Raw genomic sequence first — 55,318 nt, forward strand, 5'->3', positions numbered from 1 at the left:
CAGTGGCCTATCGATGCTGATTTTCTGAGCTGCCTGGGCGGCAGCTAACTACAAGATCAAAGATAAGGATGGTCGCGTTCATTTCTGAGCTGCCTGGGCGGCAGCTAACCAGCAGACTCAGGAAAACGCTCGCCGCCAGGATTTCTGAGCTGCCTGGGCGGCAGCTAACGAGCGAGGACACGGCCCCTTGACGGGCCGGACTTTCTGAGCTGCCTGGGCGGCAGCTAACCCCACGGCGAAGACGATATTGGAGCGGTGGTTTTTCTGAGCTGCCTGGGCGGCAGCTAACAGGTTCATGTTGGAGGCCATGCGTCCGCCCACTTTCTGAGCTGCCTGGGCGGCAGCTAACGTTGATTGCCCGCGCCTATATCGCTCAGTTCTTTTCTGAGCTGCCTGGGCGGCAGCTAACGACACGCTGACCGGGCTTGTGCCCGGCCTGGAGTTTCTGAGCTGCCTGGGCGGCAGCTAACCTGGCGGAAAGCTGCCCGACCAAGATTTTCTTTTTCTGAGCTGCCTGGGCGGCAGCTAACGGGCGGCTGTCGGCAGATGAGCGCCGCGTGCTTTTCTGAGCTGCCTGGGCGGCAGCTAACAGCACCCAAGGCAAGAGCGAGGCTGAGGTGGATTTCTGAGCTGCCTGGGCGGCAGCTAACGTGGCCCACCTGGAAGCTGACGACGCGCAAATTTTCTGAGCTGCCTGGGCGGCAGCTAACGCTCCACCGCCCAATCGCGGAGACGGTGGAACTTTCTGAGCTGCCTGGGCGGCAGCTAACATGGCGGGCTGCCAGCCGGATAGAACGGACAGTTTCTGAGCTGCCTGGGCGGCAGCTAACCTCCGCCCGCCGCAGCTCCGGCCATAGCCGGATTTCTGAGCTGCCTGGGCGGCAGCGAACAACTGGCTGGCCATCAATCTCGTTCCAGCTATTTTCTGAGCTGCCTGGGCGGCAGCGAACCCCTGGCCCGTTCTGTATCCGACCAGGTTTATTTTCTGAGCTGCCTGGGCGGCAGCGAACTGGAGATCCCGACGACGAGGGCCAGCTTTTGGTTTTCTGAGCTGCCTGGGCGGCAGCGAACGGTTGCTGGCCGGGCTCCCAAGGCTTGATCCATTTCTGAGCTGCCTGGGCGGCAGCGAACCTTGCGTGGAGTGGAGGGTTTCTTTTTGACCTTTTCTGAGCTGCCTGGGCGGCAGCGAACGTTGATATAGAGTGGTATGCGCTACCGAGAAATTTCTGAGCTGCCTGGGCGGCAGCGAACCCCATCTCCGGTTCTTTTCCCGGCAGGAAGGATTTCTGAGCTGCCTGGGCGGCAGCGAACCAAGTGCTGGAGGCTGCCCTGGAGCAACGCCATTTCTGAGCTGCCTGGGCGGCAGCGAACGGGGCGCCGGGAGGCTGGGGGCGCCTGCGGACTTTCTGAGCTGCCTGGGCGGCAGCGAACGACGACTGTGGCGCGTGAATACCCCGGTGTCATTTCTGAGCTGCCTGGGCGGCAGCGAACAGCGTCTCGGTGTCGTCTACCCAGGGCAGGGTTTTCTGAGCTGCCTGGGCGGCAGCGAACGTGCAGTTTACGCAGCAAATGGGTGGCGCGCTTTTCTGAGCTGCCTGGGCGGCAGCGAACGGCCAAAGCGGGCGATACGACGGCGATGATCTTTTCTGAGCTGCCTGGGCGGCAGCGAACCGGGAATATTGAATTCAGTATTGCGGCAGTCATTTCTGAGCTGCCTGGGCGGCAGCGAACAGTCTTTTGGTTTGGCTCGTATCTTGCGTTGCTTTCTGAGCTGCCTGGGCGGCAGCGAACCTCATGGACATCATGTTCGAGCGCAACGCGACTTTCTGAGCTGCCTGGGCGGCAGCGAACCACACAATGGGTACGGTCAGGTTTCCTATAAATTTCTGAGCTGCCTGGGCGGCAGCGAACGACGCCAGAAAGGAATCCAGCTCTTGCCGGATTTTCTGAGCTGCCTGGGCGGCAGCGAACTAGAGTATATCAAAATTAATGTGCTGATTGTTAAAGAGCTTTCACCAAAAAAAGCGGCATTACCCTTTCAGAAGCAATACCGCTAAGTCATTGATTATTAGCTGCCTATTTTCATGTTAGAAAAAAGGGTCAAAACCAGGGCACGGTGGCGCTGGGGCTCAAGCCGTAATGGCTGAATGAGCCTTCCGATGAAGACGCTGCAGGTTTGCCATGTTCAATAAATAGGCTGAAACGCTGTTGAGTAGATCGACTATTGATCTGCACAAACGGTAGCTCAATTCGTCGTGCCGCCACCTTGGCGTAAATACTCCTTGCTTCCTCTTCGCTAATGCTGTGCCGTTTGGCATAGCGCTTGGCACGGCTCTCGCTGCCCGTGTTGAACTGCTTCCGCGCCACGTTGATATGCTGAGCACCCGCAGGAACTTCCAACACTGCGCTTACCTGCGTGTGATCCCGCATGCCTGTCAGCCAATCCATACCCATCAGCTGCTGTAGTCGCTCATGGGTGCCATGCAAACGCAAATGGCTGCCTAACGTGCGGGCACGAATACCGTGTTTATGGACTGGAAAGCTCACGCCTAGATCCGTTGCCTGTAGGTCGAATAGCGCTCGATGCAACTTGTTGTAAAGCGCCCCCATCAGCATGGCTTCGGGAAAGTCGGGGTCGGGCCTTAGCCGGATATCGATGTAATGATCCATGGCTTACCCCGCTTCGCCGAACACGCCACCACGGATGAGTGTTGCCATCACAAAGTGCTGGTTTTCCTTGGAAGGCACTTGATCTTTGATCATCCAGTTATCCAGCAGTGAGTAAAAGTCGGCCTTCTGCTTGGGCTGGCGGTACGCTTTGCCTTGAGTGGTCACTGAACCATAAGGCTCGACAGCAATAGGCCCAAGATCTTCATCGTTTTCATTGGGGTACCAGGTGTCGATGGTACGGATGGCGTTACCCAGTTTTTGCGAGTGAATACCGGCAATATCGCTGACGTGGTAAAGCGTTTTGCTTTTGTCGCCTCGGCCTCGATCAAGAATCAGCTCTTGAGAAGGGAACACCTCTTGACCACTGCCCATGCGGACATAGGCCACCACCTCCAGCAGCAAGTGCTGCTCGCCCGCCAACGCAGCGGCGATGACACCCGCCAGCTCTTTAAGCTCGGCAGTATCCTCGAAAGCACGCAACGAAAGTGACAGTGCATCAAACGTCCACTCTTTGGTGGCTTTGCCTTGAGCCAACTGGCGAATACTCACTTCTACTTGCTCTGCGCCCATGCGGTTGCGCCACAAAAAACGACCATTGGCGAGGTTATTGGCATAACGATGCGCCAGCTCGCCGAAGCCTTGTGCTTGTTTATATTCGGCAACGGCCTGTTCCAGCTTGGCTTGGTACTCAGCGTTATTACAGGCTGACGGTGTTCCCGCACCAGCCAGCACGCGCAAGGTGAAACGGGCGACCATGGTATCTGCATCATGGGGCAGTGTGGCTACATCGACGGTTTGTAGATTGGGGTTTTCAATCTGCGCATCTAGTTTTGCGGGGTCTTGGTCTTTGGCTTTCAAGCGGTTGGAAATGGTGCCGCGCACCGATTTTTCGCGCACCTCAACCGGCTGCCACTGCTGTTCATCTTGCCGCTTATCCCAGTTGCTGGCGTATAGCAGTGCATCGGAAGGGTCGAGCTTGCGCTCAAACGCGAGGACGGAAGCGGTTTTGAGGGTATCGTTTTTAGCCATGATAAAGCTCCTTGTTTACTGTGCTGAGGCGCGAAGGTGATAGTCGTTATTGAGACGGTAGAGGCCCGCTTCTTCGTCGTTATCAACGTACCAAAGCAGGTCTTCAGGTTGCTTCATGCGGTGCGGGCTAACCCATTCACCCATGGAATAGAGGCTTTCGACAAAGCGGAACGGGGTCTTGGTATCGCGGGCGTTGGCGACTTCACCTGGTTGGAAAAGATCTGAAATAGCGCCATAACCCACTGGAATGGGCACCAGCCAGCCACGATAGGGCCGCTGCGCCTGCCAAACGGGCTTCTCGTTGGGTTCGCCTTCATTTTCTAACGTGCACACATGGTTAAGACGAGAGAGGTCTAACCATGCATCCAGTAAACTGGCGTCTGGATGTTGCTGTTGCAGTGTTTGAAGGTGCTCGGTGAGGTAATCATCCCGCAGTGTGAGGGCAAAGCCCGGCAGCCAGCGCCGCTTTAAGCGCGCGAACTGCGTTTGACGCCGCTCTTCATCGTCATCAAGCATGACCCATTGCGGGCGTTGTTTGTGGCTTGGTACCGCACGGTTAGGGATGACACTGCCTCCGGCAATGCGCATGCCCGATACAATCTCACTGATTTGATGGGCGATAACCTCATGCTCGCTTTCTGCAGCGCCGGTATCAATCGAGAAAATCAGCGTGATATCCAGATGGATACGCCCTTCTTCTACAATCGCTGCCGTACCGCCTGTCTTATCCACCGGATTACGCGTCAGGTGAAAGCCACGGATGTAACCACCCTCAGTGGCCTGGGCTTCAAAGTCATGGCAAATAACCCCAACGCGGCCTAACGAAACAGGAAGACTCGCCTCTGCTAACTTCCGCTCTAGAGCATGCATCAAACCTACAAATGCACTCATGGCAGGAAAGCCCCAAGTCATTGGGCTGGAAATCGCGTTGGCGTTTTGTACCCGTAGGCGTGGCAGAACTAGGAGGTTTTTTACTTCACTCATCGTCATCACCTCCTGGCAGGTTGGTTAAGTCTTCCGTTAGGCTTTCCATCCAGCGGCGATCACGATCCTGCAGGCGTTGAGGGGTCGCATCTTTTGCGAGCGCTTTCTTCCAGTGCCGGAACTCCACATCCCCCAAAGGCAGCTTTCCGCCTAACGCGGTATTGAGCCAGCTAGCAAAGCGGTGGCGAATATCGTCGGCCCACTCCACACTGTTTCGCGCTTCACGAAAAGCGATATCCTCTTCGGCGCGACCAGGGTCTAGCCAATACATTTCTTCTACTGATAATTCGCACTTTTCATCGTCGCTCCAGCCCGCAGGCAGGCTATGCATCTGCATGGCAAACAGCGCCAACTCATCCATCAACATGGCGGTGTAGTCATCGCGCAGGTCGCGGGTGTGCATGTCTGACGTAGGGTTGGTTTCAAGAAACTGTTTGAGGTCTTTAACCAGCGAACGTACGTCTGAACGACTGCCAAAGACGCCAGGATGAGAGAAAACCGATGCGACTTTCAGCGGTGGGCGAATATCGCGCACATTCCAACTGGGTGGCATGGAAGCTAACAAATAGTTATTGCCGCCCCGCTCGCTATTCAGCTGCGAGATGTTTTGTGGCTTGGTACCGCCCATTTTCTGTGCAGCCAAGTTGGGATAACTGCGCACCGAGTGCTCAGCGTATTTGCCTTCCCGCTTGGCTTTACGTGCCTCTTTGGCCTTTTCGCTAAAACGGTCATAGTTAATGGTTTGAAAGACACGGTGCGCCAGAGAAGTGGCGTAGAGCGGTGCTATCAGATGGAAGTTCTCAGCGTCATTTTCTACGTCTGCGGCATCATCTCCCACCAGCCAGTAGAGCTGTTTGCCTCGGGTATGCGAGGCATGCTCACCGCGCGGTTCGGTAATCGCTGCAAAGGCGCTGATCCACGCCTGAGCTTGCTCAGGATTATCGCTTAACGCTTTTGCCAGCTCAGTGTCATTTTCCAGCGCCCGCTCAAGCAGCGACTTTCCCTCAAATTGCAGCTTCAAGAACTTATAGACATCCAAGGCGGCAGCGTTCCCTACGACATCGCCCGCAAAATCAGCGGGCAGCGTGTGGCTGCCGACAAGAGAGTGGTTATTTAGCGACTCAGGTGGGGCGTAAAGATTGGAGCCTTTGGCATCGGGATGAATAGGCTTGAGGGAGTGGGTGACGACTTGTAGTTGGCCAACGCGTCTTGCTGCATCGTTGACCCAGGTATCGAATTGAAATTGCTCCACTAGCGCCTGGTATTTGGGATCGTCGGGCTGCAGCTTTTCCGCCTTGGTATCGAAGCGCTCTTTTAAAAATTGCTCAATCGCACTTCGAACACCCTTCTGCTGACTATTTTCCATAGATCATCCTTAAGGGACTCACTTAATTAAAATGAAGCTGCATTCACACTAAGCCAACCCTCATATTTTTGCAAACCAATTATTGCGCAGCATGCAGCATATAGCTCCCTGTGCTATTATTTTATCTCTGTTGGACATACAGCTCAGTAAAATTAATGCGCTGCAATTTTTAGCTGCCGCACAGGCAGTCCCAGCGTGACATCCTTTTAATTCAGTACTACTATTAGTACTACTATTTGAGAGCGCTTATGGCAAAGCTTGATAAGCTTTTGGATAAAGCACGTCGGCAGCCTAAAAGCATGGGCTTCGACGAGTTAGCGTATCTTTGCGATCACTACTTTGGCCCTCCTCGCCAGCAAAAAACCAGCCACAGGGTGTATAAAACACCTTGGCCCGGCGACCCTCGCGTTAATATCCAGCGGGGCAAAAATGGCGAAGCCAAGGCTTATCAGGTACGCCAAGCGCTCGCTGCCATTGATAAATTGTCGTCATCAGCATGACGATTGGAGTTGCACCATGGTGAACCATACCCATTACACCTACCGCATTCGCTGGTCTGAAGAAGACGACCAATTCGTTGGTTTATGCACCGAGTTGCCCAGCCTCTCTTGGCTTGCCGATACTCACCAAGAAGCGCTGGAAGGTATTCTTTCCCTCGTTGCCGATGTAGTGGTCGATATGGAAGCCGAAGGCGAAACACCCCCCACTCCACTTTCTGAACGCCACTACTCTGGTCGTTTTAATGTGCGCATTCCCCCGGAAAAACACCGTGAGCTTGCGATTAAAGCTGCAGAGGAAAATATCAGCCTCAACCGCTTAGTCAGTGACCGGCTCGCGAACGCTTAGCTAGCGGCTGCGCCAAAACCCCAACACCGGGTGATACCCCCACCGCTGGTTTCTAGCCGAGGCAGTGACCGTGCCGAAGGTACGGGCGGCGCGATCCAGGGAGATAGCCAAGTCTTCCGCTAAGTCAGCCAGCGCCGTTAAGTAGTCGCTTGCGCCCCATGGTTGTATCCGCTCGCCCTGTTCTTCTGATAGATCTATCCGCAACAGCAGGCTTTCTTCCACCGGTACGTAGAGCTTTTCGCCTCGCTTTGCGCCATCGTCTACGCGGTGTAGCGTCCAGGTTTCACCGCCCTCATCAGGCAACAACGCTAGCGTTATTTCAGGTTCGAGCTGCTGGCGAAATGGATCACGCTGAATCAATACACCGGTTAAATGTAGCTGCGGCATCACATGCCAACTGTAGGCTCCTAAGGGCGGAGGCTTGGGCGTTTTGCCAATTCGTAGCTCTTTTTTGGTTAACGGCTCGGCAGGCTGCTCGATCATCAGTTGGTGCAGCCGCTCATGTTCCAAATCGACAAGGCTATCTTTGGCGTGCAGTGTTTCCCGCGCCAGCACACGGGGGCGGGCGTCAATCACCTTGTACTCATCTTCCGTTAACAGCTCACTAAGCGAGTGGCTACTTAGCCGCCATTGAAGATCTGTTTCAAAACCAGGTTTGTGAAAAGCAGGCTTTCCAGGCTGCTCCCAATGCTTGAGATTGGTATCGAGCAGCAAAATATTGGGCGACTCACACACCTGCTCGCGATGTCGGCGTACGCGGCCCGCCAACTGAATAATCGAGCGCATAGAAGAAGGCTCCACTATGGCCCAATCATAGTCGTGGTCGCGGCCCACCTCCGTTACCGGCGAGCCAAGCACAATAAACAAGTGGTCGCTCTCTTCACTGCTATCCAATAGGCGGCGGATATCCGGCTGCTGAAAAACGCGATCAGGCTCCGCCCGTTGCAGTGTTCGATCTAACTGGCGCTCAATGCCAGAGCGCATCACCAACGGGTGGCGGGAGTGGTAAACGCAGAGGTGGATGCGCACACCTTCCGGCGCGCCCTGCTGAAACAGCACCCTGGCGACATCCACTAAGGGATCAATATTAGCCATGCGAACCAAACCAAAGCTGACCCGCTTGCCCGAATGTGGATCAACGGAATGATGCTGCTGGTGAAGCGCTAGCGCATTTTGACGCAGCAGGGTCGCAATCGTTGGCCTTACCTCTTCAGGGCGTTTGCTCAACGGCGGTAACGCTAAAATATCTGCACGGCGGCGTACTGGGCTTTTGGCCAAACGTTCTAAGCGGCGCTTGGCAAAAGCGTTGTGTGCGGCCTTGAAGGTCTCGCTACTGGCGCAGTTTTCATGCTGGCGGTCATGCTCGTCGAACCAGGCACAGCAAATATCCACCGCCAAGCCTGGTTCGCCACGATGGCGTTGAAAAGCTTCACGACCGCTTCGGTAGGCTTCATACAACCCTTCAACCAGCGCAGGCGGCAAGGTGGCCGATGAAAGCAGCACCCGTGAACCTAGCAGCCCGGCCCAATTGACTAATCGAGTAAGCGCAGGTAGGTCGTTGATATCGAAATCGTCGATTTCATCGAGCACTAAATCGCTGCTCATTAGGCGCAGCATGGGCACGATCTGTCGCCCACCGCGTGTGCTTTCCGTGGCAGGCACGAGATGGTCAACGGTACATACCAAAATGGGCGCGGCGATTAGCGCGCGGGTGCCCGGCTCACCGCTTAAACGACGCAGCACCGGGTGGCTATCAAAATTACCGTCAAACACAACATGGGCATCTTCTTCGATCAGCGCTTGTTTGGAGGCTGAACCACTAGCTTCGGCTTCTTGCTCGTAGTGCTCAAACAGGGCTTTATTAGCGCTGCCACCCACGCGCACGGCGAGTTCGTCTTCACCCAAATTCAAACGGTCACGGAGGGCTTGGCCGGTTTGCAGGGTTAATGTGCGTAGCCCCAGTGCAATGCTAAAGCGCGCGCCCTGCTGAGGGTCGGCCAGGGCGTACATAATGCGCCCATTGGCGAGGGTTTTACCGCAGCCGGTAGACGCCATGTTAATGCCAAAGAAGCCTTGGCGCTGGCTGCACTCCCTAAGCGATTGCGCTAGGTCGAAAGCTTTATCTTGCCAGCGAAAGCGTGGGTGGCTACTGCGCTTACGAAAGCCTTTATGGCGCGCCAAGCGAGGCAAGTGGCTGTCTACACTGGGTAGCGCACGGGCGACCGCAGCGGCGTGTTTCTCAACTCCTAAAATATGCTCGTCTAACGGCTGATTGGGCTGCCCGGTTTTGCGCACGGTATTGGCTATTAACGGGTAGTTAGGTTCGCCGCGCACGCGGTGCTGGAGGTCTTCCAGGCTTGAGTAGTGGTGGTCGGCCAGCATTAAGCTAAGCCGGGCTAAGTGCATAACGTAGCGGCTTTCCAGCCAGTGGCCATCCTGTTGCAGCCGCGCCTGTAACCGCGTGGCAAGCTTCGTTGCGCGCTCACGCCAGCGTTGCGTGCTAACGGGTAATCCGCCCTTGAATTGCCAGTAGGGCGCGATGCGCGCTGGGTCTTGCGTCTCGGGAATCTCATTCCACTCAGCACTGATGGACTCAAACAACTGGGGCAGCTGTTCAGCTTGCAGGTTGGTCTTTCCACCCCAGCGCTGGGGCGTATCAGCATCCGTTGGCGGCGACTTCAGCGGCAGGCGGTGGTGACTAAGCACCAACCAACCAAGAGCGGCAGCCAGCGGTGGCAAACGACTAAACACCGCTGAAGTAGCGCCGTCTAGCCCATCACGCTCTAACCCCACCAGCCAGTCCTGCTCTTGATAGTCACCTTCGGCCAGGCGCGCCAGCCAGGTGGCGTCATCGTCACTCCCCACAAAGGCTTGAAACAGACGCAGCGATATCCACTCATGACGGTATAAGTTGCGCCCATCTACTTTGCCTTTGAGCCGCTGCTGAAAAGCATCACAGGCTTTCCCAAGATCGTGCAGTAACGCGGCCAAGGCAGTGAGCAAGAGAATATCTTCACCGCTGTGCCAGTCATTTTCATCGCGGCGGCGCAGGATATCTCGGGCGGTGGTATTGGTCGGTACGGCTCCATTGAGATTGAACTGGGCAGCATCCCCCACTACCCACATCAGCTCGCTGTGGTCGTGGCCACGAATCCAGTGGCAGGCAACGGCGGTATTCTTACGGGCGGTTTTACGCAACAGCTTACGCAGCGTATCCAGCCCGGCTTGGGTAATCGGTGTTTGCCACGCGCGGTCGCCCCGGCGTTCGGCAAACTGGTCGAGGATGCGGCGCGTTTCTTTTAGGGCATTTTTATTGCACTGGGAAATCAGCAGCACGTTCATGAATCAGTGCTCCCAAGCGCTTGGGCGACGTCCTTGAGCGTATCAATCATGAAGTCGAGGGATTCGGTACGGGTTAAGCGCTCAATACACGCTTGGCGGAACTCTTGCTCTTCATCGCCGCGCATGGCGGAAATAAACGCCTGGGGCAGGATGACGGCGTCTTTTACCAAGTCCGCCACATCAAAAACCAAGCCGCCCCGGCGGGTTTTACCGTGCAGTACTGCCAATCCATGAGGAATCCCCAGTACCCAAGTGGCGGTCGCCGCCAACCCGTAAGCGAGATAGTTGCCGTGATCGAGAAAGCGATTGGCGGGATCGGTGCCTGTGCCACGCTTGGCGCGGGTAAAGTCGCCGTAACCTACGGCAATAACGGCAAGCTTAAAGAGCGTCTTGGTCAGTCGCGCTTCTAAAGTGAGTAGGTCAATCGTGCTAGGTGCTTGGCTAATCGCTTCGCGGTGATGGGCAAGGGCACTGTGTAGGTGGTCGGTGGCAATGCTAAAGCCTGCCTCTTTCATCACACGGCTTGTCCACAGCGCTTCAATACGCGCAAGGCGCGCCTGCTGAAATGCGCGGGCGGCATCCAAGCGTTTGGCATCATCAAACCAAAAACGCACCCAATATTGCAGATACTCCGTGGGCCGGTACTCGCTTTGTGGCGTCAGCCAAGCGACATCCACATCCACTTCATTGGCAGCGAACAGCGGTGTGCCACCGCCTCCACAGAATCCGACTAACACACCCGCTTTGGCGAGTTCACGCATGGCGGCTTGGGTAATCGAGGTGCCCGTTCCCAGCAACAGGGAAGTGGTATTGGCAATGGGGATATTCCAGTAGCGGGATTTGCTGCCCTCATCGGTCACGTACTCCACTCGCCCACCATTCACCAATACTCGGCAGTGCTGGAGGTAATAAAGGTTTGCACGCTTGGAATGCAGGATGGTTTTAAGGTCAGAAGGCGAAAAGTCATCCATGGCAGCTCTCCCTATATTTTTTACCTATCTAATCATCCTTCGCTTTATAACGCCATTAATCTTCGCCATTCTTAGCCCGTCTGATTCACCCCGGCCCTGCGCTATCGTCGTGCTACGCTTAATGCTAATTCACGGCTTTTAGGTGTTCTGTTATGCGCTTACGTCAACTTTCACGGGGTACCTTGGCGGCGGGGGGCGGCGCTGTTGCTGTCGCTGCCTGTTCAGGCACAGACCAGTGCCGATTGGGCAGCTTACGATGAGGTGTTTGAGCGTGGGGCGCAGCACGCGCAGTGGTGGGATGCGGGTTGGACGGGCATCTATGCCGCCAGCCTTGCGTTTGATGCTTACCAATCCAGCGAAGCCAGCGACCCGGACGACCGTTTTGATGCCCGCGTAGGAGCCGTAAAATCCGCCTTAGCGCTGGGCGGTATGCTGACGGATCGCCAGCCGCATCAGGCGGCACTGGTAGAGTACGAGCGCCTTAAAGCGCAGGGTGAGTTAAGCGGCGTGCAGGCGTTGGGGCTTTCGCTTGCCCAGGCGGAGCGTGAACGCCGTGGGTTTGAGGCGCGGGTTAGCTCGCTGGTGGTGAACACTGTGGCGGGGGCGGTAATTGCCGCTGACGGTCGCGAGCGGGATGGTGCCATCAACTTCGCTACAGGCATGCTGATTAATGAGCTGCAAATTTGGACGCAGCCTAATCAGGCCTCCAGCGCGATTAACCGCTTTCAGCCTGCCCGCGTGTCTCTTGGCCCCATCACGTTAGAAGGCGAATACGCGCTGATGGTATCGCCCCAGCAGATTGGCGCTACCTGGCGCTATTAGGTCGTTACCTTCTCTCTACACTATTTATCTATGTTTAGTGCCTGAATTGCCATTGTCGCTTTGTTAGGCACTTTTGGAGTGGGCGGAAGATTAGCGCGCTTACCGTTGTCAGCGCGCCGTGAGCGCGTAAAATATCCGCCACTTTTTTGGTTTCACCAAATGTTATGTTATAACTTATTTATTCGATAGCGAGGACGCTCGATGAGTGAGCACATGCATCGCCATAACAAGGAAGGCCCTTGTCATTTTTCGCTGATGTCGTTGTCTGCCACTAAGCGGTTGGGCTTTGTCGCGCTCCCGTTGCTGGCGCTTTGGGGGCTGGTGGTGTGGGCAGGCGGGTGGCCGTTATGAGTGAACGTTCCTCTTCGCGTTTGCAGCTGCACGACCTGCACTTGGCCCAGGGCCGTCGCACGGTGTTAGAACATGTGGATGGCGATATTAAGCCCGGCGCGATTACCGCATTAATCGGCGCGAACGGTGCCGGTAAAAGCACGCTGATTCAGGCCATTATGGGTGAGCTTCGGCCGATTAGCGGCAAGGTGGTATGCACGGTGGATAAAGCGCGCCGTGCCTGGCTGCCCCAGCAGCTGGCGTTAGACCTCACCTTCCCCATGAGCGTGGAAGAGCTGGTGATGACCGGCAGTTGGCCCAGCCACGGGGCGATGAAAGGTTACTGTGCGGCCCACTATCGCAAAGGCCGCGAGATTATGGCGCGCCTGGGTATTTCTCACTTGGCTCACCGCCCGCTGGGCGAGCTTTCCGGCGGCCAGCGCCAGCGGGCGCTAATTGGCCGCACGCTAATGCAGGAAGCAGAGCTGCTGCTGCTAGACGAGCCGTTTGCCAACGTAGATAGCGATACGGTCGATATTTTGATTCGCATCTTGCGCCAGATGGCCGATGAGGGTGTCACGATCATTATTGTGCTGCACGATATGGACCACCTGCGCCGCTTGGCGGATGAGGTGTTGATGCTGAATGGCGGCCATGGCCGTTGGGTCGCTCCCAGCGCGCTCAACCACCAGCATGCCCCGGCCCAAGTGGTGCCGTTTACCTTAGGAGGCCGTCATGCTGGCACTGCTTGATGCATGGTTCATTGCACCGTTTGATTACGGCTTTATGCGCCGTGCCGTGGTCGGCGGGCTTGCCCTTTCATTGGCCGCGCCGCCGCTGGGGGTGTTTTTGGTGCTGCGCGGCATGAGCCTGATTGGCGATGCCATGGCCCACGCGATTCTGCCCGGCGTGGCGCTGGGCTTTTTGCTGGCAGGCTTTTCGCTGCCGGTGATGAGCGTGGGCGGCGTGCTGTTTGGGGTGATGGTGGCTTTGCTAGCAGGGGCGGTGTCGAAAATGGGCGGCCAGCGGGAAGATGCCGCTATGGCGAGCTTTTTTATTATTTCGTTAGCCGCTGGGGTCATGCTGATTTCCATGGGAGGCAGCAGCGTGGATTTAACCCACGTGCTGTTCGGCTCCATTTTGGCGATTAACTCGACGGCGCTGCTGCTAATCGCCTCGATCAGTACGCTGATTGTGATCACTCTGGCGATTATCTTCCGCGCCCTGGTGGTGGAGTGTTTAGACCCGCTGTTTTTACGCGGCCAAAGTAGTCGTAGCGGTTGGGTACATAGCGTCTTTTTAGGGCTGCTGGTACTGAACTTAACGGCGGGCTTCCAAACCCTGGGCACGCTGATGGCCGTTGGCTTAATGATGCTGCCCGCTACGGCGGCACGGTTTTGGAGCAAGCGGTTAGAAGGCTTGATCGGGATTGCCGTGGTGTTAGCAATGCTGGCCAGCACTGGCGGGCTGCTGCTGTCGTTCCATTTAGACACGCCCTCAGGCCCGAGCATTATTTTGCTGGCAGGGGTGGCGTATTTACTCTCGGCGCTGTTTGGCCGTTACCACAGTTTGGCCGCTAAGTTGCGGCGCAAAACCACGCCCTTGGCGCTGGAGCAGTCGCACTAGCGGGTTGATGTTCATACGGTTATTTCTTAAATCAGGAGCATGTTATGTCGCTTTTCTCTTCATCGCGTTGGCTGGTGGGCATTTCGGCCATGTTGGCACTGCCTGCCGCCATGGCCAACGAGCGGGTGCAGGTTGTCACCAGCTTTTCTATCTTGGCGGATATGGTGGAAAACGTCGGTGGAGAGCATGTGACGGTCAGCTCGCTGGTGGGCCCTGATGGCGATGCCCACGTTTTCTCCCCCAGCCCTGGCGATGCCCGTGCGCTAGCCGGGGCTGACTTAGTGGTCTTCAACGGCTTGCTGTTTGAGGGCTGGATGGAGCGCCTGATTGACTCAAGCGATTATAGCGGCCCGATGGTCACCGCCACCGACGGCCTTTCTCCGCGCGCTTTTGCAGCGCATAGCGATGATGAGCACAGTCACGATGCGCATGAGCATGAGCATCATGACGAGCACGAGCATGAGGAACAGGGTCACGACGATCATGCCCATGATGACCATAGCGGCCACGAACATGGAGACGAAGATCCTCACGCTTGGCAGGACCTGCAGCAGGCCAAGGTTTACGTCACCAATATTCGTGATGGTTTGATCGAGGCGGATAGCGCCAATGCGCAGAGCTACCAAGCCAACGCCGAGCGCTACTTGGCTGAGTTAGATGCCACCGATGGGGAAATTCGCGAGCTGCTGAGTGAGATTCCCCCGTCTTCCAGTGTGATTACCGGGCACGACTCATTTGGCTACTTCTCTAGCGCCTATGGCGTTAATTTTCTCTCGCCGGTCGGGCTCTCTACCGAAGCCGACCCCAGCGGCGCCAGCATGGCGGCTTTGGTGGATGTGATTGAGCAGGAGAACGTGCAAGCGCTGTTTCACGAGAACATGACCAACCAAGCGATCATTACACAGCTGGCGGAAGAGACTGGCCTGCCTATTGCAGGCACCCTTTACGCGGATGCGCTGGCCAGTGAAGGCGATGCTAGTACGTACCTGGGCATGATGCGCCACAATGCGCAGGTGCTGCACGACGCTCTTGCAGAGCCGGGCCATGATGATCATGGTTATGACGACCACGACCACGACCACGACCACGACGATCATGGTCATAGCCACTGATTCATACCGTGAAGACAAAAATACCGCCGACTCGGCGGTATTTTTTTGCATTGCATTTTGCGCGGTGGATGGGGAGACTTGCATCACCGACTTTCGTTAACGCTGTTTAAACCACTGCAAAGAGCCAATGCCATGCGCCTAAACGCCGATTTTAGCCACTTTGCCTGTGTCACGCCGGAGCAGTACCGCTGGGTGGCCTCCCCCAGTGCGGGCGTGGAACGAATGATGCTGGACCGTATCGGCGATGAAGTGGCCCGCGCCACTAGCCTGGTGCGCTATGCGCCTAATAGCCAGTTCAGCCACCACACCCACGACGGCGGCGAGGAAATTCTCGTGCTAGAGGGCGTGTTTGCGGATGAGCATGGCCGCTACCCCGCTGGCAGCTACCTGCGTAACCCGATTGGCACTGGCCATACGCCGCAGATTGGCGAAGAGGGCGCGCTGATACTGGTTAAGTTGCATCAGTTTGATGAGAACGACCTGCTCCAACTGGCGATTCCTGCTCACCGCTTGCCCTGGCAGCCTGACCGTCGGCCGGGCATTACCTACAAAATGCTGCACACCTTTGGCGATGAGCGGGTCAGCCTGGAGCGTTGGGAGAGCGATACCACCATCGACTACCCTGCCCTGCCCGGAGGCTTAGAGCTATTGGTGCTGGAAGGTTCGCTGTGCGACGCGGGCAGCGAATACCCGAAAGGCAGTTGGTGTCGCTACCCACCGGGTGCGGCCCCGCAGCTTCGTGCAGGCCAACACGGTGTGATGATGTACGTTAAGCGCGGGCACCTATCTGACGCCCTTTCCCAGGCTAGCGCGCCAGGCCAATAAATGGCAGCAGAGTGAGCAGCGCAATCAGAACCACCGCCACCATGACCAGCGTTACCTGAAACGGGTGCTCCGCTAAGCGACGCCAGAGGGTTGGCGCTTCATTGCGGGCCAGCGCCTCTTTATGGGCTTGGCGTGCGTTAGCTTGGCGTTCGGCCTGATACTCGGCCAATGCGGCCTCTGCGTCATCACGCTGGACAGGGTTGCGCAGCCAAATGGCATCGACCCCCAGGCGGAAAAAGCCCGCCTGGGTTTCGTACACATCAAAGCCATGCTCATCCAGCAGTTGGCGGACTTCCATGGCTTCTTCATCGGTTACATGGCGCAACCGAAACAGCAAATGGGCCATCTTAGTCGCCCATGGCTGCCATGCGGTCGGCTTGAATCACTTCAATCCAGTAGCCATCCGGATCTTTCACGAAGATAACGTCTTTCATCTTGCCCTGGTCGGCACGCTTCACGAAGGTTACGTCGTGCTCATCAAACCACGCCTGGGCGGCTTCTAAATCCGGCACGTTGAAGCAGATATGGCCAAAGCCCTGGGGCTCGGCGTTGCCATCGTGGTAGGCAAAATCCTGCTGGGTTTCGGTGCCCCAGTTGTGGGTCAGTTCTAACAGGCCTTTCTGGCTAAAGGTCCAGGCGGTGCGGGCTTGGGTATCTTCCGGCACGCTGTCGCTGGCTTCCACGTTGGCGAGGAAGTAGAGCGAAAACTGCATCTCTTCAAAGTCCAGGCGGCGCAGCACCTGCATACCGAACACTTTGGAGTAGAACGCCAGGGCGCGTTCCGGGTCTTTTACCCGCAGCATGGTGTGGTTTAAGCGAAAACCCTGAGTTTGTGGGGCAACGGGGGCAACGCCTGGGTGCTGTTCACCTTGAAACGACATACAACTCTCCTATTGCGGGTTGGGGCATTATGAAAAGTATGCTGATATAACGCAAATTCTTTGACGAACATATTACCTTGTACAAGGCTTAGGCTGCTAACAGCGTCAAGCTGTCTACCGCTATTTGCGTATTGATCATTTTGCTTACTTCCCCCTGTTATGAGGGCGCAGGTTGTATATTTCCAGCCCTCACCCAAGGACCCTTTATGTTCCGCGATCGAAACGTACTAGGTGAGCCGTTAACACCCTGCCGCCACTCTCTTAATCGTTGCTGAAAAGTAGCGGCTGCACTGGGGCTTTACAGCCTCGCCCAAGGCTAGGATAGTACCCACCAACGACAGGGGCGCCGCCCAGCGGCTGAGAAGCACCCTTCGAACCTGAACCGGATAACGCCGGCGTAGGGAGTCGTGGTGCTCACCACCACCCCCTTCGCCGGGAGGAAACCATGACCTACCCCCCACTTGGCGACATGCTCGTCACTCTGCGCGATACCACGCCGCTTGTTCACTGCATGACTAACTATGTCGCGATGAACAGCACGGCTAACCTACTGCTGGCTACGGGTGCCTCGCCTGCCATGCTGCATGCCCCTGAAGAGGTGGCTGAATTCACCGCAATAGCGGGCGCACTCTCCATTAACATTGGCACGCTCTCTACCCCTTGGGCAGAGTCGATGCAGCTTGCCGCTCGCACGGCTAAAGAAACAGGCACCCCATGGGTGTTAGACCCAGTAGCGGTCGGGGCCACCGCCTTTCGTCAGCAGGTCTGCACCGCGCTGCTTGCCCATCGGCCTAACGTCATTCGCGCCAACGCATCGGAAGTCATGGCGCTCACTGGCTTAGCCAGCCAAGGTCGCGGCGTCGATGCCACCACCACAACGGAGGATGCCGCCCAAGCGGCGATCAAGCTGGCACAGCAGCAGTGCTGCATTGTTGCCATGACCGGCGAAACCGATTTGATTACCAATGGCACCCACCACTACCGTTTAACGGGCGGCCACGCGCTAATGCCGCGCGTAACCACCCTGGGCTGCGGGTTAAGCGCTTTGGTAGCGGGTTTTTTGGCCGCCAACCAGGCCCATCCACTTTCGGCAACGCTGGCTGCGCTGGCGTGCTTCAGCATTGCCGGAAGCCGTGCGGGGCAGCAGGCCAGTGGGCCGGGCAGTTTTCAGGTCGCGCTACTGGATGCGCTGTATGCCCTTACCCCTGACGATCTCTCTTCTCTTAGCCAGCTGGAGACGCTCCATGCCGTTTGATCTTGCGCTCTATTTAGTCACCGATGCTGCGTTATGCGCCGAAACGGGGCTTGAAGCGACCGTGGAAGCCGCCGTGAAGGGGGGCGTGACCATGGTGCAGCTGCGCGATAAGCATGCCAGCGATGAGGCCATGATTGCCCAGGCAACACGGCTGAAAGCACTGCTGGAAGGTAGCGGTGTGCCCTTGATTATTAATGACCGGCTAAGTGTGGCCATCGCCAGCGGTGCCGACGGCCTGCACGTGGGTCAAAGCGATACCGCGGTTCAAGAGGCGCGGGCGGCGCTGGGGCCGCAGGCCATTCTAGGACTGTCGATCAACACCCTCGCGCAGCTTCGTGACGCGCCCATCGCGCAGTTGGACTACGTCGGGTTAGGCCCCATTTTCGCCACTGCCAGCAAGCAGGATCATGCTCGCCCCATCGGCTTCGAGGGCCTGGCGGAGCTGGTGCGCGCCTGCCCGTTGCCTAGCGTGGCGATTGGCGGCTTAAAGGCGCAGCACGCCGCCCAAGTGAGTGCCGCCGGTGCCCAAGGGATGGCGGTGATTTCTGCGATCTGCGGCCAGCCCGACCCTTACCGGGCGGCGCTGGCGTTTCGCGCCTCATGAGTCGGCTCGACCAACTGACCGCCTTCGTGAAAGTGGCGGAGCTTGGCAGCTATACCCGCGCTGCCGAGGCATTGGATCTTTCACGTACGCGGGTGTCGCGGCAGGTCATGGCGCTAGAGGAGACGCTAGGCGCTCGCTTGATTCAGCGCACGACGCGGCGGCTGCATCTTACCGATGCGGGAGAGCGCTATTTAACCCATGCCCAGGCCATTTTGCTGGCGCTGGAGGAGGCCGCTGCCGATGTCGGCAGTGGCACTCACACTGTGAGTGGGCGGCTGCGCATCAATGGTCCCATGAGTTTCGGCACGCGCTATCTCGCGCCTCAGGTAGCGCAGTTCATGCAGGCACACCCCGCACTCGACGTACGCCTCGATCTCAACGACCGCCGCGTAGACTTGTTGGAGGAGGGCTATGATGTCGCCATCCGCATCGGTAGCCTGCCCGACTCCAGCCTGATCGCCAGACGGCTAGCCCGCTGCCAGCTCGTGCTGTGCGCGTCACCCGGCTATTTAGCGCAGCACGGCACGCCTTTGCGCATCGAAGACCTTACCCAGCACCACTGCCTACGCTATCGCAGCGGGCAGAACAGCGGCGACTGGCGCTTCGGCCAGCAGTACGTTAGCGTCACAGGGCCGCTGGAGAGCAATAATGGGGATATGTTGACCCATGCCGCAGAAGCGGGATTAGGCATCGCCCAGCAACCCAGTTTTCTGATTCATGAGAGCATCCATCGGGGGCACTTGGTGCCGCTTCTATTAGACCTACCGCCGACCTACCTAGACATACACGCCCTCTACCCCGCACGGCGTTTTCTACCCGCCAAGGTAGCGCACTTCATCGATCAATTGGCCGATGCCTGGGGCGACCCACCCATATGGGAACAGGGGCTTGGATTATCGCGCATATCGCAACAGTAAAGTGCTCATCGGTTAGATTATCTTCTCCTTTCGCTGGTCTACAGTAGCATCATCGCATCCATGGTGATGCTCACGACGCGAGAGAGTGCTATGACGACGTTAACTACCCCGACGACAATCCTTCATGCGACCGCCCTACTGCGCGTTAGCCTAGGTGTGATGGCCCTAGCTCACGGCCTGATGAAAGTGTTCGTGTTTACGCTTCCTGGCACGGTGGGCTACTTCGAATCGCTTGGCCTGCCCGGTTTCATGGCTTACTTGACCATTGCCGCCGAAGTCGGCGGAGGCTTGGCCCTGGTGCTGGGCCTATACACCCGCTGGGTGAGTCTGGCGCTAGTACCGGTGCTGCTCGGCGCCGCCTGGGTACACCTCGGTAACGGCTGGGTCTTCTCCAATCCCGGCGGCGGCTGGGAGTTCCCAGTGTTCTGGGCCGTGGCCCTCCTGGTGCAAGCCGGCCTGGGCAGCGGTAGCTTCGTCATCAGCCGCCGACTGGCATAATCCAATGGCCTACCGAGAATCACACGTTGGTAGGCCCACTGACTGGAGTGTATCCTATGTTACCGAGTCTCTTCATTTCCCATGGCTCTCCCATGCTGGCGCTCACCCCCACCCCCGCCCATCACTTTTTACGGGAGTTGGGCCAAACCCTACGCCCTAAGGCCGTGGTGGTCGTTTCCGCGCACTGGGAGACCCCACACTTGCAGGTCAGCAGCAGCGTAAAGCCTATCACCATCCACGACTTTGGCGGCTTTCCTGATGCGCTATTTGCGGTTCAGTACCCTGCCCCTGGTAACCCTGAGCTGGCCCAACGGCTGACCAAGCAGCTCGGCGCCACGCCCGTGGAGCGCGGGCTGGACCACGGTGCCTGGGTGCCACTCTCACTGATGTACCCTGACGCTGACGTGCCGGTAGTGTCGCTTTCGCTTCCCAGCCGTTGGAGTAATACCGAGTTGATAGCCCTGGGCGAGCAGCTGGCAATGCTGCGCCAGGAGGATATTTTAGTGGTTGGCTCGGGGAGCTTGACCCATAACCTCTATGAGCTTCAGCCACAGGGTAGCCAGATACCGGCCTGGGTAGGCAGCTTTGCCGAGTGGGTTAATGCACGGCTGCGCGAGGGCGATCGTGACGCGCTGGCCAACTGGCAAACCGCCCCAGACGCCAAGCGCAATCATCCCACGCCAGAGCACTTCCAGCCGCTGCTGGTGGCTATGGGAGCAGGCGGCAGCGCCGCCACCCAGCTACACCACAGTGTTGAGCACGGCGTGCTGGCAATGGATGTCTATCAGTTTGCCTAGCGCGCTTACGCTGTGGGGCGACGTTTCAGGGTGGTGCGACGGTCGTGATAGGCAATGGCCAGACCGCTGCACATGATCAGCGCGCTGCCTACCCAGACCCAGACGTCCGGCAGTTCTCCCCAGAACCACCACCCCAGCAGCACGGCCCACAGCATGGCGGTGTAATCGAAGGGCGCAGCAATGGCGGCGGGCGCATGGCGAAAGGCCAGGGTGATGAACGCCGTGGCCCCCACCCCCAGCACCCCGGAGGCGGCAAAGCCCAGCCAGTGCCAGGGATGGGGCGTTTGCCATACCCAGGGCAGGCTGAGGCCCGTCAGTACCAGCGGTACGGCCGTCATGTAGAACACCATGGCCCACAGGTGCTCGTTGGCGCCATAGCGCCGCGCCGTGACCATCATCAGGGCATAAAATACCGCTGCGGCCAGCAAAATCATGGCGCCTAGTTGAAACGCATCTCCGCCCGGGCGAACTACAATCAGCACGCCCACAAAGCCTACCAGTGATGCTACAAGCACTGGCGGATCAATACGCTCACCTAAAAGCGGCACGGATAGCAGCGTGACAAATAGCGGTGCGACAAACGCAATGGCGGTGGCTTCTGCCAGCGGTAACAGGGTTAGCCCCCACACAAAGCACACCATGGTGGCGGTGTAGATCAACCCACGCAGCAGGTGAACGCCTGGCCGCTTGGTGCGCAGCTTACGTAGCCCGCCGCCAAAATAAGCCAACAGAGCAATGAGCGGTAACGATACCAGCGTGCGGAAAAAAATAATTTGTATCGGGGAGTGCACCGCCCCTAACCACTTTGATACTGCATCCCCTAGTGCTAAAAACAGCACGCCTAAGCACATGCAAAGTATGCCTTTTAAGGATGGCGTCATAAACATGCTCCTTGTGTTGCTATTGTTATGGTCCTACTCGGATATCACCGACATACAATAAAAAGCCCCGCCAACGTACATTAGCGGGGCGGTGAACCACTGCGGTGGTTAAAGGCTTGCGTTGACCACCATACAATCCATGCCCTGCGCCTGAAGCGTTTGGCAAGCTTGCCGCGCCTGGGATTCGTTCAGTGAGACGACACGGGCGCGAAATACTGTCGTGGGCCCCTGAAGCGGATCGATGGCAACGCGGCCTCCCACGCTCGTTGGCAGCCGCTGCGCGGCTTGGCGAGCCAATTGCTCAGCTTGGGCCGCCTGGCTAAAGGCACCTACTTGAATGCCCCAGCCAGCAGAGGCCATTTGCGCAGTGGGAGGTGCCGTCGCCAGCACGCGCTCCCGCTCAATAAAGGCTTGCAGTGGATCTTGCGAGGCAGCTTCTGGTGCCTCCTTACGTGCGGCCTCCGCTTGGAGAAGCTGGGCCTCAACGGTTTGTGCCGGCGTACTGTTAGACATGGGCCGTGTGGGTGATAGCGACGTGGCGGAGATATTAGCCATCATCGGTTGTGAGCGAGGCTGAGTAAGCGGTTGGGCTGGTCCCGCAAACCCCATAAACTCACTTGAGAAACTGGTATCAGCAAGCCATGAGCGTTGATCTCTTAGCGACGCACGCATAAAGCTGCGGTCTAGCAGATCTGCCATATGGGTATCACGGGAAGAGGAACTGAATCCACCCATCACTACGGCTACCATACGGCGGCCATCATGGACAGCAGTGGTGGCCACGTTAAAGCCTGAGGCGCGAATGAAACCAGTTTTTAAGCCATCGGCCCCTGGGTAGTCACGCACCAATCGGTTGTGGCTGGTATGGCGAGTACCGCGGTAGGTGAACTCCTGCAAACCGAAATAGTGGTAATACTGGGGAAAGTCCTGCATCACCCGCACCGAGAGCGTCAACATATCTCGCGCGGTGGTGATTTGCAGATCATCCGGTAAGCCCGAAGCATTGCGGAAGGTAGTGGCATTCATGCCCAACTCACGCGCCTTCGCCGTCATCAGGTTCGCAAAGCGTTGCTCGCTGCCTCCTAGTGCCTCTGCCACCACGACCGCCACATCGTTGGCAGAACGCACTGCCAAGGCGCGAATGGCCGTATCCACAGGAATGGAGCTACCGGCCGACAGCCATAGTTTGGTCGCCGGCATGGCAGCCGCCTGAGCAGAAACGGGCAACGGCTGATCGAGGCTTAGCCTTCCCTCCTCCAGCGCTTCGAATGTTAGGTAGAGCGTCATCATTTTCGTGAGCGACGCAGGATAGCGTGGCTCGTCAGCATTTTCAGCGTATAGCACTTCGCCGTTTTCGAGATCCACAACGATGCCTGCATAACGAGGATTCGCCTGGGCGTTGGCGCTACCCATCAGCGTCATCATCAGCATGACCAGTAGCCAGTGCGCCGCCCAAACCGTTGTGCTCACTCCCCGTGTTGTTGCCATACCAACCTCTTACTGATTGATCACACTGCCCGACACTTGGCCATTCATACGGCTGCTGCATTAGCCTAGCATGCCTTATCGTTAAATTGATCTTCCCATAGAGCATTCATCTCGATAAAGCAGCGGAAAAAGCGCAGATATAAAAAAACCGACCCCAAAGGGTCGGTTTTCATTGTGCCTACCAGAAGGAGCAGCGCTTATTCAGCGACGGCTTCTTCTTCAGCCACCGGGCGGTCTACGAGCTCAACGTACGCCATGGGCGCGTTGTCGCCAGTGCGGAAACCGCACTTGAGAATACGGATGTAACCACCCGGACGCTCGGCGTAACGCGGACCCAGCTCGTTGAACAGTTTGCCGACGGCTTCTTTGGAGCGCGTACGAGCAAAGGCCAAACGGCGGTTTGCAACGCTATCCTGCTTTGCCAGGGTGATCAGCGGCTCGATAACGCGACGCAGTTCCTTGGCCTTGGGCAGGGTTGTCTTGATGACTTCATGTTCGACCAGCGAGACAGACATGTTTTTAAACATGGCCTGACGGTGCGAGCTGGTACGATTCAGATGACGACCACTCTTACGATGACGCATGGTTGTGATTCCTTACCAAACTGGGACTCAAGTCGACACTCACGCGGAGGCCTTGTCGTCCTTCAGGCTAGCGGGTGGCCAATTTTCCAGCCGCATACCGAGGGACAAGCCACGCGCCGCCAATACATCTTTGATTTCATTCAAAGACTTTTTACCGAGGTTCGGGGTCTTCAACAGCTCCACTTCTGTGCGCTGAATCAGATCACCGATGTAGTAAATATTCTCGGCTTTGAGGCAGTTAGCGCTGCGTACGGTCAACTCAAGATCGTCTACGGGGCGCAATAGGATAGGATCAACGTGATCCTCTTCCTCTTCGACTTCCTGCTCTTTGTCAGCTTCCAGGTCGACGAAGGCGGCCAGCTGCTCTTGCAGAATGGTCGCACTGCGACGGATAGCCTCTTCCGGATCCAGGGTACCGTCAGTTTCCAGGTCGATAATCAGCTTATCGAGGTCGGTACGCTGCTCAACACGAGCGGCTTCGACCGAGTAGGAAACGCGACGAACAGGGCTGAAGGTGGCATCCAGCTGCAGGCGGCCAATAGCACGGGTCTCTTCATCAGAGCCACGAGCGTCAGCCGGTTCGTAACCACGACCCAGCGCGACCTTAAGCTGAATTTTCAGCTCGGCACCTTCATTGACGTGTGCAATGACGTGGTCCGGGTTGACGATTTCGACGCTATGATCAAGCGCAATGTCGCCAGCGGTGACGACGGCTGGGCCCTGCTTGTTCAGCGAGAGCACCGCCTCATCGCGGCTGTGCATCTTGATCGCAACATCTTTCAAGTTCAGGAGGATTTCGATGACATCTTCCTGCACCCCTTCGAGCGCACTGTATTCGTGCTCTACACCGGCAATCTCAGCCTCTACCACGGCAGCGCCGGGCATGGATGAAAGCAGAATGCGACGAAGTGCATTCCCCAGGGTGTGACCAAAGCCGCGCTCGAACGGTTCGAGAACGATTTTGGCATGATGTGCGCTGATTTCTTCGACCTTGATGTCGCGAGGACGAAGAAACTCTGTCACTGAACGCTGCATATGAACACCTTTCAGGCTGCCAAACGGATACTGAGTACTCTAAAGCACAATACTCAAGAGCATCTGGGCGGTTAGCTTTGCTATCCCGCCCAGGCCTCAAGAAGCAGAAACGTACATCAAACTGCTTACTTGGAGTACAGCTCGACGATCAGGTTTTCGTTGATGTCGGCAGTCAGGTCACCGCGTTCAGGCAGAGCCTTGAAAGTGCCTTCCATCTTCTTGGCGTCGATTTCGATCCAAGCGATGTCGCCACGGTTGGCCGCAATGGTCAACGCGTTTTGAATACGGGCTTGGTTCTTCGCCTTTTCACGGATAGCAACAACGTCACCGGGCTTCACTTGGTAGGAAGCAACGTTAACGGTGCGGCCATTCACGGAAATCGCCTTGTGGCTGACCAGCTGACGCGCTTCAGAGCGAGTCGAGCCGAAGCCCATGCGGTAGACGACGTTGTCCAGTCGGGATTCAAGCAGTTGCAGCAATACTTCACCGGTCGCACCTTTCAGGCGAGCGGCTTCTTTGTAGTAGTTGCGGAACTGCTTTTCGAGTACGCCATACATACGGCGTACTTTCTGCTTCTCACGAAGCTGCAAGCCGTAGTCGGAAAGACGCTGACGACGCTGGCCGTGTACACCCGGGATTTGCTCGGATTTACACTTTTTCTCGAAGGGAGTCACGCCACTCTTCAGGAAGAGGTCGGTGCCTTCACGACGAGACAATTTGCACTTAGGTCCAATATAACGAGCCATGAATCTGTCTCCTTAAACGCGGCGTTTCTTAGGCGGACGGCAGCCATTGTGGGGAATGGGCGTCGCGTCTACGATGCTTTGCACGCGGAAGCCGGCGGCATTCAGTGCGCGCACGGCGGATTCACGGCCGGGACCGGGGCCTTTGACCAGCACGTCTACGTTTTTCACACCATACTCGGCTGCAGCAGTCGCTGCACGTTCGCTTGCTACTTGCGCAGCGAACGGGGTGCTCTTACGAGAACCACGAAAACCCGAACCACCGGCAGTTGCCCAAGAGAGAGCATTGCCCTGGCGGTCTGTGATCGTCACGATCGTGTTGTTAAAAGAGGCATGGATGTGCGCTACGGCGTCCACTACCTGCTTTTTAACCTTTTTACGGTTACTACGCGGGTTAGCCATGTTGATGTCTATTCCTGTCTTAACGTCAGCTCTCTATTAAAGAGCCTGCGTGTTATTTGCGGATCGGCTTACGCGGGCCCTTACGGGTACGCGCGTTAGTCTTAGTCCGCTGACCACGCAGCGGAAGACTACGACGATGACGCAGACCACGGTAGCAGCCTAAGTCCATGAGACGCTTGATATTAAGCGTGACATCACGACGAAGGTCGCCTTCTACGGTAAACTTACCAACTTCAGAACGCAGGGTATCCAGCTCATCGCTGGACAGGTCTACGATCTTGGCAGTCGGCGCGATACCGGCAGCAGCACAAATGTGCTTAGCGCGAGTACGGCCAATCCCGAAGATATAGGTCAGCGAGATCGCCGCATGCTTGTTGTCCGGGATATTGACGCCTGCAATACGGGCCATCAGCTTACTCCGAAATTTGAGCGGCTTGCTCGTTTAATCATCTACAAAAGGCGCAACAGCATACCCCTTTATAAGCCCTAAGGCAAGGGGTATGCCGGCACCGGCTTAATACAGCCCAGGTTTAGCCCTGACGCTGTTTGTGCCGAGGTTCGATGCAAATGACGCGAACAGCGCCATTGCGACGAATAATCTTACAGTTACGGCACATCTTCTTTACGGAAGCTCGAACTTTCATCGTTCTCTCCAATTCGCAACGGCGCGCCTCAGCGCATGATGCCGCCGCTACCGTAGCCTTTCAGGTTGGACTTCTTCATCACTGAGTCATATTGATGCGACATGAGATGCGACTGCACCTGGGCCATGAAGTCCATGATGACCACTACCACGATCAGAAGCGACGTGCCACCGAAGAAGAACGGCACGTTCCACGCTACGATCAGGAACTGGGGCATCAAGGAAACCGCAGTGATATACAAGGCACCGAACAGAGTGAGACGTGTCATCACTTTGTCGATATAGCGAGCGGTCTGCTCGCCGGGGCGAATGCCCGGCAGGAAGGCGCCTGACTTTTTCAAATTGTCAGCCACATCCTTGGGGTTGAAGACCAGCGCTGTGTAAAAGAAGCAGAAGAATACCACTGCCGCCGCGAAAAGCAAGATGTAAAGCGGTTGGCCGGGGCCTAACGCTTGTGATGCACGCTGCAACCACTCCATTCCTTCGCCAGCCCCCACCCACTGACCAATAGAGGCCGGGAAGAGAAGAATACTGGAAGCAAAGATGGCTGGAATAACACCGGCCATGTTCACTTTCAAAGGCAAGTAGCTGCTTTGGCCTGCATACATCTTATTGCCGACCTGGCGTCGTGGGTAGTTCACTTTGAGGCGGCGTTGGCCACGCTCAATGAATACCACAAACGCAACGGTGGCAATACCTAGCACTGACAGCGCTAACAGCGGAAGAACATTCCAGGCCCCTTCGTTGCGAGCAAGCTCAAACGCTTGCCCCACGGCACTGGGCAGCCCAGCGACGATCCCCGCGAAGATCAGCAGCGAAATACCGTTGCCGATACCCTTCTCGGTGATCTGCTCACCTAGCCACATCATAAACACTGCGCCCGACACAAACGTGATGATCGCAGTGAAATAGAAGCTGAAGTCAGCGCTGTAAGCGATGCCTTGGCTAGCCAGACCCACGGACATGCCGGTAGCCTGGACAAGTGCCAGTATCACCGTGCCGTAGCGGGTGTACTGGCTGATCTTGCGGCGGCCAGCCTCGCCCTCTTTCTTGAGTTGCTCAAGATGAGGGGAGACCGCAGTCATAAGCTGCATGATAATCGACGCCGATATATAAGGCATAATGCCCAAGGCGAGGACGCTCATGCGCTCCAGGGCGCCACCCGAGAACATGTTGAACATGCCTAGGATGGTGCCCTGTTGCTCCCTAAACAAGGCAGCAAGCTGGTCAGGATTGATACCGGGAACGGGAATGTGGGCACCAATACGGTACACCACGATGGCGAGGAGCACGAAGCGCAAACGCGCCCACAGTTCACTCAGACCGCTGCCCATCGCCGGCATATTTCCTGACTTGGCCATTTAGTCCTCTACCTTGCCGCCAGCGGCTACGATCGCTTCACGGGCACCTTTGGTGACCTTGATACCACGAACGGTAACCGCCTTATTCAGTTCGCCAGAAAGGATGATCTTCGCGTGTTGCGTAGCATCCTTCAGCACGTTGGCTTGCTTCAGGGTTTCCATGGTGACTTCGTCACCGGCAACCTTGGCAAGCTCGGCCAGGCGTACTTCTTCAGATACCAGCGACTTAGCAGACGTGAAGCCGAATTTCGGCAGACGACGCTGCAGCGGCATCTGACCGCCTTCGAAACCAGGCTTGACGCTGCCGCCACTGCGTGATTTCTGACCTTTGTGGCCACGGCCACCGGTCTTACCAAGACCGGAACCGATACCACGACCAACGCGCTTTTCAGCGTGTTTGGAGCCCGGTGCCGGGCTCAGGGTATTGAGTTTCATGGATTACTCTCCCTCAACGCGCACAAGGTAGTTAACCTTGTGGATCATGCCGCGTACGGCAGGGGTGTCTTCCAGCTCAACCGTATGACCGATGCGACGCAGACCCAGGCCTTTCATAGTAGCCTTGTGCTTGGGCAAAACGCCGATGGTGCTGCGGATCTGGGTAACCTTGATCGTTGCTGCCATGGTGCCTTACCCCGTGATCGCTTCGACAGACAGACCGCGCTTAGCGGCCACGTCTTCCGGTGCTTGCATGGAGGAGAGACCTTTGACAGTCGCTCGTACCACGTTAACCGGGTTGGTGGAACCGTAGCACTTGGCCAGTACATCGTGGACACCGGCTAGCTCTAGTACAGAGCGCATGGCGCCACCGGCGATGATACCGGTACCTTCGGAGGCTGGCTGCATGTACACCTTGGAAGCACCGTGACGGGCTTTGACCGGGTACTGCAGCGTGTGGCCTGCAAGGTTAACCTTGACCATGTTGCGACGAGCTTGGTCCATCGCTTTCTGGATTGCGACCGGCACTTCACGCGCCTTGCCACGACCGAAACCGACACGACCTTTACCATCACCAACGACGGTCAGTGCGGTGAAGCCGAAAATACGACCACCTTTGACCACCTTGGCGACGCGGTTGACCTGCACTAACTTCTCTTGCAGATCGCCGCTTTGCTGTTCGTTCTTCGCCATCGTAAAACCCTTTAGAATTCCAGGCCGCCTTCACGAGCGGCGTCGGCCAGAGCCTTGACGCGACCGTGATACTTAAAGCCAGCACGGTCGAAGGCCACCTGGGTGATGCCTGCTTCTTTAGCGCGCTCAGCAATCAGAGCACCGACCTTAGAGGCCGCGTCTGTGTTGCCGGTCGCACCCTCGCGCAGTGCTTTGTCCAGCGTAGAAGCGCTGGCTAGCACTTTGCCACCATCCGGCGAGATAATCTGCGCGTAGATGTGACGCGGGGTACGGTTGACGCACAGGCGATACACGCCCAGCTCGCGGATCTTGGCGCGAGCGCGGCGGGCACGACGGAGACGAGATTCTTTCTTCGCGTTCATAACCCTGCCTTACTTCTTCTTGGCTTCTTTGCGACGCACCTGCTCGTCGGCGTACCGTACACCTTTGCCTTTATACGGCTCTGGCGGACGGAAGGCGCGGATTTCCGCGGCGCACTGACCGAGCATCTGCTTGTCCGCGCTTTTCAGCACGATCACGGTGTTTTTCGGCGTTTCCGCTGTAACACCCTTAGGCAGTTCGTAGTCGACCGGGTGCGAGAAGCCCAGTGAAAGATTGAGCGTCTGGCCCTTAGCTTGGGCACGATAACCGACGCCAACAATTTCGAGAGTTTTTGTGAAACCCTCGGATACGCCCGTTACCAGGTTCTGAACCAAGGCGCGGGTAGTACCGGCCATTGCCCAGCTCTTGGCAGACTCACTCGGGGCGAAGGTCAGCTGACCATCTTCTTGAGCGATCACCACGTCTTGGTGAACGGTCATAGATAGTGTGCCCTGGCCGCCTTTGGCGGTCAGCTGGTCGGCATTGATTTTAATCTCAACGCCGGCAGGCACTTTAACCGGATATTTCGCTATGCGGGACATTCCAGCCTCCTAGAATACGGTGCAGATGACTTCGCCACCGACGCCTGCTTGGCGCGCGGCACGATCGGTCATGACACCATTAGAGGTGGTGACAATCGCGATACCCAGACCATCGGCGACCTTAGGCAGGTTGTCCTTGCCTTTGTACTGGCGCAGAGACGGCTTGGAAACCCGCTGAATGTGCTCAATAACCGGCTTGCCCTCAAAGTACTTGAGAGTCACGGTGAGCTCGGGTTTAACGCCTTCAGCCACCGTAAAGTCAGTAATGTAGCCTTCTTCCTTTAGCACTCGGGCCACTTCAACTTTCAGCTTGGAGGACGGCATGGTAGCCGTCTCCTTGGTGGCCATCTGCGCATTGCGGATACGGGTAAACATATCCGCCAGAGTGTCTTGCATGCTCATTTAATGTGCGCTCCTGATGATTCTACGTAGCGTTACCAGCTGGACTTTTTCAGACCAGGGACGTCGCCACGCATGGCGGCTTCACGCAGCTTGTTACGGCCGAGACCGAACTTGTTGTAAAAACCGTGCGGACGGCCAGTCACGCGGCAGCGGTTACGCTGACGCACCGGGCTTGAGTCGCGCGGCAGTTGCTGCAGCTTCAGCGTCGCCTCGAAACGATCTTCTTCAGAAGCGTTCACGTCCGAGATGATTTTCTTGAGCTCTGCGCGCTTAGCCGCATACTTCTCGACTAGCTGAGTACGCTTGAGCTCACGCTCTACCATACTTTTCTTAGCCATGATCCAACCCTTATTTCTTGAACGGGAAGTTCAGTGCTGCAAGCAGCGCACGACCTTCCTCGTCGGTGTTGGCGGTAGTAGTGATAGTGACGTCCAGCCCCCGTACGCGATCGATTTTATCATACTCGATCTCTGGGAAGATGATCTGCTCACGCACACCCATAGAGTAATTGCCGCGACCGTCAAAAGACTTCGGATTGAGACCACGGAAGTCACGCACGCGAGGAATCGCAATGTTCACCAGACGGTCCAGGAAGTCCCACATACGCGCGGAGCGCAGTGTTACTTTAATACCGATCGGCCAACCTTCGCGCACCTTGAAGCCCGCGATGGACTTACGTGCTTTAGTTACTAGCGGCTTTTGACCAGAGAGCTTCTCCAGATCGCCGATAGCGTTGTCGATCAGTTTTTTATCACTGACCGCTTCGCCGATACCCATGTTCAGAGTCACTTTCGTGATCCGGGGTACCTGCATTACGTTGGCGTAGCTGAACTGCTCTTTGAGTTGAGCCACCACCTCGTTTTGATAACGTTCTTTCAAGTTCGCCATTTTGCTACCCGACTCGCGTTAGGCGTCGATCTGCGTCTGCGTCGACTTGTAGATACGTACCTTGGTACCGTCTTCCTTAACTTGGAAGCCGACGCGATCCGCCTTACCGGTCTCCGAATTGAAGATGGCTACGTTGGACGCGTGAATCGGAGCCTCACGCTCGACGATACCGCCCTGATTTCCCGCCATGGGATTGGGCTTGGTGTGACGTTTAATCATGTTCACACCGGACACCACGAAGCGGTTGTCTAACACCCGCTTAACGGTGCCGCGCTTGCCCTTATCCTTCCCGGCGATGACGATGACTTCATCGTCACGTTTGATCTTTTGCATATCCGCCTCGCTCCTTACAGCACTTCAGGCGCTAGGGAAATGATCTTCATGAACTTCTCATTACGAAGCTCACGAGTTACCGGCCCGAAGATACGCGTGCCGATCGGCTGTTCGTTGGTGTTGTTCAACAAAACTGCCGCATTTCCATCGAAACGGATCAGCGAACCGTCACTACGACGGACGCCACTACGGGTACGAACGACTACCGCTTTCAGCACTTGGCCTTTTTTGACCTTACCGCGCGGAATCGCTTCTTTCACCGTTACTTTAATGACGTCACCAACGCGGGCGTAACGACGGTGTGAACCGCCTAGCACCTTGATGCATTGCACCCGGCGCGCTCCGCTGTTGTCGGCGACATCCAGCATTGTCTGAGTCTGAATCATCGGTTTTCTCCAAACCTAATCTGACTGCACTGGTTGGACAGACGCAGGGGTTAACCTTTGGCCTGCTCGACCACCTCGACCAGCGTCCAGGCTTTCTTCTTGGAAAGCGGACGGCACTCCTGAATGGAAACCGTATCGCCTGCCTTTGCCTGGTTCGCCTCATCATGGGCGTGCAGCTTGGTGGAGCGCTTAACGTATTTTCCGTAGATCGGGTGACGCTCACGACGCTCGATCATAACGACGATGGACTTATCCATCTTGTCGCTGACCACCTTGCCGGTCAGCGTACGTGTTTTCTTCTCTTCGGCCATCTCAATCACCTGCCTTCTCGTTGAGCACAGTCTTAACGCGGGCGATATCCCGACGGACCTGCTTGAGCAGATGAGTCTGGCTCAGTTGGCCAGTGGCCTTCTGCATGCGCAGGTTAAACTGCTCGCGGAGGAGCTCGAGGAGCTGCTCTTTGAGCTCTCCTGCGGACTTTTCACGAATTTCCTGGGCTTTCATCACATCACCGTCCGTTTCGCAAAGGTGGTGGACAGGGGCATCTTCTGGGCGGCCAGTTCAAATGCTTCACGGGCCAGCTCTTCGGATACACCTTCAATTTCGTACAGGACCCGACCCGGCTGGATCTGGGCTACCCAGTACTCAACTGAACCTTTACCCTTACCCATACGAACTTCGAGCGGCTTCTTGGAGATCGGCTTGTCAGGGAATACGCGGATCCAAATCTTACCGCCACGTTTGACGTGACGTGTGATCGCACGACGGCCGGCTTCGATCTGACGCGCAGTGATGCGGCCACGACCGGTTGCTTTGAGACCGTACTCCCCGAAGCTGATCTTGCTTCCGCGATGCGCTAGGCCACGGTTGCGGCCTTTCATCATCTTGCGGAATTTCATACGCTTGGGCTGTAACATCGACTCGCTCTCCCCTTACCTGGAACCTTTCTTCTTGGGCGCGTTGCCGGCAGGCTGCTGTTGCTTAGCCTTGGCACGTACTTCCTCGATACCGCCGAGGATTTCGCCCTTGAAGATCCACACTTTGACGCCGATGACGCCGTAGGTGGTGTGAGCTTCGTAAGTGGCGTAGTCAATGTCCGCACGCAGAGTGTGCAGCGGAACGCGACCTTCGCGGTACCATTCGGTACGTGCGATTTCGGCACCACCCAGACGACCTGACAGCTGAATCTTGATGCCGCCAGCGCCAAGACGCATTGCGTTTTGTACCGCGCGCTTCATCGCACGACGGAACATAACGCGACGCTCAAGCTGACCCGCTACGTTAGCAGCAACCAGCTTGGCATCCAGCTCCGGCTTGCGAACTTCTTCGATGTTCACATGAACCGGAACACCCATCATCTCGGTGAGATCGCGACGCAAACGGTCGACATCTTCACCTTTCTTACCAATCACGATACCCGGACGGGCAGTGTGAATGGTGATGCGGGCATTGTTAGCCGGACGCTCGATGTGAATGCGGCTAACGGAGGCGTTTTTCAGACGCTCTTCCAGGAAGCTGCGCACTTCGAGATCGTTGTTGAGCTTATCGGCATAGGCGCCGCGCTCGGCATACCAGACAGAAGCATGGTCTTTGACGATGCCCAGTCGAATGCCTGTTGGATTGACTTTCTGACCCATCTGGTCGACTCCTACTTCTCGGCTACCTTGACGGTGATGTGGCAGGTGCGCTTCAAGATACGATCCGCACGGCCTTTGGCGCGCGGCTTGATACGCTTGAGCGTCATGCCCTCATCGACGCAGATGGTCGAGACACGCAGCTCGTCGATGTCCATGCCGTTGTTTTCTTCCGCATTCGCGATGGCGGACTGAAGCACTTTCTTGACCAGTTTGGCAGCCTTCTTCGGGGAGAAGGTCAGCAGGTCAAGCGCTTCGGCGACCGGTTTACCGCGCACCTGGTCAGCCACCAAACGGGCCTTCTGTGCGGATAAAGCAGCGCCACTCAGCTTAGCTGTGACTTCCATCTCTTAATCCTCTCTGGCTTACCGTTTGGCTTTCTTGTCCGCCGCATGCCCGCGATACGTGCGAGTGGCAGCGAATTCGCCCAGCTTGTGGCCAACCATTTCCTCGGAAACATGCACCGGGACGTGTTGGCGACCGTTATGGACAGCGATTGTGAGGCCTACCATGTTTGGCAGGATCATCGAACGACGCGACCAAGTCTTGATCGGTTTACGGTCGTTCTTCTCCACTGCAGCCTCTACCTTCTTCAAAAGATGAAGGTCAATGAAGGGACCTTTCTTTAGTGAACGTGGCACAGCCGTTACCTCTTAATGTCTTGGCAATTTAGATCAACGTGTCTTATTACGACGACGAACGATCAGCTTGTCGGTGCGCTTGTTCTTACGCGTCTTGTGACCCTTAGTCGGCACGCCCCATGGGGATACCGGGTGACGACCACCACTGGTGCGGCCTTCACCACCACCGTGCGGGTGATCCACCGGGTTCATCGCGACACCGCGAACAGTCGGACGCACACCTCTCCAGCGCTTCGCACCGGCCTTGCCAAGTTGACGCAGGCTGTGCTCGGAGTTGCTCACTTCACCCAAGGTTGCGCGGCATTCAGCCAAAACCTTGCGCATTTCGCCAGAGCGAAGACGCAGGGTGGCGTAATTACCTTCACGAGCAACCAGCTGAGCGCTAGTACCGGCACTGCGAGCAATCTGCGCGCCTTTACCCGGCTTCAGTTCGATACCGTGAACGGTAGAACCCAGCGGGATGTTACGCAGAGGCAAGGCATTGCCTTTCTTGATGGGCGCGTTAACACCAGATTCCAGCACGTCACCCGCGCTGACACCTTTCGGTGCAATGATGTAACGACGCTCGCCATCGGCATACTTCAGCAGCGCAATGTGCGCACTGCGGTTCGGGTCGTGCTCCAGACGCTCAACAGTGGCAGGAATGCCATCTTTGGTGCGCTTGAAGTCGATCAACCGATAGTGATGACGGTGACCACCGCCCACGTGGCGGGTGGTGATGCGACCGTAGTTGTTACGGCCACCGGACTTGGACTGTTTTTCCAAAAGCGGTGCATAAGCACGGCCCTTGTACAGCTCCTCACCAACGATCTTGACGACGTGGCGACGACCGGCGGATGTGGGTTTGGTCTTGACGATTGCCATTATCCGTACTCCTGCCCTTATTCGGCGCCAGAGAAGTCTTCGAGCGTTTCACCCGCAGCCAGGGTCACATACGCTTTGCGGTAACCCTTTCGCAGGCCAACGCCGTGAGCAGTACGCTTTGTTTTACCCTTAACGTTCAGCACCTGAACGCTGCCGACCTTCTTGCCGAACAGTGCTTCAACGGCTTTCTTGATCTCGGGCTTGGTAGCATCGCTTGCCACCTTGAAAACGTACTGGTTGCGCTCGGCTGCCATCGCGGCCTTTTCGGTCACGTGCGGTCCAAGCAGAACCTTGAATACGCGTTCCTGGTTCATGCCAGCTTCTCCTCGAATTTACGCAGGGCGGAGACGGTGACCAGGACCTTATCAAAGGCAACCAGGCTCACCGGATCAGCTGCAGCGACATCCACCACATCGACGTGGGGAAGGTTGCGTGCGGCCAGATAGAGCGTTTCGTCAACTTCTTCAGTGACGATCAACACTTTCTCAAGGTTGAGCTCTTTCAGCTTGGCAGCTACCTGCTTGGTCTTCGGCGCTTCTACGCTGAACTCTTCAATAGCGACTAAACGCTCTTGACGTACCAGCTCAGACAGGATGGAACGCATCGCCGCGCGGTACATTTTGCGGTTAACTTTCTGGCTGAAGTCCTGAGGACGCGCCGCGAAAGTAACCCCGCCACTGCGCCACAGCGGAGAGCGAATAGTACCGGCACGTGCACGACCGGTACCCTTCTGACGCCACGGCTTCTTACCACCACCACGTACGTCGGAACGGTTCTTTTGAGCGCGTGTACCCTGACGGCCACCAGCCAAGTAGGCGGTAACGACCTGGTGCACCAGCGCTTCGTTGAATTCTTTGCCAAAAGTGGCGTCGGCTACTTCAACGGTACCCGTGCCTGCAGCAAGATTCAGATTCATTGGTAATTATCCCCTTCAGCCAGCTTTCACGGCGCTGCGAACGATAACGTCGCTACCGGTAGCACCCGGTACTGCGCCTTTGATCAGCAGCAGGTTACGCTCGGCGTCGACACGGACGATCTCAAGGCTCTGCACGGTGCAACGGGTGTTACCCATTTGACCGGCCATTTTCTTGCCTTTGAATACGCGACCAGGTGTCTGACACATGCCGATAGAACCCGGCGCGCGATGCGACAGGGAGTTACCATGGCTGTTGTCTTGGGTACGGAAGTTCCAGCGCTTAACAGCACCCTGGAAGCCTTTACCCTTAGAGGTGCCGGTCACGTCGATCATTTGACCAGCTTCGAAGAGGGATACGGTGAGTTCGCCACCCACTTCAGGAGCTTCTTCGCCTTCTGCAAGACGGAATTCCATCAGTGAACGACCAGCCTCAACACCCGCCTTGGCAAACTGTCCAGCTTGCGCTTTGGTGAGGTGCTTGGCTTTACGAGAACCTGTAGTCACCTGAACCGCTGCGTAGCCGTCAGACTCAATGGTCTTAACGCGCGTTACACGGTTAGGATCAACTTCAATAACGGTCACGGGCACGGATGCGCCATCTTCGGTAAAGACACGGGTCATCCCGGCCTTTTTACCGACTAAACCGATAGTCATACTCAGTCTCCTATAGTGTACGGGGCTATCACCCGCTATGGCTGCCCTTTCCAGAGCATTCCACTAGCACATTGTGTGGCGCCTCACGGCGCGGCGGCTGCTGCTCACATATTAAAACGGTGAGCGCTGGGCCGCGAAGTGTCTAGTGTATTAGTCGAGCTTGATTTGCACGTCTACGCCAGCGGCGAGATCGAGCTTCATCAGCGCATCAACAGTTCTCTCGGTCGGCTCAACGATGTCGAGCACACGCTTGTGAGTACGAATCTCATACTGATCACGCGCATCTTTGTTGACGTGCGGTGAAATCAGAATGGTATAGCGCTCGCGGTTGGTCGGCAGCGGAATCGGCCCACGAACCTGAGCACCAGTACGCTTAGCGGTTTCAACGATCTCCGCTGTGGACTGATCAATCAGGCGATGGTCGAACGCTTTCAACCGAATGCGAATCTTTTGGTTCTGCATTTGCCCTAAACTCCAATGGATGTCGACGGCGCGAGCCGTCTACCCACGCATTCAAAGGATGCGCATTATAGGCACGCCAAAAGCCCATGTCAAACATTTGCTATTGGTGCGCAGAAAAAGGGGCTCGCAAGAGCCCCTCTTGATCAATCATCAAGCAAGCTTACTTGACGATTTTTGCAACAACGCCAGCACCAACGGTACGACCACCTTCGCGGATTGCGAAGCGCAGACCTTCGTCCATAGCGATTGGAGCAATCAGGGTAACAACCATCTTAACGTTGTCGCCCGGCATTACCATTTCAACGCCTTCCGGCAGTTCACAAGTACCTGTTACGTCAGTGGTACGGAAGTAGAACTGGGGACGGTAGCCTTTGAAGAAAGGCGTGTGACGACCACCTTCTTCTTTGGACAGTACGTAGACTTCGGCTTCGAAGACAGTGTGCGGGTTGATGGTGCCCGGCTTCGCCAGTACCTGACCACGCTCAACGTCATCACGCTTAGTACCACGCAGCAGCGCACCAACGTTCTCACCTGCACGACCTTCGTCGAGCAGCTTACGGAACATTTCTACGCCAGTAACGGTGGTTTTGGTGGTGTCGCGGATACCCACGATTTCCACTTCTTCACCAGCTTTAACGATACCGCGCTCTACACGACCGGTAACAACGGTACCACGGCCAGAGATAGAGAATACGTCTTCGATCGGCATCAGGAACGGCTGGTCGATCGCACGCTCCGGCTCAGGGATGTAGTCATCCAGAGCTTTGATTAGGTTAGCTACCGCAGTAGTACCCATGCCGTTCTCGTCTTCACCGTTCAGCGCCATCAGCGCAGAACCAGTGATGATCGGCGTGTCGTCACCCGGGAAGTCGTACTCGGACAGAAGTTCACGAACTTCCATTTCGACCAGCTCGAGCAGCTCTTCGTCATCGACCATGTCCGCTTTGTTCAGGAACACAACGATGTACGGAACGCCAACCTGACGAGACAGCAGGATGTGCTCACGCGTCTGCGGCATGGGGCCGTCAGCGGCAGAACATACCAGGATCGCGCCGTCCATCTGGGCAGCACCGGTGATCATGTTCTTGACGTAGTCAGCGTGTCCCGGGCAGTCAACGTGTGCGTAGTGACGCACTTCAGACTGGTATTCAACGTGAGATGTCGCGATGGTGATACCACGCTCACGCTCTTCCGGAGCGTTATCGATGGTATCGAATTCACGCCAGTCGCCGCCGAAAACCTCAGCAGACACGCGGGTCAGGGCCGCTGTCAGAGTCGTTTTACCGTGGTCGACGTGACCGATGGTGCCGACGTTGACGTGCGGTTTGGAACGTTCAAATTTTTCCTTAGCCACTGCTATAACCTCTTTACGTTAGCTAACGGTTAACCGTTTTGGTTGATGACGGCTTCAACGACGCTGGAGGGCGCCTCCTCGTACTTCGCGAACTCCATAGAGTAGCTCGCACGGCCCTGGGTCTGTGAGCGCAGATCGGTTGCATAACCGAACATCTCACCCAGTGGCACCGTTGCACGAATGACTTTACCAGAGGAAGAGTCATCCATGCCCTGCACCAGGCCGCGACGACGGTTCAGGTCGCCCATGACGTCACCCATAAACTCTTCGGGGGTCACGACTTCGACCTTCATCACCGGCTCCAGCAGCACGGCCTTGGCCTTCCTGGCACCTTCTTTCACTGCCATAGAAGAAGCAATCTTGAACGCAGTCTCGTTAGAGTCCACGTCATGGTAGGAACCATCAAACAGCGTGACTTTGACGTCGATCATCGGGTAACCCGCGATGACACCATTTTGCAGCTGCTCGAAAGCACCTTTCTCAACCGCAGGTACGTATTCCTTCGGAACCACACCACCTACGATCTCAGAGTTGAACTTGAAGAAGATCTCTTCTTCGCCTTCACCCTTCTCTTCTGCAGTCAGCGGCTCGATACGCAGCCACACGTGACCGTACTGACCACGACCACCGGACTGACGTACGAATTTACCTTCCTGCTCGACGCTGCCACGAATCGTTTCACGGTAAGCAACCTGCGGCTTGCCGATGTTCGCTTCTACCTTGAACTCGCGACGCATACGGTCAACGATGATATCCAGGTGCAGCTCGCCCATACCCGAGATGATGGTCTGGCCGGTCTCTTCGTCGGTCTTCACCTGGAAGGAAGGATCTTCCTGGGCCAATTTACCCAGCGCAACACCCATTTTTTCCTGGTCAGCTTTCGACTTAGGCTCTACGGCAACAGAGATAACCGGATCCGGGAACTCCATGCGCTCAAGCACGATCTTGTGATCGATATCACACAGGGTATCACCTGTAGTGACGTCCTTCAGACCGATACAAGCAGCGATGTCGCCTGCGAGTACTTCTTTGATCTCTTCGCGAGAGTTGGCGTGCATCTGAACGATACGACCAACACGCTCTTTCTTCTGCTTAACGGAGTTATAAACACCATCACCAGATTTCAGAACGCCTGAGTAGACGCGAATGAAGGTCAGCGTACCAACGAAGGGGTCGGTGGCGATCTTGAACGCTAGTGCAGCGAACGGAGCGCTATCGTCTGCTTCACGAGTCGCGATGGTGCCGTCTTTGTCGTCCAGCTCACCTTCGATTGCTTTAACTTCTGTCGGCGAGGGCAGATACTCAACAACCGCATCCAGGACTGCTTGAACACCCTTATTCTTAAAGGCAGAACCACAGGTCACTAGAACGATTTCGCTAGCCAGTGTGCGCGCACGAAGGCCTGCTTTGATTTCTTCAATGGTCAGCTCCTCACCTTCGAGGTACTTATCCATCAATTCATCAGAGCCTTCAGCTGCGGCTTCGACCATTTGCTCGCGATATTTTTCGGCAGTCTCTTGTAGCTCAGCAGGAATATCGACAAGCTCATACGAAGTGCCTAAGTCTGCCTCATTCCAGAGGATAGCCTTCATCTCGATCAGGTCGATAACGCCTTTAAAGTCTTCCTCTGTACCCCAGTTAATCTGGATTGGCACAGCGTTAGCACCTAAGCGCTCCTTCAACTGGTCAACAACCATGAAGAAGTCTGCACCGGTACGGTCCATCTTATTGACGAAGACCATACGCGGAACTTCATATTTATTAGCCTGGCGCCATACGGTTTCGGTCTGCGGCTGAACGCCGGAAGAACCGCACAGTACAACCACAGCACCATCAAGAACACGCAAAGAACGCTCAACTTCGACAGTGAAGTCAACGTGCCCAGGGGTGTCGATGATATTAATGCGGTGCTCATCAAACTGGTGATTCATACCTTTCCAGAAGGTAGTAACAGCAGCCGAGGTGATAGTAATACCACGCTCCTGCTCTTGCTCCATCCAGTCAGTAGTCGAAGCACCTTCATGGGTTTCGCCCAGCTTGTGGTTTACGCCAGTGTAAAACAAAACACGTTCTGTCGTGGTTGTCTTACCTGCATCAACGTGGGCAACAATACCCAAGTTGCGATAGCGATTAAGCGGTGTTTTGCGTGCCACGGTGAAGCTCCCGTTAGTTGGCAATGCCCGTTAATTCAGCAGTGTTCATTTTGCTTATCCCACCGCCGCCACCCTCAAAGGTAGCGGCAGTGTGTTGCAGCATGGCGAAAAAACTCTTTAGCGCAGCACAACCAACAAAATCAAACACAAACTCAGAAACGCCGAGTTTAGAAACGATAGTGAGAGAAGGCCTTGTTGGCTTCTGCCATACGGTGCACATCTTCACGCTTCTTAACAGCCGAGCCTTTGCCTTCAGCGGCATCCAGCATTTCACCTGCCAGACGCTGTACCATCGTTTTTTCACCGCGACGACGCGCAGCGTCTACCAGCCAGCGCATAGCCAGCGCTTGGCGACGTGACGGACGAACTTCAACCGGCACCTGATAAGTAGCACCACCCACGCGGCGCGACTTTACTTCGACCATCGGCTGGATGGTTTCCAGCGCCTTGTCGAAGATTTCCAGCGGCTCTTCTTTACTACGCTCGGCAACCTTGTCCAACGCACCATAGACGATGCGCTCAGCTACGGACTTCTTGCCGCTGACCATCAGGTGGTTCATGAACTTCGCCAGACGCTCACTTCCGAACTTGGGATCCGGCAGGATTTCGCGTTTAGCTACAACTCTTCTTCTAGGCATGATAAGCCCTCAATTAAGGATCCTTCAGGTAAACTCGGAACCTGCTTGCGCTCTTGGCGCCGCCCGACCTTACTCTTATCAGACCGTCATATTCGTATTAAGGTAACAACGCCAGCGTCTTAAGACGCTGCAACAAGACGCCTTAGGACTTCGGACGCTTGGTACCGTACTTAGAACGACCCTGCTTACGGTTCTGTACGCCAGAGGTGTCAAGGGCGCCACGAACGGTGTGATAACGCACACCTGGCAAATCCTTTACACGACCGCCGCGAATCAGAACAACAGAGTGCTCCTGGAGGTTGTGACCTTCACCACCGATGTAAGAAGAGACTTCGAAACCGTTGGTCAGGCGCACACGGCAAACCTTACGCAGGGCCGAGTTCGGCTTCTTGGGGGTGGTGGTGTAAACGCGCGTACAAACGCCGCGCTTTTGCGGGCATGCCTGAAGCGCAGGCACGTCACTCTTGGTGACGGGGCGCTTGCGCGGCTTGCGCACTAGCTGATTAATCGTTGCCATGGTGTTTAGCTGACTCCAATGGTTGCCTTGGCCTATTAACAAATACAAGCAGCGGATGCGGGCGCACCCACCCCACTGTTAAAGGCTGCGCATTCTAAAGGCTGCCCCTGCCTGGCGTCAAGCCCTGGCGGTGGTTTACCGCCAGGTTCCTGCCATTCAGGGTCAGCCGCTCTTGGCTGCTCGTGGCCTGTCCTGGGTTACAGATCGTCGTCTGAATCCAGGGCGGTCAACTGAGCACCCAGCTCCTGCTCAACCTCGGTAGCCGAGGGGTTGAACAGACGCTCTACGTCTTCGCGCTTGCGACGACGCTCTGCGTGGTGAGTCAGACCGGTACCTGCCGGAATCAGACGTCCAACCACTACGTTTTCTTTCAGGCCGCGCAGGTAGTCGCGCTTGCCGGTTACCGCTGCTTCGGTCAGTACGCGGGTCGTTTCCTGGAACGACGCGGCGGAGATGAACGACTCAGTGGCCAAGCTGGCCTTGGTGATACCCAGCAGCAAGCGCTGATACTTGGCCGGGAACTTGCCTTCTTTCTCCAGGCGCTCGTTCTGCTCCAGTACGCGCACCAGTTCCGCCTGGTCGCCGGTAATGAAGTCAGAGTCGCCGGAATCGGTGATCTCCACCTTGCGCAGCATCTGACGCACGATGACTTCGATGTGCTTGTCGTTGATGCCTACGCCCTGTAGACGATAAACGTCCTGTACTTCGGCGGTGATGTACTTGGCCAGCTCCGCGACACCCAGCAGACGCAGGATATCGTGCGGGTTGCTTGGGCCATCGGAGATCACCTCACCCTTCTCGACCGTCTCGCCTTCGAACACGGCGATTTGACGCCATTTCGGGATCAGCGCCTCGAACGGATCGCCAGACTCAGGCGTAATCGTCAAACGACGCTTACCTTTGGTCTCTTTACCGAAGCTCACCACACCGCTGATTTCCGCCAAAATGGCAGGCTCTTTGGGTTTACGCGCTTCGAACAAGTCAGCCACGCGGGGCAGACCACCGGTGATGTCCTTGTTACCCGACGCCTCGACCGGTATACGCGCAACGACCTCACCTACACCGATGGTCGCACCGTCGTCCACCGAGATGATGGAGTTACCCGGCAGCAGGTACTGAACCGGCGTATTGGAACCGGACACGGATACATACTCACCAGCGGCATCTTTCAGCATCACCATCGGGCGCTTGTCACGACCCGCCATTGGGCGTGCGGCCGACTCGATCACTTCGATGGACGACAGACCGGTCATTTCATCGACGCTGCGGTGCATGGTGACACCCTCGTCGAGATCGATGAACTGCGCCTTACCTTCTACTTCCGCAATGATCGGGTGCGTGTGCGGATCCCACTTAGCCACTACCGCACCGGCATCAACCACGTCGCTGTCACGTACGGAGAGTTCAGCACCATAGGGCAGCTTGTAGTACTCACGCTCACGACCGTGATCGTCGGCAACCGCCAAGGCGCTCGAACGAGAGACCACGACCAGCTTGCCGTCGGCACGTTCAACGTGCTTGATGTTATGCAGGCGCACTTTACCGCCGTGCTTGACCTGAACGCTGTCGACCGCAGACGAACGCGATGCTGCACCACCGATGTGGAACGTACGCATGGTCAGCTGAGTACCCGGCTCACCGATCGACTGTGCGGCGATGACACCTACAGACTCACCGATGTTGACCTGGTGGCCACGGGCAAGGTCACGTCCGTAACAGGCGGAACACACGCCGTGAGCCGTATCACAGGTAATCGTGGAGCGTACGACGATTTCGTCCACGCCCATGGTGTCCAGCGAGGCACACCACTTCTCGTCGAGCAGCGTATTACGCGGAATCAGTACTTCTTCGGTGCTCGGATCGACAACATCAATGGCCACAACACGGCCCAGTACGCGCTGAGACAGCGGTACGATGATGTCGCCACCCTCGATGATCGGGTGCAGCGTCAGGCCGTTTTCGGTGCCACAGTCGGCCTCGGTAATCACCAAGTCCTGAGCAACGTCTACCAGACGACGAGTCAGGTAACCGGAGTTGGCCGTTTTCAGTGCCGTATCCGCCAGACCTTTACGTGCGCCGTGGGTCGAGATGAAGTACTGAAGTACGTTCAGACCTTCACGGAAGTTGGCAACGATCGGCGTTTCGATGATCGAGCCATCCGGCTTGGCCATCAGGCCACGCATACCCGCCAACTGACGGATCTGAGCGGCACTACCACGAGCACCGGAGTCGGCCATGATGAAGACGCTGTTGAACGAGTCTTGCTCGACGTCGTTACCATCACGATCAACGACCGTCTCTTTCGAGATACCCACCATCATCGCCTTGGCAACTTTATCGTTCGCCTTGGACCAGATATCGATAACTTTGTTGTACTTCTCGCCTGCGGTTACCAGGCCAGAGGAGAACTGGTCTTCGATCTCTTTGACTTCTGCTTCAGCGGCATCAACGATCTCGGTCTTGGCATCGGGGATAACGAAGTCGTTAACACCGATCGAGGCGCCGGACCAGGTCGCCAGACGGAAACCGGTGTACATCAACTGGTCAGCGAAGATAACCGTGGGCTTGAGGCCCGCACGACGGTATACCTCGTTGATCAGGCTGGAGATCGCCTTCTTCTTCATCGGCTGATCGATCAGCGCGAACGGAACGCCTTCCGGCAGAATGCGGAACAACAGCGCACGACCGACGGTGGTGTCGTAAAGACGGCGGTGCTCGGAGCGCTCGCCAGTCTCTTCGTCGACGTCCACTTCGTCCAGACGCACCTTGACGCGGGCATGCAGCGACACGGACTGTGTGCCGAAGGCGCGCTCTACCTCATTGAGGTCGGAGAACACCATGCCTTCGCCCTTGGCGTTGATCTTTTCACGGGTCATGTAGTACAGACCCAGAACAACGTCCTGCGACGGTACGATGATCGGCTCGCCGTTGGCCGGCGACAGCACGTTGTTAGTCGCCATCATCAGCGCACGGGCTTCGAGCTGTGCTTCCAGGGTCAGCGGTACGTGGACCGCCATCTGGTCACCGTCAAAGTCGGCGTTGTAAGCCGCACAGACGAGCGGGTGCAGCTGGATCGCCTTACCTTCGATCAGCAGCGGCTCGAACGCCTGGATACCCAAACGGTGCAGCGTCGGCGCGCGGTTAAGCAGTACTGGGTGTTCGCGGATAACGTCGGCCAGGATGTCCCACACTTCCGGCAGTTCGCGCTCAACCATCTTTTTCGCGGCTTTAATCGTGGACGCATGGCCCAGCGACTGCAGCTTGGAGTAGATGAACGGCTTGAACAGCTCAAGCGCCATTTTCTTCGGCAGACCACACTGGTGCAGACGCAGGGTCGGGCCCACGGTAATGACCGAACGGCCTGAGTAGTCTACGCGCTTACCCAGCAGGTTCTGACGGAAACGACCCTGCTTACCTTTGATCATATCGGCAAGCGATTTCAGCGGGCGCTTGTTAGAGCCGGTAATCGCACGACCACGGCGGCCGTTATCCAACAGCGCGTCGACCGCTTCCTGGAGCATCCGCTTCTCGTTACGCACGATAATATCCGGTGCGTTAAGATCCAGCAGTCGCTTCAGACGGTTGTTGCGGTTGATCACACGACGGTAAAGGTCGTTAAGATCGGAGGTCGCAAAGCGGCCGCCGTCCAGCGGTACCAACGGACGCAGATCCGGCGGCAGCACGGGCAGCACTTCCATGACCATCCACGCCGGCGCATTGCCGGAGTGGTAGAACGCTTCCAGCAGCTTCAAGCGCTTGGAGAGCTTCTTGATCTTGGTTTCAGAGTTGGTCTGCGGAATCTCTTCACGCAGCGTGTTGATCTCTTCTTCCAGATCGATGTCTTTGAGCAGCTCCTGAACGGCTTCGGCACCCATACGGGCGTCGAAATCATCGCCGAACTCTTCTAGCGCTTCGAAGTACTGCTCGTCGTTCAACAGCTGACCACGCTCCAGCGTGGTCATGCCGGGGTCGATGACCACGAAGCTTTCGAAGTACAGTACGCGCTCGATATCACGCAGCGTCATATCGAGGAACATGCCGATACGCGACGGCAGGGATTTCAAAAACCAAATGTGAGCCACCGGCGATGCCAGTTCGATGTGACCCATGCGCTCACGGCGCACGGCCGCCTTGGTGACTTCGACACCACACTTCTCACAGATGATGCCGCGGTGCTTCATGCGCTTATATTTGCCGCACAAGCACTCGTAGTCTTTGACCGGGCCGAAAATCTTGGCACAGAACAGACCATCCCGTTCCGGTTTAAAGGTACGGTAGTTGATGGTCTCAGGCTTCTTCACCTCGCCGAAGGACCAGGAGCGAATCATGTCCGGCGACGCCAGGGTAATCTTGATCGCGTCAAACTCTTCGGACTGAGATTGCGATTTGAGTACTTTCACCAAATCTTTCATGGGACGGCTCCTAGCTCTCTAACTCGATATCGATGCCCAGCGAGCGGATTTCCTTCACGAGTACGTTGAAGGATTCCGGCATGCCTGCCTGCATGGTGTGGTCGCCATCCACGATGTTCTTGTACATCTTGGTGCGGCCTTCGACGTCGTCCGACTTGACGGTGAGCATCTCTTGCAGCGTGTACGCGGCGCCATAGGCTTCCAGCGCCCACACTTCCATCTCACCAAAGCGCTGACCACCGAACTGCGCCTTACCACCCAGCGGCTGCTGCGTAACAAGCGAGTAAGAGCCGGTAGAACGCGCGTGCATCTTGTCGTCTACCAGGTGGTTGAGCTTCAGCATGTACATGTAGCCAACGGTCACCGGACGGTCAAACGCATCGCCGGTACGGCCATCGTACAGCGTCATTTGGCCCGACTCCGGAATGTCCGCCAGCTTCAGCAGGTGCTTGATTTCGTGCTCTTTGGCACCGTCGAACACTGGTGTGGCCATCGGCACACCGCCCTTTAGGTTCTTCGCCAGCGCGATGACTTCGTCATCGGTCAGCGAGTCGATATCCTCGACGCGGGTACCGGGCGTGTTATACACCTGACCCAGGAAGTCGCGAATTTCAGCAACCTGCTGGCCACGCGCATCACGCAACATGGCGTCAATTTTGACCCCGAGACCACGTGCCGCCATACCCAGGTGAGTTTCCAGGATCTGACCGACGTTCATACGCGACGGTACGCCCAGCGGGTTCAGCACCACGTCCACCGGCTCGCCCTTCTCGTCGAACGGCATGTCTTCGATGGGCATGATCGCGGAGATAACACCCTTGTTACCGTGACGACCGGCCATCTTGTCACCGGGCTGAATGCGACGCTTGACCGCCATATAGACCTTGACGATTTTCAGCACGCCCGGTGCGAGGTCGTCGCCCTGGGTCAGCTTGCGTTTCTTATCTTCGAAACGCTCGTCCATCTCTTTACGGCGGTTCTCAAGCTGTTCGTCGGCCTGGGCCAGTAGCTCGTTGTAGGCTTCATCCTGCATGCGCAGTTTGAACCACTGCTGACGGGGCAGTTCGTCCAGGTACGTCTCGCTCAGCACGTCGCCTTTCTTCAGGTTCGGGCCGCCATTAACCGCTTGGCCATCCAGCGTACGCTTCAGACGCTCAAAGGTTGCGTCTTCGGCAATACGGTAGGTTTCCTGAAGATCCTTGCGCACTTCGTCCAGCTGCATCTGCTCGATGGAGAGCGCACGGGAGTCTTTCTCGACGCCGTCACGAGTAAACACCTGAACGTCGATAACCGTACCTTTCATGCCGGTCGGGGCACGCAGGGAAGTATCTTTAACGTCAGACGCTTTCTCACCGAAGATGGCACGCAGCAGCTTCTCTTCTGGCGTCAGCTGGGTTTCACCTTTCGGTGTTACCTTACCGACTAGGATGTCACCGGGGCCAACTTCAGCGCCGATGTACACAACGCCCGCTTCGTCCAGTTTACCCAGTGCGGATTCACCGACATTGGGAATATCAGAGGTAATCTCTTCCGGCCCTAACTTGGTGTCGCGAGACACGCAGGTCAGTTCCTGGATGTGGATGGTGGTGAAACGGTCTTCTTGAACCACACGCTCGGAGAGCAGGATGGAGTCCTCGAAGTTGTAGCCGTTCCAGGGCATGAACGCGATACGCATGTTCTGGCCAAGCGCTAGGTCGCCCATGTCGACGGACGGACCGTCGGCGAGGATGTCACCACGCGCCACGTTGTCACCAGGGCGCACGATGGGGCGCTGGTTCATGCAGGTGTTCTGGTTGGAACGGGTGTACTTGGTCAGGTTATAGATATCAACGCCGGCTTCACCGCCGATGATCTCGTCTTCGTTGACCCGCACCACGACACGACGCGCGTCGACGGAGTCAATGACGCCGCCGCGGCGTGCCACGGCACAAACGCCGGAGTCACGGGCCACGAAGCGCTCCATGCCGGTACCTACTAGCGGCTTGTCGGCACGCAGGGTCGGAACGGCCTGACGCTGCATGTTCGCCCCCATCAAGGCGCGGTTGGCGTCATCGTGCTCCAGGAACGGGATCAGGGCCGCTGCGACCGATACAACCTGACGCGGAGACACGTCCATCAGCGTCACTTGCTCGGGACGCATAAAGGTGGTCTCACCGCGGTGGCGTACCTGTACCAGGTCATCAATCAGCTTGCCGGACTCGTCAACCGCCGCAGACGCCTGGGCGATAACGAAGTCACCTTCCTCAATCGCTGACAAGTGCACGATATCGTCAGTGACCTGGCAGGCATTCACTTTGCGATACGGTGTTTCCAAGAAGCCGTAGCTATTGGTATGACTGTACGTTGCCAGCGAGTTGATCAGACCGATGTTCGGGCCTTCCGGCGTTTCGATCGGGCACAGGCGGCCATAGTGCGTGGCGTGTACGTCGCGCACTTCGAAGCCTGCACGCTCACGGGTTAGACCACCCGGGCCGAGTGCCGATACACGACGCTTGTGGGTCACCTCGGAGAGCGGGTTGTTCTGGTCCATAAACTGAGACAGCTGGCTGGAGCCGAAGAACTCTTTCACCGCCGCCGCAACCGGCTTGGCGTTGATTAGGTCTTGCGGCATCAGGCCTTCGCTTTCCGCCATGGAAAGACGCTCTTTCACCGCACGCTCGACGCGCACCAGACCGACGCGGAACTGGTTCTCGGCCATTTCGCCCACGCAGCGAATACGACGGTTACCCAGGTGATCGATATCGTCCACGTCGCCGAAGCCGTTACGGATATTGATCAGCTCACGCAGCACATCGAGGATGTCCTTGCGATCCAGCACGCCGGAGCCGGTGTCGCTTTCACGACGCAGGCGACGATTGAACTTCATCCGACCAACGCCCGACAGGTCGTAGCGGTCTTCGGTGAAGAACAGGTTATGGAACAGCGTCTCGGCAGCCTCTTTGGTGGGCGGCTCGCCGGGGCGCATCATGCGATAAATCTCGACCAGCGCTTCCAACTGAGAGCCGGTGGTATCCAGCTTCAGAGTGTCGGAAATGAACGAACCGCAGTCGAGGTCGTTGGTGTAGAGGGTTTCGATATGCGTGATACCGCCCTGTGCCATACGCTCGAGGACTTCCGGAGTGATTTCCGTGTTACACGGGCAGATCAGCTCACCGGTTTTGGTATCGATTTGGTCTTTGGCCAACGTTTTGCCGAACAGGTACTCCATCGGCACTTCCAGACGCTCAAGGCCGGCTTTTTCAAGCTGACGAATGTGCTTCTGAGTGATCCGGCGACCCTCTTCGACGATGACATTGCCTTCGCCATCTTTGATGTCGAACGTGGCCGTTTCACCGCGCAGGCGTGATGGCACCAGCTCCACAGAGAAGCCGGTCTTCTCGATGTGGAATTTGCTGGTTTCGAAGAACTCAGCCAGGATCTCTTCGGTGCTCATACCCAGCGCACGCATCAGTACCGAGGCCGGCAGTTTGCGGCGGCGGTCGATACGCACGAAGACGTTGTCTTTCGGGTCGAACTCGAAGTCGAGCCAAGAGCCACGGTAAGGAATCACGCGAGCAGAGTAGAGCAACTTGCCTGAGGAGTGGCTCTTGCCTTTGTCGTGATCGAAGAACACACCGGGCGAACGGTGGAGCTGAGAAACGATAACCCGCTCAGTACCGTTGATGACGAAGGTACCGTTCTCGGTCATCAGGGGGATCTCCCCCATGTAGACTTCCTGCTCTTTGATGTCTTTGATGGCCTTGTTCGAAGAGTCGCGATCGTAGATGATCAAGCGAACCTTGACACGCAGCGGAGCGGAATAGGTCACGCCACGCAGCTGACACTCTTTGACATCGAACGCTGGCGTACCGAAACGGTAGCTCACGTACTCCAGGGCCGCATTGCCGGAGAAGCTCTCGATCGGGAACACGGACTTGAACGCCGCGTGCAGGCCAACCTCGTGGCGCTCGTCGGGCGAACGATCCTGCTGGAGAAAGTCGTAGTAGGAATCAAGCTGGATGGCCAGCAAGTAAGGCACATCCATCACTTGGGGCAGTTTGCCGAAATCCTTGCGGATGCGTTTTTTCTCAGTATATGAGTAAGCCATCTGTATTCCCCAGCTTGTTCACCATGGGTGACCGATGCGTGGTCATCTGCCCCGCGGGCGTTTCAGACGCAGACAGCAAGCTCCTAAATCGGTAGCTCGCCGTCAAAAATCTTGATAGATAACAGTGTTACAGTAGTGCTGTTCGCGCTTTGCTGTCGCTTGCCAACATCACTCGCGCTTCACAACTGACGCGTTACAACAACGTACGCTTCACAACAACGGTCTTACTGTTTTGCTGCTTTTTACCGCAGCGCTTCTGCTGTTGCCTTGCAGCATATTACAACAGAAAAAGGCCGGCAGCGGGATAGCCCGCCGCCAGCCGTGGAAGCTTACGCAGCGCGTAAAGCCATCAGCACAAGGATTACTTGAGCTCGACGGTTGCGCCCGCTTCTTCCAGCTTCTTCTTAGCTGCTTCAGCGTCGTCTTTAGACATCGCTTCTTTGATGGTCGCCGGCGCGCCGTCAACGGCACCTTTGGCTTCTTTCAGGCCAAGACCGGTGATTTCACGAACAGCTTTGATGACGTTAACTTTCTTGTCACCAGCAGAAGCCAGTACCAGATCAAATTCAGTCTGCTCTTCAGCAGCTGCTTCGCCGCCGCCAGCCGGGCCAGCCATAACGGCTGCCGCTGCAGAAACGCCGAATTTCTCTTCCATTGCTTCGATCAGCTCAACAACTTCCATGACGGACATGTCGGCTACAGCATTGATGATATCGTCTTTGGACAGTGCCATTGTTTCATTCCTAACTTTGCGGGAGTCTCGGTCAGCCGAGGACTCGGGGTTCATTGCTCGGTTCAGGCAGCGTACCGATCACATCGTTCACGCCGCCTGCAAGAAACACTGCTTAGGCAGCTTCTGCTTCTTGCTTCTGGTCGCGCAGGGCGGCCAGAGTACGAACCAGCTTGCCAGCGGAGGCTTCTTTCATTACCGACATCAACTTGGCAATTGCCTCGTCGTAGGTCGGCAGGGTTGCTAGACGATCGATGTCAGCAGCCGGAATCAGCTCACCTTCGTAGGCCAACGCTTTGACTTCGAAGTTCTTCTCATCTTTGGCGAAATCCTTGAACAGACGAGCGGCAGCGCCCGGATGCTCAGTAGAGAAAGCCAACAGAGTAGGACCAACAAAGCTCTCGTTCAGACACTCCCACTGAGTGCCTTCGAGTGCGCGGCGAGCCAGCGTGTTACGAACAACACGAAGCTCTACACCGTTCTCACGCGCCTGCTTACGCAGATCGGTCATTTTACCAACCGTGACGCCGCGAGAATCGGCAACTACGACGGAGAGTGCGCCCTTGGCCGCTTCACTGACCTCGGCAACAATCGCTTTCTTGCCTTCAAGTGCTAGTGGCACAGTGATCACTCCTTCGTGCCGGAACCCATAAAAGGCTCCGGTGGTTACCATCTCTTCCAGGTTATGACTGCTAACCCTGGAAGCCTTAGGGGATGGTGCTCACCAGAAAGCGGCTTGCGAAAAGCGTTAACCAACTGGCGGCCACACCATCTGCGCAGGCGCTCTAGGGCGATTAAGCCGCCCAATCTTCAAAAGACAAGGCGGCACCTGCGGTCTTTGACGGCGCCTCGCTTGGCATAACACCAAACGAGGGACCGCAAAGTTCTTGCTCGGTTCTTACTAAAAACCTGACGACAACCCGCTTATACCAGTGCGGAATGATCGATGGTCAGACCCGGGCCCATGGTAGTGGACAGGGTGATTTTCTTAAAGTAGATACCTTTAGAGGAGCTCGGCTTGAGCTTCTTCAGGTCAGCTACCAGCGCTTCCAGGTTGCCCTGAACGGAAGCTGCGTCAAAATCCACTTTACCCAGGGTAGTGTGGATGATGCCGTTTTTGTCGGTACGGAAACGCACCTGACCCGCTTTGGCGTTCTTGACCGCAGTTGCCACGTCGGGCGTTACGGTGCCCACTTTCGGGTTCGGCATCAGGCCACGCGGACCAAGAATCTGACCCAGCTGACCCACAACGCGCATTGCATCCGGAGAAGCAATGACCACGTCGAAGTCCATCTGGCCTTTTTTGACCTGCTCAGCCAGCTCGTCCATACCCACGATGTCAGCGCCTGCCTCTTTAGCAGCGTCGGCATTGGCACCCTGGGTGAAGACGGCTACGCGTACGTCTTTGCCGGTACCGTTAGGCATAACGGTGGCGCCACGCACAACCTGGTCAGATTTACGCGGGTCAACGCCAAGGTTGATCGCCACGTCCAGAGACTCTTTGAACTTAACGGTAGACAGCTCGGAAAGCAGCGCAACCGCTTCTTCCAGAGAGTATGCTTTGTTCGGGTCTACTTTCTCGCGAATCACTTTCGCGCGCTTAGACAATTTAGCCATGATCAGAGACCCTCCACGTTTAAGCCCATGCTACGAGCGCTGCCAGCGATGGTGCGCACCGCGGCGTCGAGATCAGCCGCCGTTATATCCGGCTCTTTGGTCTTGGCGATCTCTTCGAGCTGCTCGCGAGTCACGGTACCAACCTTCTTCTTGTTCGGCTCACCAGAACCAGACTTGATACCCGCTGCTTTTTTCAGCAGAACGGCAGCCGGCGGTGTCTTGGTGACGAACGTGAAGCTACGGTCAGAGTAGACAGTGATCACGACAGGCGTCGGCAGGCCCGGCTCAATCTCTTGAGTGGCAGCGTTAAACGCCTTACAGAATTCCATGATGTTCACACCGTGCTGACCCAGCGCGGGGCCTACGGGCGGACTCGGGTTGGCTTTACCTGCAGCAACCTGCAGTTTGATGTAAGCCTGTACTTTCTTGGCCATGGTAAATACTCCAGTTGGGTGATAGCGCCTGACGGCTCCCCGGTACGCGTAAAGCAGCGCTGGGCTGCTTTACATGAATCCAGAGTGGCACGCACTGCGCACCACCCTGCAATATTATGAACTTACTCTTTTTCTACCTGAGAGAATTCAAGCTCAACAGGCGTCGCACGCCCAAAGATCAGTACGCTGACCTGCAGGCGGCTCTTGTCGTAGTTCACTTCTTCAACGACACCGTTGAAATCAGCAAACGGACCATCAATAACACGGACAGACTGGCCCGGCTCAAACATAGTTTTGGGCCGCGGCTTGTCGGTACCATCTTTCACACGACGCAGAATTGCTTCGGCTTCGCGGGTAGTAATCGCGGCGGGTTTCTCTTTGGTACCACCGATAAATCCCATGACGCGTGGCGTCTCATTCACCAGGTGCCAGGTTTCGTCTGCCATTTCCATCTCGACAAGAACGTAGCCGGGATAGAATTTGCGCTCACTCTTACGGCGCTTACCGTCGCGCATTTCAACCACTTCTTCCGTCGGCACCAGGATCTCGCCAAAGCGATCTTCCATGCCGTACATCTTCACACGCTCGATAAGCGAGCGCATGACATGCTTTTCAAAGCCGGAATAAGCGTGGACGACGTACCAACGTTTGGACATGAATGCTCCTAACCAATGACGCCGGACATCGCCCAGCCAAGAAGAGTATCGATCAACCACAGCATCAGACCCACCACCAGCACAGCTACCAGCACAATGGCGGTTGTCTGAATGGTTTCAGGACGGGTCGGCCATACAACGCGCTGAATCTCTTTCTTGGCGCTTATGGCAAGCTCAACTAAATCGCGACCTTTTGTGGTTGTTAAGGCGATCAAACCAGCAAGCGCACACAACACCACCACACCCAAGACGCGGTAGAGCAGACCAATATCGGCGAAATAGGTATTACCAACGACTGCAACGACAAGCAGCGCCACAACCGCCGCCCACTTGAGCCCGTCATGGCGCGTCCGTTGCACCTCTGCGCCATGTTTTACGGAACTAGGCTTCATAAAAACGAGACTCCTAAGGGTGCAGCGAGCGACAAAGGAATTCTAGAAAAGACATACCAACCTGGGGAAGGCTGGCAGGCCAGGAGGGAATCGAACCCCCAACCTGCGGTTTTGGAGACCGCTGCTCTGCCAATTGAGCTACTGGCCTGTATCGTCATGCGCGCAAGCAAACGCCTACGCAACAGCGGGCGCCATAATAGCGGAGAAACCTCCGCCTGACAACCCTTACTTTCACCCCCAAACCACCGGAGGGCAGAGACAAAAAAAGCGAGCATCGCTCGCCTTCTTCGCAATATGGAGCTCATGGACGGAATTGAACCGTCGACCTCACCCTTACCAAGGGTGTGCTCTACCCCTGAGCTACATGAGCCAAAACACATCAAACTGGAGCGGGCGGCGGGAATCGAACCCGCACCATCAGCTTGGAAGGCTGAGGTTCTACCATTGAACTACGCCCGCCGAACTTGCCTATAGAATGACAATCCGCTGCACGAGTAACAGTAGCTAATGCCCGCTTACCGGCGTTTCATTCCCAGACGCTGACTAGCTCAACGCCTGCTCAATCTGGTGGAGAGGGAAGGATTCGAACCTTCGAAGCTTTCGCGGCAGATTTACAGTCTGCTCCCTTTGGCCACTCGGGAACCTCTCCATCTGTGGCGGCACATTATGCCAGCCTCCAAAACGGTGTCAAGCCTGCAAACTCTTTATTTATCAAAGCCTGCTGGATGCAACGCCTTCTCAAGCGCAGCTTCCGCTCTGGAACGCGCTGCATTCTGTCAAAGCAGCATCGAGAATGCAAGGCCTGCGCGAATTTTTTCTAATGATACCGGCTCTGGAACCCGAGGAGCACCTGACATCTTGCCCGCCCGTTCGGCAAAGGTGAGCGGAAAACTGGCCTCAAGCCCGCCATATACCATATCGGGCCATACCGCATGGGGCACCTGCACACCGCGGGAAACGACTCTGGCATCACCACCGGTGAGCAGCACTGGTAGCGCCACCCCCTGCTGGTCACACACTTCGCTATAGATACGGTTAATCGCACTGACGGCCGCCATATAGATACCGTGATTCACCGCATCCACCGTGCGCCGCCCTGGCTCTAG

The 55,318-nt window shown here is 56.6% G+C and carries 64 protein-coding genes, 4 tRNA genes, 1 CRISPR repeat array and 1 riboswitch (1 of these 70 cut by a window edge); of the genes, 13 read left to right on the forward strand and 55 right to left on the reverse strand.

Translation table 11 applies throughout. The features are described 5' to 3' along the window. Positions 1-21 precede the first annotated feature (21 nt). A CRISPR array of direct repeats spans positions 22-1,971; the repeat unit is 28 nt; unit sequence TTTCTGAGCTGCCTGGGCGGCAGCGAAC. Between the two features lie 129 nt (positions 1,972-2,100). The 4 genes from cas6f to csy1 are packed head-to-tail and all read right to left on the reverse strand — an operon-like array spanning position 2,101 to position 6,049. Next, positions 2,101-2,670, reverse strand: a complete 570-nt coding sequence (gene cas6f, locus AC13CY_RS17230) for a type I-F CRISPR-associated endoribonuclease Cas6/Csy4 (RefSeq protein ID WP_062361879.1) — start codon at positions 2,668-2,670, stop codon at positions 2,101-2,103. Between the two features lie 3 nt (positions 2,671-2,673). Then, a complete protein-coding gene (gene csy3, locus AC13CY_RS17235; protein WP_062361883.1) occupies positions 2,674-3,699 on the reverse strand; it encodes a type I-F CRISPR-associated protein Csy3 in 1,026 nt (341 codons plus the stop codon). A 15-nt stretch (positions 3,700-3,714) separates the two neighbouring features. Further along, positions 3,715-4,683, reverse strand: coding sequence for a type I-F CRISPR-associated protein Csy2 (gene csy2 / locus AC13CY_RS17240; protein WP_062361888.1), 969 nt, complete (start codon positions 4,681-4,683; stop codon positions 3,715-3,717). Next, complete coding sequence (csy1, locus tag AC13CY_RS17245) at positions 4,676-6,049, reverse strand: type I-F CRISPR-associated protein Csy1 (RefSeq protein WP_474786928.1); 1,374 nt, start codon at positions 6,047-6,049, stop codon at positions 4,676-4,678. The genes csy2 and csy1 overlap by 8 nt, the downstream gene beginning before the upstream one ends. Positions 6,050-6,297: 248 nt before the next feature. Between csy1 and AC13CY_RS17250 the strand changes: the two genes are divergently transcribed. Continuing rightward, positions 6,298-6,549 carry a toxin HicA gene (locus tag AC13CY_RS17250; protein ID WP_054640917.1) on the forward strand — a complete coding sequence of 84 codons (252 nt, stop codon included), beginning with the start codon at positions 6,298-6,300 and terminating at the stop codon, positions 6,547-6,549. A gap of 16 nt (positions 6,550-6,565) precedes the next feature. Then, a complete protein-coding gene (locus AC13CY_RS17255) occupies positions 6,566-6,895 on the forward strand; it encodes a type II toxin-antitoxin system HicB family antitoxin (protein WP_054640916.1) in 330 nt (109 codons plus the stop codon). On the opposite strand, the gene cas3f is transcribed toward AC13CY_RS17255, so the two are convergent. Both cas3f and cas1f read right to left on the reverse strand, forming a co-directional pair. Continuing rightward, entirely contained in the window at positions 6,896-10,237 is a 3,342-nt protein-coding gene (gene cas3f, locus AC13CY_RS17260) for a type I-F CRISPR-associated helicase Cas3f (protein ID WP_474789995.1), read from the reverse strand. It abuts the gene before it with no gap. After that, positions 10,234-11,208: a type I-F CRISPR-associated endonuclease Cas1f gene (gene cas1f / locus AC13CY_RS17265; RefSeq protein WP_054644984.1), complete on the reverse strand. Its 975-nt coding sequence runs from the start codon at positions 11,206-11,208 to the stop codon at positions 10,234-10,236. Before cas1f ends, cas3f begins: the two co-directional genes overlap by 4 nt. Positions 11,209-11,412: 204 nt before the next feature. Here cas1f and AC13CY_RS17270 point away from each other — a divergent pair, with 204 nt between their 5' ends. From AC13CY_RS17270 to AC13CY_RS17295, 6 genes are all read left to right on the forward strand, one after another. Continuing rightward, positions 11,413-12,030 (forward strand): hypothetical protein, encoded by a 618-nt coding sequence (locus tag AC13CY_RS17270; RefSeq protein WP_253556835.1) that lies wholly within the window; start codon positions 11,413-11,415, stop codon positions 12,028-12,030. Positions 12,031-12,231: 201 nt separating this feature from the next. After that, a complete protein-coding gene (locus tag AC13CY_RS17275) occupies positions 12,232-12,381 on the forward strand; it encodes a hypothetical protein (protein WP_162835825.1) in 150 nt (49 codons plus the stop codon). After that, complete coding sequence (locus AC13CY_RS17280; RefSeq protein WP_054640913.1) at positions 12,378-13,112, forward strand: metal ABC transporter ATP-binding protein; 735 nt, start codon at positions 12,378-12,380, stop codon at positions 13,110-13,112. Before AC13CY_RS17275 ends, AC13CY_RS17280 begins: the two co-directional genes overlap by 4 nt. Then, complete coding sequence (locus AC13CY_RS17285) at positions 13,096-13,986, forward strand: metal ABC transporter permease (protein ID WP_062361902.1); 891 nt, start codon at positions 13,096-13,098, stop codon at positions 13,984-13,986. Before AC13CY_RS17280 ends, AC13CY_RS17285 begins: the two co-directional genes overlap by 17 nt. Positions 13,987-14,030: 44 nt before the next feature. Then, a complete protein-coding gene (locus AC13CY_RS17290; RefSeq protein WP_483052833.1) occupies positions 14,031-15,098 on the forward strand; it encodes a metal ABC transporter solute-binding protein, Zn/Mn family in 1,068 nt (355 codons plus the stop codon). A gap of 132 nt (positions 15,099-15,230) precedes the next feature. Next, the gene (locus tag AC13CY_RS17295) at positions 15,231-15,923 is read left to right on the forward strand and encodes a cupin domain-containing protein (protein ID WP_054640912.1); all 693 of its coding nucleotides are present in this window, start codon (positions 15,231-15,233) and stop codon (positions 15,921-15,923) included. On the opposite strand, the gene AC13CY_RS17300 is transcribed toward AC13CY_RS17295, so the two are convergent. Both AC13CY_RS17300 and gloA read right to left on the reverse strand, forming a co-directional pair. Continuing rightward, positions 15,904-16,269: a DUF6164 family protein gene (locus AC13CY_RS17300; RefSeq protein WP_044628810.1), complete on the reverse strand. Its 366-nt coding sequence runs from the start codon at positions 16,267-16,269 to the stop codon at positions 15,904-15,906. The two genes, AC13CY_RS17295 and AC13CY_RS17300, sit on opposite strands and share 20 nt — an antisense overlap. A gap of 1 nt (position 16,270) precedes the next feature. After that, positions 16,271-16,804 carry a lactoylglutathione lyase gene (gene gloA, locus AC13CY_RS17305; protein WP_044628811.1) on the reverse strand — a complete coding sequence of 178 codons (534 nt, stop codon included), beginning with the start codon at positions 16,802-16,804 and terminating at the stop codon, positions 16,271-16,273. A gap of 329 nt (positions 16,805-17,133) precedes the next feature. After that, positions 17,134-17,225, forward strand: a riboswitch (TPP riboswitch). A 24-nt stretch (positions 17,226-17,249) separates the two neighbouring features. Between gloA and thiM the strand changes: the two genes are divergently transcribed. From thiM to AC13CY_RS17330, 5 genes are all read left to right on the forward strand, one after another. Continuing rightward, positions 17,250-18,059, forward strand: a complete 810-nt coding sequence (thiM, locus tag AC13CY_RS17310) for a hydroxyethylthiazole kinase (protein WP_483052834.1) — start codon at positions 17,250-17,252, stop codon at positions 18,057-18,059. Then, positions 18,049-18,663, forward strand: coding sequence for a thiamine phosphate synthase (gene thiE, locus AC13CY_RS17315; RefSeq protein WP_062373713.1), 615 nt, complete (start codon positions 18,049-18,051; stop codon positions 18,661-18,663). Before thiM ends, thiE begins: the two co-directional genes overlap by 11 nt. Then, positions 18,660-19,580 carry a LysR family transcriptional regulator gene (locus AC13CY_RS17320; RefSeq protein WP_054640911.1) on the forward strand — a complete coding sequence of 307 codons (921 nt, stop codon included), beginning with the start codon at positions 18,660-18,662 and terminating at the stop codon, positions 19,578-19,580. The genes thiE and AC13CY_RS17320 overlap by 4 nt, the downstream gene beginning before the upstream one ends. A gap of 90 nt (positions 19,581-19,670) precedes the next feature. After that, positions 19,671-20,078, forward strand: a complete 408-nt coding sequence (locus AC13CY_RS17325) for a DoxX family protein (RefSeq protein WP_044628815.1) — start codon at positions 19,671-19,673, stop codon at positions 20,076-20,078. A 56-nt stretch (positions 20,079-20,134) separates the two neighbouring features. After that, positions 20,135-20,875 (forward strand): dioxygenase family protein, encoded by a 741-nt coding sequence (locus tag AC13CY_RS17330; protein ID WP_054640910.1) that lies wholly within the window; start codon positions 20,135-20,137, stop codon positions 20,873-20,875. 5 nt (positions 20,876-20,880) lie between these two features. Here AC13CY_RS17330 and AC13CY_RS17335 read toward each other — a convergent pair whose 3' ends face one another. From AC13CY_RS17335 to AC13CY_RS17565, 47 genes are all read right to left on the reverse strand, one after another. Then, the gene (locus tag AC13CY_RS17335) at positions 20,881-21,756 is read right to left on the reverse strand and encodes a DMT family transporter (RefSeq protein WP_062363027.1); all 876 of its coding nucleotides are present in this window, start codon (positions 21,754-21,756) and stop codon (positions 20,881-20,883) included. Positions 21,757-21,864: 108 nt separating this feature from the next. Beyond that, on the reverse strand, positions 21,865-23,187 hold the full coding sequence (locus tag AC13CY_RS17340) for a D-alanyl-D-alanine carboxypeptidase (RefSeq protein WP_084354723.1): 1,323 nt from the start codon (positions 23,185-23,187) through the stop codon (positions 21,865-21,867). Positions 23,188-23,441: 254 nt separating this feature from the next. Next, positions 23,442-23,828 carry a 50S ribosomal protein L17 gene (gene rplQ, locus AC13CY_RS17345; protein ID WP_062363025.1) on the reverse strand — a complete coding sequence of 129 codons (387 nt, stop codon included), beginning with the start codon at positions 23,826-23,828 and terminating at the stop codon, positions 23,442-23,444. Between the two features lie 39 nt (positions 23,829-23,867). After that, positions 23,868-24,863, reverse strand: coding sequence for a DNA-directed RNA polymerase subunit alpha (locus AC13CY_RS17350; RefSeq protein ID WP_016915790.1), 996 nt, complete (start codon positions 24,861-24,863; stop codon positions 23,868-23,870). Between the two features lie 125 nt (positions 24,864-24,988). Next, positions 24,989-25,609 (reverse strand): 30S ribosomal protein S4, encoded by a 621-nt coding sequence (gene rpsD / locus AC13CY_RS17355; protein ID WP_058579838.1) that lies wholly within the window; start codon positions 25,607-25,609, stop codon positions 24,989-24,991. A gap of 12 nt (positions 25,610-25,621) precedes the next feature. Next, positions 25,622-26,008 carry a 30S ribosomal protein S11 gene (gene rpsK / locus AC13CY_RS17360; RefSeq protein ID WP_009099028.1) on the reverse strand — a complete coding sequence of 129 codons (387 nt, stop codon included), beginning with the start codon at positions 26,006-26,008 and terminating at the stop codon, positions 25,622-25,624. A gap of 52 nt (positions 26,009-26,060) precedes the next feature. After that, positions 26,061-26,417, reverse strand: coding sequence for a 30S ribosomal protein S13 (gene rpsM / locus AC13CY_RS17365; protein WP_062363022.1), 357 nt, complete (start codon positions 26,415-26,417; stop codon positions 26,061-26,063). A 121-nt stretch (positions 26,418-26,538) separates the two neighbouring features. Next, complete coding sequence (gene rpmJ / locus AC13CY_RS17370; protein ID WP_009099023.1) at positions 26,539-26,652, reverse strand: 50S ribosomal protein L36; 114 nt, start codon at positions 26,650-26,652, stop codon at positions 26,539-26,541. Between the two features lie 28 nt (positions 26,653-26,680). Continuing rightward, positions 26,681-28,012, reverse strand: coding sequence for a preprotein translocase subunit SecY (secY, locus tag AC13CY_RS17375; protein WP_054640906.1), 1,332 nt, complete (start codon positions 28,010-28,012; stop codon positions 26,681-26,683). Beyond that, on the reverse strand, positions 28,013-28,447 hold the full coding sequence (gene rplO, locus AC13CY_RS17380; protein WP_044628823.1) for a 50S ribosomal protein L15: 435 nt from the start codon (positions 28,445-28,447) through the stop codon (positions 28,013-28,015). Positions 28,448-28,450: 3 nt separating this feature from the next. After that, positions 28,451-28,633 (reverse strand): 50S ribosomal protein L30, encoded by a 183-nt coding sequence (rpmD, locus tag AC13CY_RS17385; protein ID WP_009723888.1) that lies wholly within the window; start codon positions 28,631-28,633, stop codon positions 28,451-28,453. A 6-nt stretch (positions 28,634-28,639) separates the two neighbouring features. Continuing rightward, positions 28,640-29,140 carry a 30S ribosomal protein S5 gene (rpsE, locus tag AC13CY_RS17390; RefSeq protein ID WP_007111990.1) on the reverse strand — a complete coding sequence of 167 codons (501 nt, stop codon included), beginning with the start codon at positions 29,138-29,140 and terminating at the stop codon, positions 28,640-28,642. 11 nt (positions 29,141-29,151) lie between these two features. Beyond that, on the reverse strand, positions 29,152-29,502 hold the full coding sequence (rplR, locus tag AC13CY_RS17395; RefSeq protein ID WP_044628825.1) for a 50S ribosomal protein L18: 351 nt from the start codon (positions 29,500-29,502) through the stop codon (positions 29,152-29,154). A gap of 9 nt (positions 29,503-29,511) precedes the next feature. Next, positions 29,512-30,042, reverse strand: a complete 531-nt coding sequence (rplF, locus tag AC13CY_RS17400) for a 50S ribosomal protein L6 (RefSeq protein ID WP_058579839.1) — start codon at positions 30,040-30,042, stop codon at positions 29,512-29,514. Between the two features lie 9 nt (positions 30,043-30,051). Then, positions 30,052-30,444: a 30S ribosomal protein S8 gene (rpsH, locus tag AC13CY_RS17405; RefSeq protein ID WP_009723892.1), complete on the reverse strand. Its 393-nt coding sequence runs from the start codon at positions 30,442-30,444 to the stop codon at positions 30,052-30,054. A gap of 32 nt (positions 30,445-30,476) precedes the next feature. Next, positions 30,477-30,782, reverse strand: coding sequence for a 30S ribosomal protein S14 (gene rpsN / locus AC13CY_RS17410; RefSeq protein ID WP_044628827.1), 306 nt, complete (start codon positions 30,780-30,782; stop codon positions 30,477-30,479). 10 nt (positions 30,783-30,792) lie between these two features. Then, positions 30,793-31,332 carry a 50S ribosomal protein L5 gene (gene rplE / locus AC13CY_RS17415; protein WP_054640904.1) on the reverse strand — a complete coding sequence of 180 codons (540 nt, stop codon included), beginning with the start codon at positions 31,330-31,332 and terminating at the stop codon, positions 30,793-30,795. A gap of 18 nt (positions 31,333-31,350) precedes the next feature. Continuing rightward, positions 31,351-31,665 (reverse strand): 50S ribosomal protein L24, encoded by a 315-nt coding sequence (rplX, locus tag AC13CY_RS17420; RefSeq protein WP_054640903.1) that lies wholly within the window; start codon positions 31,663-31,665, stop codon positions 31,351-31,353. A gap of 14 nt (positions 31,666-31,679) precedes the next feature. Further along, positions 31,680-32,051 (reverse strand): 50S ribosomal protein L14, encoded by a 372-nt coding sequence (rplN, locus tag AC13CY_RS17425; RefSeq protein WP_009723896.1) that lies wholly within the window; start codon positions 32,049-32,051, stop codon positions 31,680-31,682. Between the two features lie 50 nt (positions 32,052-32,101). After that, positions 32,102-32,362, reverse strand: a complete 261-nt coding sequence (gene rpsQ / locus AC13CY_RS17430; protein ID WP_009723897.1) for a 30S ribosomal protein S17 — start codon at positions 32,360-32,362, stop codon at positions 32,102-32,104. A 1-nt stretch (position 32,363) separates the two neighbouring features. Then, the gene (gene rpmC / locus AC13CY_RS17435; RefSeq protein ID WP_027337514.1) at positions 32,364-32,555 is read right to left on the reverse strand and encodes a 50S ribosomal protein L29; all 192 of its coding nucleotides are present in this window, start codon (positions 32,553-32,555) and stop codon (positions 32,364-32,366) included. Then, a complete protein-coding gene (gene rplP / locus AC13CY_RS17440; protein ID WP_007112000.1) occupies positions 32,555-32,968 on the reverse strand; it encodes a 50S ribosomal protein L16 in 414 nt (137 codons plus the stop codon). The genes rpmC and rplP overlap by 1 nt, the downstream gene beginning before the upstream one ends. A gap of 15 nt (positions 32,969-32,983) precedes the next feature. Next, positions 32,984-33,688, reverse strand: coding sequence for a 30S ribosomal protein S3 (gene rpsC / locus AC13CY_RS17445; protein ID WP_018917731.1), 705 nt, complete (start codon positions 33,686-33,688; stop codon positions 32,984-32,986). 11 nt (positions 33,689-33,699) lie between these two features. Then, on the reverse strand, positions 33,700-34,032 hold the full coding sequence (gene rplV, locus AC13CY_RS17450; RefSeq protein WP_044628831.1) for a 50S ribosomal protein L22: 333 nt from the start codon (positions 34,030-34,032) through the stop codon (positions 33,700-33,702). Positions 34,033-34,050: 18 nt separating this feature from the next. Further along, positions 34,051-34,326: a 30S ribosomal protein S19 gene (gene rpsS, locus AC13CY_RS17455; RefSeq protein WP_009098993.1), complete on the reverse strand. Its 276-nt coding sequence runs from the start codon at positions 34,324-34,326 to the stop codon at positions 34,051-34,053. A gap of 33 nt (positions 34,327-34,359) precedes the next feature. Further along, complete coding sequence (gene rplB / locus AC13CY_RS17460) at positions 34,360-35,190, reverse strand: 50S ribosomal protein L2 (protein ID WP_044628832.1); 831 nt, start codon at positions 35,188-35,190, stop codon at positions 34,360-34,362. 17 nt (positions 35,191-35,207) lie between these two features. Then, entirely contained in the window at positions 35,208-35,504 is a 297-nt protein-coding gene (rplW, locus tag AC13CY_RS17465) for a 50S ribosomal protein L23 (RefSeq protein ID WP_009723902.1), read from the reverse strand. Beyond that, the gene (gene rplD, locus AC13CY_RS17470) at positions 35,501-36,106 is read right to left on the reverse strand and encodes a 50S ribosomal protein L4 (RefSeq protein WP_062363019.1); all 606 of its coding nucleotides are present in this window, start codon (positions 36,104-36,106) and stop codon (positions 35,501-35,503) included. The genes rplW and rplD overlap by 4 nt, the downstream gene beginning before the upstream one ends. Before the next feature lie 15 nt (positions 36,107-36,121). Continuing rightward, positions 36,122-36,760, reverse strand: a complete 639-nt coding sequence (gene rplC / locus AC13CY_RS17475) for a 50S ribosomal protein L3 (protein ID WP_044628835.1) — start codon at positions 36,758-36,760, stop codon at positions 36,122-36,124. A 150-nt stretch (positions 36,761-36,910) separates the two neighbouring features. Next, on the reverse strand, positions 36,911-37,222 hold the full coding sequence (rpsJ, locus tag AC13CY_RS17480; RefSeq protein ID WP_483052835.1) for a 30S ribosomal protein S10: 312 nt from the start codon (positions 37,220-37,222) through the stop codon (positions 36,911-36,913). Positions 37,223-37,382: 160 nt separating this feature from the next. Further along, positions 37,383-38,576 carry an elongation factor Tu gene (gene tuf, locus AC13CY_RS17485; RefSeq protein ID WP_044628837.1) on the reverse strand — a complete coding sequence of 398 codons (1,194 nt, stop codon included), beginning with the start codon at positions 38,574-38,576 and terminating at the stop codon, positions 37,383-37,385. 29 nt (positions 38,577-38,605) lie between these two features. Beyond that, on the reverse strand, positions 38,606-40,729 hold the full coding sequence (gene fusA / locus AC13CY_RS17490) for an elongation factor G (protein ID WP_062362755.1): 2,124 nt from the start codon (positions 40,727-40,729) through the stop codon (positions 38,606-38,608). Positions 40,730-40,896: 167 nt separating this feature from the next. After that, complete coding sequence (rpsG, locus tag AC13CY_RS17495; RefSeq protein ID WP_016915771.1) at positions 40,897-41,367, reverse strand: 30S ribosomal protein S7; 471 nt, start codon at positions 41,365-41,367, stop codon at positions 40,897-40,899. A 142-nt stretch (positions 41,368-41,509) separates the two neighbouring features. Continuing rightward, entirely contained in the window at positions 41,510-41,884 is a 375-nt protein-coding gene (gene rpsL / locus AC13CY_RS17500; protein WP_009098973.1) for a 30S ribosomal protein S12, read from the reverse strand. 197 nt (positions 41,885-42,081) lie between these two features. Further along, positions 42,082-46,296 (reverse strand): DNA-directed RNA polymerase subunit beta', encoded by a 4,215-nt coding sequence (rpoC, locus tag AC13CY_RS17505; RefSeq protein ID WP_483052836.1) that lies wholly within the window; start codon positions 46,294-46,296, stop codon positions 42,082-42,084. Between the two features lie 10 nt (positions 46,297-46,306). Next, positions 46,307-50,383 carry a DNA-directed RNA polymerase subunit beta gene (rpoB, locus tag AC13CY_RS17510; protein ID WP_044628841.1) on the reverse strand — a complete coding sequence of 1,359 codons (4,077 nt, stop codon included), beginning with the start codon at positions 50,381-50,383 and terminating at the stop codon, positions 46,307-46,309. A 361-nt stretch (positions 50,384-50,744) separates the two neighbouring features. After that, entirely contained in the window at positions 50,745-51,116 is a 372-nt protein-coding gene (gene rplL, locus AC13CY_RS17515; RefSeq protein ID WP_054640897.1) for a 50S ribosomal protein L7/L12, read from the reverse strand. Positions 51,117-51,228: 112 nt separating this feature from the next. Continuing rightward, positions 51,229-51,735 (reverse strand): 50S ribosomal protein L10, encoded by a 507-nt coding sequence (gene rplJ / locus AC13CY_RS17520; protein ID WP_172515217.1) that lies wholly within the window; start codon positions 51,733-51,735, stop codon positions 51,229-51,231. A gap of 302 nt (positions 51,736-52,037) precedes the next feature. Continuing rightward, positions 52,038-52,730 carry a 50S ribosomal protein L1 gene (gene rplA, locus AC13CY_RS17525; RefSeq protein ID WP_172515216.1) on the reverse strand — a complete coding sequence of 231 codons (693 nt, stop codon included), beginning with the start codon at positions 52,728-52,730 and terminating at the stop codon, positions 52,038-52,040. Positions 52,731-52,732: 2 nt separating this feature from the next. Further along, a complete protein-coding gene (gene rplK / locus AC13CY_RS17530; protein ID WP_044628845.1) occupies positions 52,733-53,164 on the reverse strand; it encodes a 50S ribosomal protein L11 in 432 nt (143 codons plus the stop codon). A gap of 122 nt (positions 53,165-53,286) precedes the next feature. After that, on the reverse strand, positions 53,287-53,820 hold the full coding sequence (gene nusG, locus AC13CY_RS17535; protein ID WP_044628846.1) for a transcription termination/antitermination protein NusG: 534 nt from the start codon (positions 53,818-53,820) through the stop codon (positions 53,287-53,289). Between the two features lie 8 nt (positions 53,821-53,828). Then, positions 53,829-54,212 (reverse strand): preprotein translocase subunit SecE, encoded by a 384-nt coding sequence (gene secE, locus AC13CY_RS17540; protein ID WP_044628847.1) that lies wholly within the window; start codon positions 54,210-54,212, stop codon positions 53,829-53,831. A gap of 72 nt (positions 54,213-54,284) precedes the next feature. Continuing rightward, positions 54,285-54,360 (reverse strand) — tRNA-Trp (locus tag AC13CY_RS17545). A gap of 147 nt (positions 54,361-54,507) precedes the next feature. Continuing rightward, a tRNA-Thr gene (locus AC13CY_RS17550) sits at positions 54,508-54,582 on the reverse strand. Between the two features lie 15 nt (positions 54,583-54,597). Next, positions 54,598-54,671, reverse strand: a tRNA-Gly gene (locus tag AC13CY_RS17555). A gap of 106 nt (positions 54,672-54,777) precedes the next feature. Then, a tRNA-Tyr gene (locus tag AC13CY_RS17560) sits at positions 54,778-54,861 on the reverse strand. Positions 54,862-54,988: 127 nt separating this feature from the next. Next, positions 54,989-55,318: the 3' end of a type III pantothenate kinase gene (locus AC13CY_RS17565; protein ID WP_054644986.1), read on the reverse strand. Its footprint extends 510 nt past the window's final position; only the last 330 of its 840 coding nucleotides appear in the window; its start codon lies off the right edge, out of view; its stop codon occupies positions 54,989-54,991.

The sequence above is a fragment of the Vreelandella sp. L-15 genome (assembly GCF_056857635.1).

Bases quoted from the DNA above. Each gene is read 5' to 3' on its own strand.
- rplP (WP_007112000.1), bottom strand. From the start codon at position 32,968: ATGTTACAGCCCAAGCGTATGAAATTCCGCAAGATGATGAAAGGCCGC.
- AC13CY_RS17295 (WP_054640912.1), top strand. From the start codon at position 15,231: ATGCGCCTAAACGCCGATTTTAGCCACTTTGCCTGTGTCACGCCGGAG.
- csy3 (WP_062361883.1), bottom strand. From the start codon at position 3,699: ATGGCTAAAAACGATACCCTCAAAACCGCTTCCGTCCTCGCGTTTGAG.
- rpoC (WP_483052836.1), bottom strand. From the start codon at position 46,296: ATGAAAGATTTGGTGAAAGTACTCAAATCGCAATCTCAGTCCGAAGAG.
- rpsN (WP_044628827.1), bottom strand. From the start codon at position 30,782: ATGGCTAAGAAAAGTATGGTAGAGCGTGAGCTCAAGCGTACTCAGCTA.
- rplL (WP_054640897.1), bottom strand. From the start codon at position 51,116: ATGGCACTGTCCAAAGACGATATCATCAATGCTGTAGCCGACATGTCC.
- csy2 (WP_062361888.1), bottom strand. From the start codon at position 4,683: ATGAGTGAAGTAAAAAACCTCCTAGTTCTGCCACGCCTACGGGTACAA.
- nusG (WP_044628846.1), bottom strand. From the start codon at position 53,820: ATGTCCAAACGTTGGTACGTCGTCCACGCTTATTCCGGCTTTGAAAAG.
- rplX (WP_054640903.1), bottom strand. From the start codon at position 31,665: ATGCAAAAGATCAAACGTGACGATGAAGTCATCGTCATCGCCGGGAAG.
- csy1 (WP_474786928.1), bottom strand. From the start codon at position 6,049: ATGGAAAATAGTCAGCAGAAGGGTGTTCGAAGTGCGATTGAGCAATTT.
- cas3f (WP_474789995.1), bottom strand. From the start codon at position 10,237: ATGAACGTGCTGCTGATTTCCCAGTGCAATAAAAATGCCCTAAAAGAA.
- AC13CY_RS17300 (WP_044628810.1), bottom strand. From the start codon at position 16,269: ATGGCCCATTTGCTGTTTCGGTTGCGCCATGTAACCGATGAAGAAGCC.
- rplO (WP_044628823.1), bottom strand. From the start codon at position 28,447: ATGAAACTCAATACCCTGAGCCCGGCACCGGGCTCCAAACACGCTGAA.
- AC13CY_RS17285 (WP_062361902.1), top strand. From the start codon at position 13,096: ATGCTGGCACTGCTTGATGCATGGTTCATTGCACCGTTTGATTACGGC.
- rplA (WP_172515216.1), bottom strand. From the start codon at position 52,730: ATGGCTAAATTGTCTAAGCGCGCGAAAGTGATTCGCGAGAAAGTAGAC.
- AC13CY_RS17335 (WP_062363027.1), bottom strand. From the start codon at position 21,756: ATGACGCCATCCTTAAAAGGCATACTTTGCATGTGCTTAGGCGTGCTG.
- rplB (WP_044628832.1), bottom strand. From the start codon at position 35,190: ATGGCAATCGTCAAGACCAAACCCACATCCGCCGGTCGTCGCCACGTC.
- rplN (WP_009723896.1), bottom strand. From the start codon at position 32,051: ATGATTCAGACTCAGACAATGCTGGATGTCGCCGACAACAGCGGAGCG.
- AC13CY_RS17340 (WP_084354723.1), bottom strand. From the start codon at position 23,187: ATGCTGATGATGACGCTGATGGGTAGCGCCAACGCCCAGGCGAATCCT.
- rpsM (WP_062363022.1), bottom strand. From the start codon at position 26,417: ATGGCCCGTATTGCAGGCGTCAATATCCCGGACAACAAGCATGCGGCG.
- AC13CY_RS17325 (WP_044628815.1), top strand. From the start codon at position 19,671: ATGACGACGTTAACTACCCCGACGACAATCCTTCATGCGACCGCCCTA.
- AC13CY_RS17350 (WP_016915790.1), bottom strand. From the start codon at position 24,863: ATGCAGCGTTCAGTGACAGAGTTTCTTCGTCCTCGCGACATCAAGGTC.
- AC13CY_RS17250 (WP_054640917.1), top strand. From the start codon at position 6,298: ATGGCAAAGCTTGATAAGCTTTTGGATAAAGCACGTCGGCAGCCTAAA.
- rpsD (WP_058579838.1), bottom strand. From the start codon at position 25,609: ATGGCTCGTTATATTGGACCTAAGTGCAAATTGTCTCGTCGTGAAGGC.
- AC13CY_RS17275 (WP_162835825.1), top strand. From the start codon at position 12,232: ATGAGTGAGCACATGCATCGCCATAACAAGGAAGGCCCTTGTCATTTT.
- rplV (WP_044628831.1), bottom strand. From the start codon at position 34,032: ATGGAAGTCACAGCTAAGCTGAGTGGCGCTGCTTTATCCGCACAGAAG.
- rplF (WP_058579839.1), bottom strand. From the start codon at position 30,042: ATGTCCCGCATAGCGAAATATCCGGTTAAAGTGCCTGCCGGCGTTGAG.
- rpsL (WP_009098973.1), bottom strand. From the start codon at position 41,884: ATGGCAACGATTAATCAGCTAGTGCGCAAGCCGCGCAAGCGCCCCGTC.
- rpsG (WP_016915771.1), bottom strand. From the start codon at position 41,367: ATGCCTAGAAGAAGAGTTGTAGCTAAACGCGAAATCCTGCCGGATCCC.
- rpmD (WP_009723888.1), bottom strand. From the start codon at position 28,633: ATGGCAGCAACGATCAAGGTTACCCAGATCCGCAGCACCATCGGCGTT.
- rpsC (WP_018917731.1), bottom strand. From the start codon at position 33,688: ATGGGTCAGAAAGTCAATCCAACAGGCATTCGACTGGGCATCGTCAAA.
- AC13CY_RS17280 (WP_054640913.1), top strand. From the start codon at position 12,378: ATGAGTGAACGTTCCTCTTCGCGTTTGCAGCTGCACGACCTGCACTTG.
- AC13CY_RS17290 (WP_483052833.1), top strand. From the start codon at position 14,031: ATGTCGCTTTTCTCTTCATCGCGTTGGCTGGTGGGCATTTCGGCCATG.
- rplQ (WP_062363025.1), bottom strand. From the start codon at position 23,828: ATGCGTCATCGTAAGAGTGGTCGTCATCTGAATCGTACCAGCTCGCAC.
- AC13CY_RS17320 (WP_054640911.1), top strand. From the start codon at position 18,660: ATGAGTCGGCTCGACCAACTGACCGCCTTCGTGAAAGTGGCGGAGCTT.
- cas6f (WP_062361879.1), bottom strand. From the start codon at position 2,670: ATGGATCATTACATCGATATCCGGCTAAGGCCCGACCCCGACTTTCCC.
- AC13CY_RS17255 (WP_054640916.1), top strand. From the start codon at position 6,566: ATGGTGAACCATACCCATTACACCTACCGCATTCGCTGGTCTGAAGAA.
- gloA (WP_044628811.1), bottom strand. From the start codon at position 16,804: ATGTCGTTTCAAGGTGAACAGCACCCAGGCGTTGCCCCCGTTGCCCCA.
- rplK (WP_044628845.1), bottom strand. From the start codon at position 53,164: ATGGCCAAGAAAGTACAGGCTTACATCAAACTGCAGGTTGCTGCAGGT.
- rplC (WP_044628835.1), bottom strand. From the start codon at position 36,760: ATGACTATCGGTTTAGTCGGTAAAAAGGCCGGGATGACCCGTGTCTTT.
- rpsH (WP_009723892.1), bottom strand. From the start codon at position 30,444: ATGAGCATGCAAGACACTCTGGCGGATATGTTTACCCGTATCCGCAAT.
- rpsJ (WP_483052835.1), bottom strand. From the start codon at position 37,222: ATGCAGAACCAAAAGATTCGCATTCGGTTGAAAGCGTTCGACCATCGC.
- cas1f (WP_054644984.1), bottom strand. From the start codon at position 11,208: ATGGATGACTTTTCGCCTTCTGACCTTAAAACCATCCTGCATTCCAAG.
- rpmJ (WP_009099023.1), bottom strand. From the start codon at position 26,652: ATGAAAGTTCGAGCTTCCGTAAAGAAGATGTGCCGTAACTGTAAGATT.
- rpmC (WP_027337514.1), bottom strand. From the start codon at position 32,555: ATGAAAGCCCAGGAAATTCGTGAAAAGTCCGCAGGAGAGCTCAAAGAG.
- rpoB (WP_044628841.1), bottom strand. From the start codon at position 50,383: ATGGCTTACTCATATACTGAGAAAAAACGCATCCGCAAGGATTTCGGC.
- rpsQ (WP_009723897.1), bottom strand. From the start codon at position 32,362: ATGGCCGAAGAGAAGAAAACACGTACGCTGACCGGCAAGGTGGTCAGC.
- AC13CY_RS17330 (WP_054640910.1), top strand. From the start codon at position 20,135: ATGTTACCGAGTCTCTTCATTTCCCATGGCTCTCCCATGCTGGCGCTC.
- thiM (WP_483052834.1), top strand. From the start codon at position 17,250: ATGACCTACCCCCCACTTGGCGACATGCTCGTCACTCTGCGCGATACC.
- thiE (WP_062373713.1), top strand. From the start codon at position 18,049: ATGCCGTTTGATCTTGCGCTCTATTTAGTCACCGATGCTGCGTTATGC.
- rplD (WP_062363019.1), bottom strand. From the start codon at position 36,106: ATGAATCTGAATCTTGCTGCAGGCACGGGTACCGTTGAAGTAGCCGAC.
- rpsK (WP_009099028.1), bottom strand. From the start codon at position 26,008: ATGGCTAACCCGCGTAGTAACCGTAAAAAGGTTAAAAAGCAGGTAGTG.
- secY (WP_054640906.1), bottom strand. From the start codon at position 28,012: ATGGCCAAGTCAGGAAATATGCCGGCGATGGGCAGCGGTCTGAGTGAA.
- rplR (WP_044628825.1), bottom strand. From the start codon at position 29,502: ATGAACGCGAAGAAAGAATCTCGTCTCCGTCGTGCCCGCCGCGCTCGC.
- rpsE (WP_007111990.1), bottom strand. From the start codon at position 29,140: ATGGCGAAGAACGAACAGCAAAGCGGCGATCTGCAAGAGAAGTTAGTG.
- secE (WP_044628847.1), bottom strand. From the start codon at position 54,212: ATGAAGCCTAGTTCCGTAAAACATGGCGCAGAGGTGCAACGGACGCGC.
- rplE (WP_054640904.1), bottom strand. From the start codon at position 31,332: ATGGCGAACTTGAAAGAACGTTATCAAAACGAGGTGGTGGCTCAACTC.
- rplW (WP_009723902.1), bottom strand. From the start codon at position 35,504: ATGAACCAGGAACGCGTATTCAAGGTTCTGCTTGGACCGCACGTGACC.